The organism is Gemmatimonadota bacterium (assembly GCA_009838645.1).
Taxonomy (GTDB): Bacteria; JAAXHH01; JAAXHH01; order JAAXHH01; family JAAXHH01; genus JAAXHH01.
The window spans coordinates 1-57,671 of the sequence record VXRC01000008.1 but is presented as its reverse complement, the minus strand read 5'-3'; the positions used below and the strand labels follow the sequence as shown (position 1 = coordinate 57,671).

49 protein-coding genes, 1 tRNA gene and 1 riboswitch (1 of these 51 running past the window's edge) are annotated in these 57,671 nt (G+C 61.1%); of the genes, 14 read left to right on the top strand and 36 right to left on the bottom strand.

Annotated features, from left to right (window positions below):
* On the bottom strand, positions 1-35 hold the 5' portion of the coding sequence (locus F4Y38_03220; GenBank protein ID MXY48292.1) for a hypothetical protein. Its footprint begins 208 nt before the window's first position; 35 of the gene's 243 nt are visible here — the first part of the coding sequence; it begins with the start codon at positions 33-35; the stop codon falls past the left edge of the window.
* Between the two features lie 644 nt (positions 36-679).
* Between F4Y38_03220 and F4Y38_03215 the strand changes: the two genes are divergently transcribed.
* The gene (locus F4Y38_03215) at positions 680-1,033 is read left to right on the top strand and encodes a helix-turn-helix domain-containing protein (protein ID MXY48291.1); all 354 of its coding nucleotides are present in this window, start codon (positions 680-682) and stop codon (positions 1,031-1,033) included.
* A gap of 14 nt (positions 1,034-1,047) precedes the next feature.
* Positions 1,048-2,064: a hypothetical protein gene (locus tag F4Y38_03210; GenBank protein MXY48290.1), complete on the top strand. Its 1,017-nt coding sequence runs from the start codon at positions 1,048-1,050 to the stop codon at positions 2,062-2,064.
* A 12-nt stretch (positions 2,065-2,076) separates the two neighbouring features.
* Here the strand turns inward: F4Y38_03210 and F4Y38_03205 are convergent, their stop codons facing one another.
* Both F4Y38_03205 and F4Y38_03200 read right to left on the bottom strand, forming a co-directional pair.
* Positions 2,077-3,237: a DUF4268 domain-containing protein gene (locus tag F4Y38_03205; GenBank protein ID MXY48289.1), complete on the bottom strand. Its 1,161-nt coding sequence runs from the start codon at positions 3,235-3,237 to the stop codon at positions 2,077-2,079.
* 155 nt (positions 3,238-3,392) lie between these two features.
* A tRNA-Arg gene (locus tag F4Y38_03200) sits at positions 3,393-3,466 on the bottom strand.
* Between the two features lie 168 nt (positions 3,467-3,634).
* Here F4Y38_03200 and F4Y38_03195 point away from each other — a divergent pair.
* The 4 genes from F4Y38_03195 to F4Y38_03180 are packed head-to-tail and all read left to right on the top strand — an operon-like array spanning position 3,635 to position 7,322.
* Positions 3,635-4,444, top strand: coding sequence for a hypothetical protein (locus F4Y38_03195; protein MXY48288.1), 810 nt, complete (start codon positions 3,635-3,637; stop codon positions 4,442-4,444).
* A gap of 1 nt (position 4,445) precedes the next feature.
* Entirely contained in the window at positions 4,446-6,131 is a 1,686-nt protein-coding gene (locus F4Y38_03190) for a hypothetical protein (GenBank protein ID MXY48287.1), read from the top strand.
* 55 nt (positions 6,132-6,186) lie between these two features.
* Positions 6,187-6,459 carry a hypothetical protein gene (locus F4Y38_03185; protein MXY48286.1) on the top strand — a complete coding sequence of 91 codons (273 nt, stop codon included), beginning with the start codon at positions 6,187-6,189 and terminating at the stop codon, positions 6,457-6,459.
* A gap of 35 nt (positions 6,460-6,494) precedes the next feature.
* The gene (locus tag F4Y38_03180) at positions 6,495-7,322 is read left to right on the top strand and encodes a hypothetical protein (GenBank protein ID MXY48285.1); all 828 of its coding nucleotides are present in this window, start codon (positions 6,495-6,497) and stop codon (positions 7,320-7,322) included.
* 40 nt (positions 7,323-7,362) lie between these two features.
* Here F4Y38_03180 and speB read toward each other — a convergent pair whose 3' ends face one another.
* Positions 7,363-8,193, bottom strand: a complete 831-nt coding sequence (gene speB, locus F4Y38_03175; GenBank protein MXY48284.1) for an agmatinase — start codon at positions 8,191-8,193, stop codon at positions 7,363-7,365.
* A 128-nt stretch (positions 8,194-8,321) separates the two neighbouring features.
* Positions 8,322-8,513, top strand: a riboswitch (cobalamin riboswitch).
* A gap of 275 nt (positions 8,514-8,788) precedes the next feature.
* On the opposite strand from speB, the gene F4Y38_03170 reads away from it, so the two are divergent.
* A complete protein-coding gene (locus F4Y38_03170) occupies positions 8,789-10,726 on the top strand; it encodes a TonB-dependent receptor (protein MXY48283.1) in 1,938 nt (645 codons plus the stop codon).
* A 97-nt stretch (positions 10,727-10,823) separates the two neighbouring features.
* Here F4Y38_03170 and F4Y38_03165 read toward each other — a convergent pair whose 3' ends face one another.
* The 20 genes from F4Y38_03165 to hisB all read right to left on the bottom strand — a co-directional run bounded on the left by F4Y38_03165 (position 10,824) and on the right by hisB (position 34,389).
* Positions 10,824-12,008, bottom strand: a complete 1,185-nt coding sequence (locus F4Y38_03165; protein MXY48282.1) for an Ldh family oxidoreductase — start codon at positions 12,006-12,008, stop codon at positions 10,824-10,826.
* A 40-nt stretch (positions 12,009-12,048) separates the two neighbouring features.
* A complete protein-coding gene (locus F4Y38_03160; GenBank protein ID MXY48281.1) occupies positions 12,049-12,939 on the bottom strand; it encodes a dihydrodipicolinate synthase family protein in 891 nt (296 codons plus the stop codon).
* Positions 12,940-13,039: 100 nt separating this feature from the next.
* Positions 13,040-14,434, bottom strand: coding sequence for a sodium:solute symporter family protein (locus F4Y38_03155; GenBank protein MXY48280.1), 1,395 nt, complete (start codon positions 14,432-14,434; stop codon positions 13,040-13,042).
* Positions 14,435-14,456: 22 nt separating this feature from the next.
* Positions 14,457-15,560: a P1 family peptidase gene (locus tag F4Y38_03150; protein ID MXY48279.1), complete on the bottom strand. Its 1,104-nt coding sequence runs from the start codon at positions 15,558-15,560 to the stop codon at positions 14,457-14,459.
* Positions 15,561-15,649: 89 nt separating this feature from the next.
* A complete protein-coding gene (locus F4Y38_03145) occupies positions 15,650-16,183 on the bottom strand; it encodes a hypothetical protein (protein MXY48278.1) in 534 nt (177 codons plus the stop codon).
* Positions 16,184-16,311: 128 nt separating this feature from the next.
* Positions 16,312-18,909 carry an ATP-dependent chaperone ClpB gene (clpB, locus tag F4Y38_03140; protein ID MXY48277.1) on the bottom strand — a complete coding sequence of 866 codons (2,598 nt, stop codon included), beginning with the start codon at positions 18,907-18,909 and terminating at the stop codon, positions 16,312-16,314.
* Positions 18,910-19,307: 398 nt separating this feature from the next.
* A complete protein-coding gene (locus F4Y38_03135) occupies positions 19,308-19,838 on the bottom strand; it encodes an isoprenylcysteine carboxylmethyltransferase family protein (protein MXY48276.1) in 531 nt (176 codons plus the stop codon).
* Positions 19,839-19,860: 22 nt separating this feature from the next.
* Positions 19,861-20,958, bottom strand: coding sequence for an exo-alpha-sialidase (locus F4Y38_03130; GenBank protein MXY48275.1), 1,098 nt, complete (start codon positions 20,956-20,958; stop codon positions 19,861-19,863).
* 126 nt (positions 20,959-21,084) lie between these two features.
* Positions 21,085-21,936, bottom strand: a complete 852-nt coding sequence (gene tcmP / locus F4Y38_03125; GenBank protein ID MXY48274.1) for a three-Cys-motif partner protein TcmP — start codon at positions 21,934-21,936, stop codon at positions 21,085-21,087.
* Between the two features lie 9 nt (positions 21,937-21,945).
* Positions 21,946-22,704, bottom strand: a complete 759-nt coding sequence (locus F4Y38_03120) for a phage Gp37/Gp68 family protein (GenBank protein MXY48273.1) — start codon at positions 22,702-22,704, stop codon at positions 21,946-21,948.
* 132 nt (positions 22,705-22,836) lie between these two features.
* Positions 22,837-23,337 carry a hypothetical protein gene (locus F4Y38_03115; GenBank protein MXY48272.1) on the bottom strand — a complete coding sequence of 167 codons (501 nt, stop codon included), beginning with the start codon at positions 23,335-23,337 and terminating at the stop codon, positions 22,837-22,839.
* A 68-nt stretch (positions 23,338-23,405) separates the two neighbouring features.
* On the bottom strand, positions 23,406-24,263 hold the full coding sequence (locus F4Y38_03110) for a hypothetical protein (protein MXY48271.1): 858 nt from the start codon (positions 24,261-24,263) through the stop codon (positions 23,406-23,408).
* A gap of 47 nt (positions 24,264-24,310) precedes the next feature.
* Complete coding sequence (locus F4Y38_03105) at positions 24,311-25,438, bottom strand: hypothetical protein (GenBank protein ID MXY48270.1); 1,128 nt, start codon at positions 25,436-25,438, stop codon at positions 24,311-24,313.
* Positions 25,439-25,604: 166 nt separating this feature from the next.
* Positions 25,605-27,071, bottom strand: a complete 1,467-nt coding sequence (locus F4Y38_03100) for a cobyric acid synthase (GenBank protein ID MXY48269.1) — start codon at positions 27,069-27,071, stop codon at positions 25,605-25,607.
* A 111-nt stretch (positions 27,072-27,182) separates the two neighbouring features.
* Complete coding sequence (locus tag F4Y38_03095; protein MXY48268.1) at positions 27,183-28,541, bottom strand: FAD-binding oxidoreductase; 1,359 nt, start codon at positions 28,539-28,541, stop codon at positions 27,183-27,185.
* 65 nt (positions 28,542-28,606) lie between these two features.
* Positions 28,607-30,028 (bottom strand): amidase, encoded by a 1,422-nt coding sequence (locus F4Y38_03090; protein ID MXY48267.1) that lies wholly within the window; start codon positions 30,026-30,028, stop codon positions 28,607-28,609.
* A 10-nt stretch (positions 30,029-30,038) separates the two neighbouring features.
* A complete protein-coding gene (locus tag F4Y38_03085) occupies positions 30,039-31,118 on the bottom strand; it encodes an aminotransferase class I/II-fold pyridoxal phosphate-dependent enzyme (GenBank protein ID MXY48266.1) in 1,080 nt (359 codons plus the stop codon).
* Positions 31,119-31,153: 35 nt separating this feature from the next.
* A complete protein-coding gene (locus F4Y38_03080) occupies positions 31,154-32,698 on the bottom strand; it encodes a sodium:calcium symporter (GenBank protein ID MXY48265.1) in 1,545 nt (514 codons plus the stop codon).
* 46 nt (positions 32,699-32,744) lie between these two features.
* On the bottom strand, positions 32,745-33,788 hold the full coding sequence (locus F4Y38_03075) for a D-TA family PLP-dependent enzyme (protein MXY48264.1): 1,044 nt from the start codon (positions 33,786-33,788) through the stop codon (positions 32,745-32,747).
* Between the two features lie 13 nt (positions 33,789-33,801).
* Positions 33,802-34,389: an imidazoleglycerol-phosphate dehydratase HisB gene (gene hisB, locus F4Y38_03070; GenBank protein ID MXY48263.1), complete on the bottom strand. Its 588-nt coding sequence runs from the start codon at positions 34,387-34,389 to the stop codon at positions 33,802-33,804.
* A 282-nt stretch (positions 34,390-34,671) separates the two neighbouring features.
* On the opposite strand from hisB, the gene F4Y38_03065 reads away from it, so the two are divergent.
* Positions 34,672-35,154: a hypothetical protein gene (locus F4Y38_03065; GenBank protein ID MXY48262.1), complete on the top strand. Its 483-nt coding sequence runs from the start codon at positions 34,672-34,674 to the stop codon at positions 35,152-35,154.
* 22 nt (positions 35,155-35,176) lie between these two features.
* Here F4Y38_03065 and F4Y38_03060 read toward each other — a convergent pair whose 3' ends face one another.
* Entirely contained in the window at positions 35,177-35,746 is a 570-nt protein-coding gene (locus F4Y38_03060) for an isoprenylcysteine carboxylmethyltransferase family protein (protein ID MXY48261.1), read from the bottom strand.
* 97 nt (positions 35,747-35,843) lie between these two features.
* Complete coding sequence (locus F4Y38_03055) at positions 35,844-36,830, bottom strand: Gfo/Idh/MocA family oxidoreductase (GenBank protein MXY48260.1); 987 nt, start codon at positions 36,828-36,830, stop codon at positions 35,844-35,846.
* Positions 36,831-37,126: 296 nt separating this feature from the next.
* On the opposite strand from F4Y38_03055, the gene lnt reads away from it, so the two are divergent.
* Positions 37,127-38,725: an apolipoprotein N-acyltransferase gene (gene lnt / locus F4Y38_03050; GenBank protein MXY48259.1), complete on the top strand. Its 1,599-nt coding sequence runs from the start codon at positions 37,127-37,129 to the stop codon at positions 38,723-38,725.
* Between the two features lie 108 nt (positions 38,726-38,833).
* Here the strand turns inward: lnt and xerD are convergent, their stop codons facing one another.
* Both xerD and F4Y38_03040 read right to left on the bottom strand, forming a co-directional pair.
* Positions 38,834-39,718, bottom strand: a complete 885-nt coding sequence (gene xerD, locus F4Y38_03045) for a site-specific tyrosine recombinase XerD (GenBank protein ID MXY48258.1) — start codon at positions 39,716-39,718, stop codon at positions 38,834-38,836.
* Positions 39,719-39,829: 111 nt separating this feature from the next.
* Entirely contained in the window at positions 39,830-40,840 is a 1,011-nt protein-coding gene (locus tag F4Y38_03040; protein ID MXY48257.1) for a TIM barrel protein, read from the bottom strand.
* Positions 40,841-40,949: 109 nt separating this feature from the next.
* Here F4Y38_03040 and F4Y38_03035 point away from each other — a divergent pair, with 109 nt between their 5' ends.
* Both F4Y38_03035 and F4Y38_03030 read left to right on the top strand, forming a co-directional pair.
* On the top strand, positions 40,950-44,138 hold the full coding sequence (locus tag F4Y38_03035; GenBank protein ID MXY48256.1) for a TonB-dependent receptor: 3,189 nt from the start codon (positions 40,950-40,952) through the stop codon (positions 44,136-44,138).
* A 144-nt stretch (positions 44,139-44,282) separates the two neighbouring features.
* Positions 44,283-45,149, top strand: a complete 867-nt coding sequence (locus F4Y38_03030; protein ID MXY48255.1) for a fumarylacetoacetate hydrolase family protein — start codon at positions 44,283-44,285, stop codon at positions 45,147-45,149.
* Positions 45,150-45,185: 36 nt separating this feature from the next.
* Here the strand turns inward: F4Y38_03030 and F4Y38_03025 are convergent, their stop codons facing one another.
* From F4Y38_03025 to F4Y38_03000, 6 genes are all read right to left on the bottom strand, one after another.
* A complete protein-coding gene (locus tag F4Y38_03025) occupies positions 45,186-47,603 on the bottom strand; it encodes a hypothetical protein (GenBank protein ID MXY48254.1) in 2,418 nt (805 codons plus the stop codon).
* Positions 47,604-47,979: 376 nt separating this feature from the next.
* Positions 47,980-48,258, bottom strand: coding sequence for an antitoxin (locus F4Y38_03020; GenBank protein MXY48253.1), 279 nt, complete (start codon positions 48,256-48,258; stop codon positions 47,980-47,982).
* Complete coding sequence (locus F4Y38_03015) at positions 48,252-48,533, bottom strand: toxin (protein MXY48252.1); 282 nt, start codon at positions 48,531-48,533, stop codon at positions 48,252-48,254. The genes F4Y38_03020 and F4Y38_03015 overlap by 7 nt, the downstream gene beginning before the upstream one ends.
* A 141-nt stretch (positions 48,534-48,674) precedes the next feature.
* Complete coding sequence (locus F4Y38_03010) at positions 48,675-49,451, bottom strand: phytanoyl-CoA dioxygenase family protein (protein ID MXY48251.1); 777 nt, start codon at positions 49,449-49,451, stop codon at positions 48,675-48,677.
* Between the two features lie 10 nt (positions 49,452-49,461).
* A complete protein-coding gene (locus tag F4Y38_03005) occupies positions 49,462-50,748 on the bottom strand; it encodes a mandelate racemase/muconate lactonizing enzyme family protein (GenBank protein ID MXY48250.1) in 1,287 nt (428 codons plus the stop codon).
* Positions 50,749-50,821: 73 nt separating this feature from the next.
* On the bottom strand, positions 50,822-51,748 hold the full coding sequence (locus F4Y38_03000; GenBank protein MXY48249.1) for a phytanoyl-CoA dioxygenase family protein: 927 nt from the start codon (positions 51,746-51,748) through the stop codon (positions 50,822-50,824).
* Between the two features lie 301 nt (positions 51,749-52,049).
* On the opposite strand from F4Y38_03000, the gene F4Y38_02995 reads away from it, so the two are divergent.
* Both F4Y38_02995 and F4Y38_02990 read left to right on the top strand, forming a co-directional pair.
* Positions 52,050-53,282 (top strand): ATP-binding protein, encoded by a 1,233-nt coding sequence (locus F4Y38_02995; protein MXY48248.1) that lies wholly within the window; start codon positions 52,050-52,052, stop codon positions 53,280-53,282.
* A gap of 27 nt (positions 53,283-53,309) precedes the next feature.
* Entirely contained in the window at positions 53,310-55,955 is a 2,646-nt protein-coding gene (locus tag F4Y38_02990; protein ID MXY48247.1) for a tetratricopeptide repeat protein, read from the top strand.
* A gap of 45 nt (positions 55,956-56,000) precedes the next feature.
* On the opposite strand, the gene F4Y38_02985 is transcribed toward F4Y38_02990, so the two are convergent.
* Positions 56,001-56,201 carry a type II toxin-antitoxin system VapB family antitoxin gene (locus F4Y38_02985; protein MXY48246.1) on the bottom strand — a complete coding sequence of 67 codons (201 nt, stop codon included), beginning with the start codon at positions 56,199-56,201 and terminating at the stop codon, positions 56,001-56,003.
* 83 nt (positions 56,202-56,284) lie between these two features.
* The gene (locus tag F4Y38_02980) at positions 56,285-57,382 is read right to left on the bottom strand and encodes a phytanoyl-CoA dioxygenase family protein (protein ID MXY48245.1); all 1,098 of its coding nucleotides are present in this window, start codon (positions 57,380-57,382) and stop codon (positions 56,285-56,287) included.
* 41 nt (positions 57,383-57,423) lie between these two features.
* Here F4Y38_02980 and F4Y38_02975 point away from each other — a divergent pair, with 41 nt between their 5' ends.
* Positions 57,424-57,645 carry a hypothetical protein gene (locus tag F4Y38_02975; protein MXY48244.1) on the top strand — a complete coding sequence of 74 codons (222 nt, stop codon included), beginning with the start codon at positions 57,424-57,426 and terminating at the stop codon, positions 57,643-57,645.
* Positions 57,646-57,671 lie beyond the last annotated feature (26 nt).

Sequence of the window (57,671 nt, the reverse complement as noted above, 5' to 3'; positions counted from 1 at the left end):
CTTGTGCCATACTGATCGACGGTCAGTGTTCCCAACTTACTCCGGCCTAAGTAGTCGAAGCATTCCCACCGTTCGGTATTTGTGTCGCGATTAGATGGATGATTCTGGGTCTCCGTACCACGTCCAGATGGACTGTCTGGTAACGGTGGAATCAATGGCCAACAACCGCCTACTGCTACGAGAAGCACAATCCCAAAGATGGTCGAACGGGCCATATTCAATCACTCCATGTTTACAACTTAAACGACAGTTGCAGGTGGTCATCCCGATGCTGGACACGTGCGGGCGTGCGGAATAGCGCTTCTATTCAACGATCTCTTGAACAGTGAGTAATTGACCGGTTCGTATGTTTCGCCCTTGTAGTGCCACAATCCAGCTTCGCTGGCCGCTACTCACATGGCTTTTGTAGGTTACTTCAGGGATATAAAACCGGCAAGGAGTGCGTCCTCATCCACAGACCGAGTATCTTCAAGGGAATTTAGTGTTCTACCAAGCTGAGCAGTTTGTCACGCAACGTACAGTTGCACTCGCCGGTATGTTTCGCTTCCGAACCAGAAGATAGGTCGCCATTAGTACGAATCCAAGGCACTATTGCGCTTCGACAGAACGCCCGAATCCATACGCTTTTTTTTTAACAAACGGTCTTGACAATCATCTAGATGTGTATTATATATAACACATGACACATTTTGGAAAACTCATCCGTTCCCGCCGCGAAGCCCTGCGGAAGAAAGACAAGCGATACTCCCTGCGCCAGGTGGCGCAGCGCATCGAGGTCGAGCCGGCCTACCTGAGCAAGATCGAGCGTGGCGATGTGGCACCGCCCTCCGAGGCCACGACGCTCAAGCTGGCACGGGACCTGGGTGAGGACCCGGACGTGCTGCTGGCCCTGGCGGGCAAGGTGTCGAGTGATCTGCAGGAGATCATCCGCAAGCGGCCGAGGTTGTTCGCGGACCTGATCCGGAAGATGAAGGAGGCGCCCGATCACGCCATTCTCAGGATCGTTCGCGAAGTGCGGGACGGTGAATGGTAACAATAAGGAGACCCATGATGATTTACCTTGAGCACGACCAACTGGAAATAGGATGCCCGGAAGTACATGATCAGGCCCGGTGTTCGATTTCGTTTCAGCGTACGCTGCGCATCCCGGACGATGGGCGGGATTACCCCTTGTCCCCGGGCCTGGGTTGTTTCCCCTTGCGCCACCTGGACGACTACGCGGATCGCCTGCCGGACGAGTGGGTCCGCAGGGGTGGCGTGATCATGCCGATGTTCCAGGCCAAGGCGATGTGGCTGAACTTCGGCGGCTTCAGTGCTTATCCGTTCGCATTGAAGATCGCGACCGGAAAGATCTGTGCGATCACTGGCGAGCACTGGATAAACCACCTGAATACCGATCCGCAGGACTACCTGGTTTTGCCCGAACAACCGTGGCTCGATGGGTACTGCGTCGATAAGGGCGTGATCCGCCAGTTCGTGGCCATGCCGCTGGGCAAGGGATACACGGTCGAGGAGCAGGTCCGCGACTCGGCTCAACACGGCGGCCTTCAGATTACGGCCTATCCCATGAAGGCGGAACGCTATGAAGCGATGCGCACCGGACGATACAGTGAGATGGACATGGCGCCGATGGCGATGCAAAGTCCCCAGGAAGAGGGCATGGGACTGGCGCCCGGCGGCCGGATGCGGCAGGAGATCTACGAGGACGACTATGGCCTGGATGCCTGGGACCAGCGGCATCCCGCCCGGTGTTTCATTACCATCGCCAATTCGGCCCAGTGGATGGCGATAACCGGTGAGCGTCCGCCCATAGAACCGCTTACGGCTCAACACTACACCGAAACCGGCCTGCCCTGGTACGATTATTACGACGCCGATCACGAGGCCGTTTCGGGCAGCGATATCCTGAAGTCGGTGAAGAGTGTGGCACAGACCGGCAAGGAGAAAGGCGAAACGGCGCTGCCGGACAATGAATCGATCCACGGAACCCAGGTCGTTTCTCTCCTGGATACCAGAAAACGCAAGGTTCGAGAGTATTCTGCCAGCGAATCGCTGGAATCGTGACGCCTGGGGTACTCAGGAGGGGACGGTTTCTTCGGCAGTCGTTATGTCGCTCCAAGATTTCATATCTCGGTTCACGCGGTCCAGCGGATCAGAGAACGCCTCCTCCAGCTTGACAATGTGCTCGCAGAGCCATTCAATCATTTCTGGCCAGTTTTCTTCGTCGAATCCATCGAATGAGTGCGGAAAACTGATACGACATGCTTTTTTGTCATTTAATCGCTGCCAATTTAGTTCTTTCCCGAACCGGCTTTCGATATCCTGCTTTTCCTGAATGAGCTGATCGAAAATTCGTTTATTCTCGTCCGCTTGCGAGCGCGTCATATAAAGATCCACGCGCGCGAGGTTTTTACCAAAGATCATGTTGTACCCGCAGCCCGCTACACCTGTAGAACTCGCTAGCCAGTGATCCCTGGACGGACTGATATTCTCATACCGTGATACGCCACGAGCGCGGAGTGCCTCCAAGGTCTTTTCCCAAAACGCGTGCCTCAACTGTTGTGTTTGCGTTAAAGTGCGCTGACTGGCTTTCTCCTCCGATTCCTTGTTGGCCATTCCAATCATGTAGTCCGCGGCCTCCGGAGTGGGGATAATCTGTTGCAGGTCGATCAGAAGCTCCTCGCCGAAGCTGTAAGGCACTACCCGGAAACACTGCGCCTCGACCCCGTGCCCGATCAGCCAGAGTACGGTCGCCGTCACCTCCTTGCGGAAATTCGCGGCGACCAGTATCAGCCGCTGCTCGTTACCCGCATTAAGCACGGTGTCGTCGAGATCCTCAACACCGAGGAATTCGCAAAGGTTTGGTATCGCACTCTCGCCGTCGACCCACCGGTTGAGATACTTCTGATAGATGTCGACGATCTCTGCCTTCTTCAAACTGGAACAATAGGCGACGTACTTGAGCGCCTGCCATACGACATCTCGGCCCGAATCATCGAGTTTATTCTCGATGACCACCACTCGGCCTTCCTTGTCGAGGGCAAGGAGATCAAGACGTTCCCTGGTGTCTTCGAAGCCGTCGAATTCCTTTTGGATGACAAGGAGATCCTCGCCTAACGCCTCCGGCGTATGCACCAACCATTCCTGGAGGTGATCGCGCTCATTCAGTTTCAGATCGCTGAAACGTCGTTCTTCAAGCTGGACGAGGTGATTGGCTGTAAGGTCTACCTTGAACATCAGCAGGTCTCCTGCGTTAGAGTGCCGGGTAGGCTGCTCCTGATTTCGGTTACCGTGGTATAACTTGCCTCAACCTAGTCGCAATGCGCCATAGGTTCGTAGTTTAATCGACATGATCCGGGGATGGCATACGACGGTTTGATGCGAGGTCGGTATACCCCAGGCAGGATTCGAACCTGCGACCCTCGGATTAGAAGTCCGATGCTCTGTCCAACTGAGCTACTGGGGCGCACCACCTTCAATATACGGGATCGGGGGTTGCTGTCAACACGAGAGTGGGGCGGCACCGGGTCGACTTTTTACGGTAGAAAACGAGATTTCAGAATCGGCTTCCGACTGTTGAGGTATGCCGCAATGAAGCGGTCACTCAACAGTTCACTTTCACATGGGAGCCATAATGAAACGTTTTCTACTGCTTTTTTTGTTACTCGCTACACCCGGTACAGCATGGAGCGCATTCGAACCGGTCTTCGCCGGTGCCAGACCCGTCGGCATGGCGGGCGCATTCGTGGCCGTCGCGGACGACGCCGAAGCGTCTTTCCTCAACCCGGGCGGTACGTCCAGGGTAGACCGGCTTGCCCTTACGAGCTACTATACGCGGCTCTTCGGCATGAAAGAACTGGCCCAGGTGGCCGTCTCCGCCGTCGCGCCGACCGGCCTCGGGCATTTCGGCCTGTTCTATCACGGATTGGGTAGCTCGTTGTACCGGGAGAGTGTCTTCGGTCTCTCCTACGGACGTTCCATCGGCCGGCGGTTCCATGCGGGACTCGCCCTGCGCCGATTGAGCCTTTCCATTAAAAACTACGATGGCGCTTCCGCCGTTGCGATGGACGCGGGTATCCTCCTGGATCTCCCCTACGAACTTCGTCTCGGCGCGATGGCCCATGCCGTAGGCCGCTTCTCGGAATCCGGCCCAGCTGCGGAAAGTCCCCGCATCATCCAGGTGGGTTTGAGCCGAACGGGAGACCGGCTGACGGTTTCCTTCCAGCTCGACCGCCACCCGCGTCATGGCTACACCACGAGAGCGGGCCAGGAGTTTCGCCTGGCCGAGTCCGTTACGATCCGGGCCGGTCTGACCACCGATCCTTCCCTGTTCTACGTCGGCCTGGGCCTGGCGAAGGGACGGGTTAAAACGGACTACGCCCTCTCATCCCACGCCCTGTTGGGTATCACGCACCGGTTTTCCCTTACCATGGAGTTTGGTTGAAATGCGTTTGTTCATGAAACTACTAGCGAGGCTGCTGGCCTCCGCATCCCTTGCGGCGATGATGTGCCCGCCTGAAGAACGGGCGGCCCAGGACCTCGACTACTCGATCGATACGCTGATCGACCGGGAAGCCGCCGACATCGATCCGGAGGACATCGCGCTGCTGGTATCGCTGCGGCGCGACCCGCTCGATATCAACCGGGCGGGCCGTACCGAGTTGGAGCAGCTTCCATGGATCACGCCCGCCCTCGCCGGCGCGATCGTGGCCTGGCGGGAAAGACACGGCCCCTTCGGCAATGTCGGGGAGCTTGCGCAAGTTCCTGGATTCACGCCTGTCCTTGTGTCCCGGATCAGTCCCTTCGTCCGCGCGGCGGAAGATCGCAGTTTCGATACCACCGGGCGCCTGCGCCTGGCGCGAAACCGCACCGACCGACCCGACGCGGCGGGAAACGGCATCCTGGGCGTGCAGGCGGATATAGGGCTGGGAAACAGGTTCAAGCTGGGAGGCCGGGGCGAACGCCGGGACCGGGGCGGGGAAACCAGGTGGCGGTCCGGATATGTGGAATTCGGCGGTTCGGCTACTTCCCGCAGGCTGATCCTCGGATACTTTGAAATGGATTTCGGCCAGGGACTGATATGGCGCAGCCATTCGATCCGGCCCTCCACGGCCAGTCTCAGCGCGTCGGTGAAACGCCGCATCCGTGGCCTGAGGCCCGTGCGGACGACCTATGCATCGGGCGCCCGGCGCGGCATGGCCATGCGGATCGATCGACGCGGCTTCAGCCTGACGGGGATCCTCTCGCGGGCCGATTCGGGCAAATGGGAACCTGGCGGCCGCCTGGGTTGGAGCCGGAACAGGGGGTTGGTCGGCATCTCTGTCCTGCAGTCGGACGGTAGCCTGCGCGTTGGTACGGACCTCGACTTCCTTTACGGCGGCACGAACCTGTTCGGTGAAATGGCCATCGACGGCGAGGGTCACCAGACCGTTCAGGGAGGCATGGTCTGGAGCTTGGAGGGGGTGGAAGGCGGGTTGACCTTCCACCGCCAGCCGGATGCAAGATTGATCGAGAAAACCGAAAGGACGTGGCAGAGCCTGCTTCTGCGCTGGCGGCCTGATCGCCGGACCACGATTCAACTGAGCGTCGAACCCCGGTTGACCTACCTGGAACTGTACCGGCGCAGCACCATTCGTTTTCGCCGCAGAATGAACGGCGGACTCATTCTCTCGGGGGTGTGGCGCCGTGAAAAAAATGAGCGGCAGGTCACCGGATCGGCCCTGCTGGATACCTGGCAGGGACAGGTGGCCTGGCGGATACCGGCCCGGGTTCAGTGGCGCGCCCGCTACGAGCGGCGCGGCCGGTACGGATTGAAGCCCGAACACGATATGCGTCTGTACATGCGTTACCGGTCCAGGGACCGAGTCAGCCTGTCCGCGCAGTGGGAATACAAACTGTCCAGGTTTCCCGCGCCGGAGGACGCGCTGGCCGGATTTACCGATCCGGAGGACACAACCTCTCTATTCAGGTCCAATCATCGGGAGCGATGGGTTGTCCTGCTGTACGGACCGATCGGTCCGGGCGTTTCGACCCTGGTTCGTTACACGCGGACCCGCCAGACCCGTTACGATCAGCTCAAGATTCCGCTTGTTGAAACACGGTGGACATTGCAGTTGAACGCCCGATGGTGATATTGTAGATTAAAATCTCAAGTGGTTGTGGGAACCCAATCAGGAGGCAAGTAAAATGTCAGAAAAACATGCCCTGGGCGATGATTTAGAAGAAGAATTCAGACAGGTGATATCGGATATCAAGGACGCCGTGCATGAAGGAAAGACCAGGTTGTTTCATGAAAGGACCACGCTTGACGAACTTTTCGTGATGGGCGAAGGCCCGCACGGCAGAATCACCAATTTCCCGGACAAGTTCAAAGATCACATAGTAGTGGCATCGGACGGTAACCGGTCCTGGCTGGTTTGGAAACAGAACTGCTCACCGTACTTTGATGACAGGCCATAAGATGCCATCTACAGACTAATCCCGCAGGAATCCAGATGAAACTGATCAGCTGGAATATCGGCCATCGAAAGGCGGCGTGGAGGTCATTGCCGGATCTGGGTGTAGATTCATCTGAACGGCAGGATATCATTGATGAAGTTGAGGAAGCATGGAAATTGTCGCCTGATACGGGTGTAGACGTTGTACTGCTCCAGGAAGGCTATGCACCGCCCAAGGAGGTGGCTGACAGGATAGAAGTGGATCCTGCGCCATATTTCAAAAAGGACTCTCAGCGTCCGGATAGCCGGGGTACAGCACGATCCAGATGCGCAATAGCTAGAGTATCCGACAAGGTCAAGGTGGAATACCTGGATGATATACATTCCAGTCATCCGGGTTGCTTGTCCGCGGCCGTCGTAACGCCTCTAGAAGGCAAGTACCAGGGCTGGCCGATTCATGTGGTGTCATTCTGCCCAAAGTATGAAGCACACCATCCAAAATCTGGAGTCAAAAGCCGTGATCTGGTAGATACATCGATACATCGCATAATATCCGACATCTCGCTCCTTATAGGCAGGAAGGACAGTTTCCGGATGATCGCGGCTGGAGATACGACGGTAATGTATGGAAGGGGTAGAAACGCTTACTGGAAGGGCCGAAACCAAGCAGTTTTTGACCGGATGTCATCAATCGGACTGCCCATGATCGGCCACCAAGGTTCCACCTACTACTATCCCGGTCAGACGCCCGCGACGGCCACCAGGCAGTTGGACTACGTTTTTGCTTCACATAGCATGAAAGATCACATCAGGACGAAAGCGTTGAACGATCCGGAAGAATGGGGTCCCAGCGATCACTGCAGGATATTAATCGAAGTGTCATGACGTCCTGAATCTCGCAAGCATGCTCTATCTCGCGGCAGGATCAACCCGCCCGCCCATCGAGGATGACGCGCCCCAGTAGTTCACAGGCCAGTTTAGCGGCGACGATCGCCGTCCCGCCGTCTCGGTCCAGCTTGGGATTGAGCTCGACCACATCGCCGCCGACCACGTAGGGCGCACGCATCGCCGCAACGACCTCGAGCACCTGCCGTACGCTCAGTCCGCCCGGCTCGGGATGGGAGACGCCCGGCGCGAAACCGGGGTCGAGCGCATCGACGTCCATCGAGATGTAGACCGGCGTATCGAACGCCAGCGCCGGAACCGGTCCCGACGAGTAGGCCGGGATCACCTCGACGTTGTGTCGCTTCGCCGCGTCGTGCTGCGCGGGGGTGAAGCTGCGTATACCGACCTGGATCAGCCGTTCGACGAGTCCGTCTTCCATGATGCGCGCCATGGGACAGGCGTGAGAATAGCGGTTGCCTTCGAAGTCGGGATACAGGTCCGGGTGCGCGTCGAAGTGCAGCAGGCTGATCCGGCCGTGCTGTGCGGCGAAAGCGCGAACCACGGGATAGGTAACCGTATGATCGCCGCCCAGGACGACGAGCCGCGGTGTTTCACCCAGTGCCCGGCTTACCCCGCGCTCGATGGCATCGATGGGTCCGCGCGTGCCCTTCTCATTTGGCACTTCGAGATCACCGTGGTCGAGCACGCTGTCGCTTGGCCACACGCGCACGCCGGTCTCGGCGTAGGGATTTCCGGACGCCGAACCAAGGGCAGCCCTTATCGCGGACGGCGCCTCGGCCGGGCCGCGTCGAAAGGTCGAGTTCGCATCGAAACCGACCCCCAGCAGGCCTACTTTCAAGCTATCCGTCATGGTGTTTGTCCCGTTCGAACTATATACCTGGTTGAGTTCCAGTATTGCAGTACATGGGATATTAGTCACGGAGCGGTGGATACCTCAAGACAATTCACGCTTTTCGATTGATCTCCCGTCACGGTGGCACTACATTGACCGTAGCAGGTGAGAAGTTGGGAAGACGGTGCGAATCCGTCGCGGACCCGTCGCTGTGACCGGGGACGAAAGCCGCATCATGAGCCTTATGGGCTTGAGCCACTGTTCCGAAAGGAATGGGAAGGCGCGGCGAGTAGAACGATCCGGAAGCCAGAAGACCGACCTGCGCCATAGTTTTCATCGGCACTTCCGTGGACTGAAGTCGTCCGGTGTACATGGATAATGGAAAGCGTGGCCATCCGGCGTAGTCGCTCCGGCTAAGTATCCTGGGGCGTGGTATAGCGCGGGCCATGCTCCGAGGATGATAAACGGCATCCCCGTATCTGACATCGTTCAGGTGCGGGGATTTTTGTTTAACAGGAGGTCACCTTGTAACGATAGCCTGATTCAGTATCCGGAAAGCCCGATTTGTGTCGTCGATCTCGAAGCCGAACCATTCACCAAGTAAGGAGCCAAAATGAAATACCTACGAAGCACACTTAAATCCGTGATCTGTCTTATCCTGCTTTCCGCCATGCCAGGCTACGCCCAGGATGCGCAGGATACGCAGGATGCGGCGGACCAGACGCCCAGATACATCCTGGACACCATAGTCGTAACGGGCAACAAGATCGAAACCCCCTTGCGGCAGGTCTCGAGTTCGATCGCCGTTATCACCGCCGCAGACATCGAACGCAGCAGCCGGAACACGGTCGCCGACCTGTTACGCGATGTGGGCGGGCTGAGCGTGGCACAGAACGGCGGGCCGGGCAGGAACGCGTCAGTTTTCCTTCGCGGCGCCGAATCGGCCTACACCCTGTTTCTGATCGACGGCGTCGAAGTGAACGACCCCATGTCTCCGGGACGCAGCTACAGTCCGGCGCATATGACCGTCGACCAGGTTGAGCGGATCGAGGTGCTTTACGGGTCCCAGAGCACGCTTTACGGATCGGATGCCATCGCGGGCGTAGTGAACATCATTACGAAGCAGGGGGACGGTCCGCCGAAGATCGATGCCTCCATCGAGGGCGGCGCGCTGGGTACCATTCGAAGCCGGGCAGGATTGAGCGGGGGCACAACAGACTACCGGTATGCAATGGATGGCTCGTTCCTCAACACGAAGGGAATTTCGTCGAACGCCCAGGGGAACATGGAAGAAGACGGATACCGGAATACCACGCTGGGTGGCCGTTTCGGGGCGACGCCTTCCGCCGGCGTTTCGGTCGATCTCAACGTCCGGTACACGGACGGTCGCGCTGATATCGACAACGGGACCGGACCCAATGGAGACGATCCAAATCGGATAAACAGATCCAGGCAACTATTTGTCCGGCCCTCCGCGACCCTCGAGCATTGGTCGCAGCGTTGGAAGCAGACCCTCGGTTACAGCCTGGTCGACCACAGCAGAGAAGACGACAATCCGGTGGACGCCAACCAGGAGACGGCCGCGAATTCCACGTTCGACGCACGGTTGCACAAAGTGGACTGGCAGCACACGCTGTTACTCGCCGAGGGGAATACCGTCGTGTTCGGGGCCGAAACCGAGTCGGAACAGGGAGAATCGCAATCAAAAGGGCCGTTTTCGAGCAAGTTCGACCGTCAGACGGCGAGGACGACAGGCGTATACCTGCAGGAGATGCTGCAGTATGGCGACGCATTGTTCGCTGCCGCGGGCATCCGGGTCGATCACCACGACCGGTTCGGATCCGAAGTCACCTACAACCTCGCACCAAACGTATTCTTCGAAGAGACGGGGACCAGGATTAAGGGCGCTTACGGTACGGGTTACAAGGCGCCTTCACTGTTCCAGCTGTATTCATCCTTCGGTGATTCCACGCTTCAGGCGGGTACGAGCAAGAGCTGGGAAGCGGGGATCGAACAGTACACGACCGACCAGCGTCTTACGGCCGGCGCGACGTACTTCGACAATACCTACGATAACATGGTCGGATGGGATAGCGCGACCTCCAGTTACAAGAACGTCTTCAAGGCGACGAGCAAGGGAGTGGAGTTGACCGGCCGGTATTCGGGGGGCGCGGGAACATCCCTGCGGGCCTACTACACCTTTACCGATTCGAAGGACCACGAATCGGATGAGCAGTTGTTGCGGCGTCCGCGGCACAGCGGCGGGATCGTGCTGGATCAGCGGGTACGGCCGGGGTTCGACCTGAACCTGAGTTACCGGTTCGCGGGGGAACGGCGGGACAACGACTTTTCCACCTGGCCGGCGACGCCGGTTACGCTGTTCGGTTACGGGATCGTGAATGTCGCCGCCAACTGGAAGATTACGCCGAACATTCAGCTGTTCGGCCGGATCGACAATCTATTGGACGCGGAATACGAGGAGATCCTGGGCTACGGGACCGTGGGCATTACGGGCTACCTGGGGATCCGGGTGGCGAACACCGGTAATTGAGCTTGCAGTAGCTGGGACCGCGGTCATAGAGGTCACGGCGCGGAAACTGAGACCGCTGCACGGCAAATAAAGACCGCGGCGCGACACAGTAGCCGAGCTACACACTGTTTCGCCCGATGCCCAGTTCGTCCATGATGACCTGGATGGCGGACCAGACGGGCGGATCGATTTCGATGCCCTGCTTCAGTTGCCGCTCCCGCTCTCGGCGCGCGCCGTCGCCGGGCACCCGGATTTCGTCTACGCCCGGCGCCTTGCGTGCGCCCTTGATACTTTCCACGAGCCGGTCGACTTCGGTGGAGAAGGCGGTCCTTGAAGCGAATTTCTCCGGGTCGATGGCGAGGATGAACAGGGCGTTCTGGTCGAGGTCCTCCGGGGACCGGCCGCTGCAGCCCGCGCCGCTCAGGCTGCCGGTCAACACGTCGACCAGTATGCTCAGCGCAAAGCCCTTGTGTCCCGCGAGGAGACTGCCCAACGGCAGGATCGCCGCCCGTCTGGGCGTTGCGAAATAGGCCTCAGCATCCGTCGTAGTCCGCCCTTCGCCGTCGATGAGCCAGCCGTCGGGCACCGCTTGGCCCTTGTTGCGCAACATCTTCAACCCGCCCTCGGACGTAACGCCCGTGGAGATGTCGATGAGGACCGGGTCGCCGCTTTCCCGGGGGATCCCGACGGCCATGGGATTGGTGCTCATCAGGGGCGAGGTCGCGCCCCACGGCGCCACGCAGGGATTGCCCCCGGCGTCGTTGGTCATTAGCAGCGCGATGTAACCGTCTTTCGCCGGCTGTTCCACGTATCCCCCAAGCCGGGCGATGTCGTTGGCGTTCACGACGCTCGCGCAGCCGACGCCCGTCGCCTCGGCCTTGCCGACGGCGAACTTCATGGCCTCGGTGGCCGTCCACGGGCCCATCCCCATGTTGGCGTCCAGGTGCACGGTGGAGACGGTCTCACCCAGGACGTCCAGCGACGCGCCCGGGATCATGTTGCCCGCGCGGATGCCCTCCGTGTACATGGTGATCCGCATGACGCCGTGGGAATGGTAGCCGGAGAGCGAGGCCTCCATGAGCCGCTCGACGACCACCCGTCTTTCGTCGCCTTCAAGGCCCAGGCGTTCGAAGATACGGTCCATGATCCGGGCAAGCCGGTCCGGTTCAATGCGGACGGGAGTCGGGTCCGAAGCGGACGTGTTATCCGATGCAGGCATGCTATCCGAAGCGGACATGCTTGAAGTGTCCTCCATCCAGGGCGATCCTTGTCGAGGTATTCTAGCGCGGCGGCCCGATCTCATAGTCGATACGACTCGCGCCAGCCAGATCTAACCGTCCAGTCTAACCGTCCAGCGCGCCCAGGAGCGCAAGGCCTTCCTCGATGCCCCTCTTCTGCTCGTCGGTCGCTTCCTGCATGGGGGCGCGGGGAAACCTGCCGGGACAGCCCTGCAACGTCTGGGCATGCTTGGTACAGGCCGGCAGGTTCGTCCCTGCCATGGCGTTCCAGAGACGCAGGAGTTTTCGGTGCAGATCAAGGGCCCGCGCGTGATCGCCCGCCTGTACCGCGTCCCATACATCCACCGAGGCCCGGGGCGCCGCCGTCAGGATGGCCGCGATCGATCCGCGTGCGCCCAGGGTGTAAGCCGAGTACATCAGGGCGTCGACGGCGCAGAAGAGCAGGTGTTCCGGGTCGGCCATGATCATCAGGTCGGCGAACAGCTTCAAATCGCCGGCGCTCTGCTTGACGCCGACCACACCGGGCACTTCGTCCATGATCCGGCAGAGCAGTTCCGGCGACAGGTAGCTCCAGGGCACCACGTTGTAGATGATGATGGGCTGATCCACCTCCTCGCCCATCACCCTGAAATGCTCCTGCATGGCATCGTCGTCCGGGCGGAAAAGGTAGTGGACCGGGGTCACCTGGAGCGCCGCCACGTCGAGGTCGGCGATGGCCTGCCCCCGCCGGACCGCATCGCGTGTGCTGTCGACGATGATGCCGGCGACGATCGGTACGCGTCCGGCCGCCGCATCCAGGGTCGTGTCGACAAGACCGCGGAACTCATCGACGTCTATCGTATGGCCCTCCCCGGTGCTTCCGCCCACCGCGATGCCGTGCGCCCCCTGGTCGATCAACCAGTTGACCTGTTCTTTCATGGCCCCGAGATCCACGGCACCGTCCCGGGAGAATGGGGTGGTCGCCGGGGGGATTACGCCCCTCAGGTCGTTGAGCATGTTTTCCTCCTTCGTTGGGTTAGTCGATGTACTGTCGTGCTTATGTCGCTTCATTGCACGTTGCCTGGTCGATACTGACGTCATCCGGCAGGTTCCAATGTCATCCCGCAGGTCGCGTCCCGCGCCGATACAGCATGTGCAGCGCCATGATGACAACGGCCGTTCCGATGCCCCAGGTCGCCGGGGATATGCCGGCCAATCCGCCGCCGTTCGACCCCAGATGCACGAGGATCATCACCAGCACGGAACCGGCGATGGTCGCCAGGGCGCCGTTCGCGTTCGGCCGGGTGGAGTACAGTCCCGCGATAAGAGGTACGAAGAGCGCCACGGACAGTATGCTGTAGAAGATGGTCAGCGCGGTGATGACGTCCGGCAGCACGGCCGCCAGGACCACGCCCGCGAGTCCCGCGCCCACGGCCGTTATCCGGCTGACGGCCAGCATCCGCTGCTCGGAAGCGCCGGGTTCGATATAGGTCTGGTACAGGTCCCGGCTCAGGGACGTCGTCAGCATGAAGAGCACGGCGTCCGCCGAACTGATCTCTGCCGAGAACACGGCGGCCAGCGTCAGCCCGCCGATCCAGAAGGGAAGGGCATCCATCAACAGGCGGGGCAGCGCGAGGTCCGGCGTATCCAGGGACGGGAAGGCGTGGTAGGCCGCCATGCCGAGGAGCGCGGGAATGAAGGCGAAGAGCATCAGGGCGACGGCGTTCGTGCAGACGCCCTGCCGGACCGCCCGGGCGTCCCGGGCGCCGTAGATCTTCTGCAGCAGCCCCGGCGAGATGATAAACGCGGGCACCAGGACGATGAAGTAGCCCCAGATGCGGGAAGGATCGTCCCCGAACCAGCTTTCAAAACCAGTGGGCGCCGCGCTTACGCCGGACAGGAGGCCGGCCCCCGATACGATCAGGAGAAAGGCCAGGATGAAGCCGGAGAGTTTTACCACCAGCTGGACCATGTTGACCCGGGCGGTGGACGTCAGCCCCCCGAAGGTGAAGTACACGACCACCACGGCGCCGCCGGCCAGGCAGGCGACGTACTTCGGGATGCCCAGCGTGAGGTTGAGGATCCATGCCAGCGGAATGAGCTGTCCGGCCAGGATCGCAAGGGATCCGAACCACAGCAGCACGGCGATGAGGCCCCGGACGCCGCGGCTGTACCGGTGCTCCAGGTAATCCCCGACCGTGTACAGGTTCTGTTCCTTGGCCACGCGCCACATACGGGGTCCCACGGTCAGGCCCAGGATGAGGCTCCCGATGCCCGCGGACCCGACCCACCACCACGCCGAAATTCCGTGCGTGTAGCCGAGGCCCGTGGCGCCCACCGTGGAACCGGCGCCCAGGTTGGCGGCCAGCAGCGTGCCGAACAGCAGCGCGGGGGAAAGCCGCCGGCCGGCCACGAAGAAGTCCTCGGCGCGGCGGACCGACCGCGACGTCCACCAGCCGATCGCCATGAGGAAAATGGAATAAACGAGGAGGGCGGTTACGTAGGGGGACATAGAGCTTCAGTCGCGCTAGCCGTCATCCCGCGTTCAGGTCCGAATAGGAGGGATACCCGGGCAGGCCATCGGCCGTGACGACGGCGCGGATGATGGCCCGCGTGACGGCTTCCGCCGCAAGGATGGACACCAGGGAGAGGTTCACGCCGCCCTCCCAGGTCCCGGTGGCAATGGTGAAGAGGGTGTCCCCGTCCGCCTGCAGGTGGGCCGGGTTGATGGCGCGGGCAAGCCCGTCGTGCCCGACCTGGGCGATGCGGCTGGCCTGGGTCTTAGTCAGCCCGGCATTGGTCACGATGACGCCGATGGTCGTATTCCCGGGCGGCGCCTCCAGGCGAAGCGACCCGATCTCGCGAATCCGCCGGGCCACGCGGACGAAACCGGACCCATCCGGCATCCTGGCGCCGGCGAGCACGCGGCCCGTATCCGGATCGTACACGTCGCCCACGGCGTTCACGGCAACGATGGCGCCGACCCTGAGCCCGTCGGGCGTGGTGAAGCAGGCGTTGCCGATGCCTCCCTTCATGGCCGTGCGGGTCCCCGGCGCGCCGACGGACATCTTGCCCACGGTGGCGCCGGCGCCCGCCCCGATGCTGCCCTCGGGGACCGGATCCGGCGTCGCGGCCTCGCAGGCCCGGTAGCCGGCTTCCGCGTCGGGGCGGATTTCCGGTTTGCCGCCGATGCCGAGATCGAAGAGGATCGCGGCGGGGACGATCGGGACCCGGGCGATGCGCACGTTGAAACCGATGGAGCGTTCCTCGAGGTAGCGCATCACGCCCGTGGCCGTGTCCAGGCCAAAGGCGCTGCCACCGGAGAGGACGATGGCGTGGACCCGTTGCACCATGTTCACGGGATCGAGCAGGTCGGTTTCCCGGGTGCCGGGAGCGCCGCCTCGCACGTCTACCCCGCCCACGGCCCCTTCCTCGGCCATGATCACCGTGCAGCCCGTCGGACGCCGCGGGTCGGTGAAGTGCCCGGCCTTGATCCCTTCGACGTCCGTGATGGATCCGGACGGGCCGTAGGGGTCGTTCGCCTGGCCGACGGCGGACTCGCGCAGAGAGCCCAGTCCCGCCAGGACGCCCGCGCCGGTCACCCCGGCGGATTTTCGCAGAAAGGATCGTCTGTTCATTGTGGTCGGCGGTCGATGAAGCGTGGAGGTGATGGATCGCCCCCCATGAACCGCGTGAACAACGTGCGTGTTTTTCCGGTCATGGGAAGTTATCCATCGAGATATTCGTCTTCAATCCACGTGGTCCAGTTTTCGAATACGGGGAAGGGCGGGGGAAGCCTGTTCCCGGAATTGTTCAATTTGAACTGCAGGTTTCCGCCATCGAAGAGGTTTCTTACGGATATCGACAGACCGGATGCCGGTATGCAGTTTTCGCAGGACGTGGGCAGCGTCCGGGAGGAGCGGGGACCAATCGGTACGAGTCTGTACTCGGATCCGGATTTCTCGACCCGGTAATCGGACGCGCCGACTTCCCATTCCGCCAGTGCGACGCCGTTCAGGGAATACTGTGCCCAGAGACCAAGCGTCTGATCGCCGCTTGAGAAGAAATCGAGTACGACGGCCTTTCGTTCCGGCGCGTCGCGGGACGGTTGGAACTGACGGAACGAACGGTCTCTCAGTTCCTCCTTAACCTGCTGTTCTTCCCGGTCGATCAGCGGTTGGACCGGCTTGGCCGGACCCGTATCATCGCACGCGGGTACCGTCAGAAGCGCGCTTATCAGCAGAATCGGCGCCTGGCGCATCGCGGACTCCGGTCTGTTGCCCAACCCAAAAGCACCTCAGTGCACGGACTTACCGATCAAGATGAACAATCGGCCATTCGCCGTCAATTCAATTGTACCACGGGTCGGACATCACGCCGGGTCGGACATCACGCCGCCGCGGACGCATCCTGCCGGATAAAGTCCAGGCGGTCGCCTTCGCGGATCACGCGGATCGCGTCGCCTTCCCGGAACCTGCCCTCGATCAGCGCCATGGACAGCGGGTTCTCGACGAACTTGCGAATCACCCGCTTGAGGGGCCGCGCGCCGTACTGGGGCTCATAGCCCTCTTCCGCAAGCAGTGACTCGGCCTCGGGGGTCAGTTCCAGCGTCAACCCGGCCTGTTTCGAGAGCCGTCCCTGCAGTTCCTCGAGCTGGATACGGACGATGTCCCGGATGTGGTCCCGGTCGAGGGGATGGAAGATGATGATTTCCTCCAGCCGATTGACGAACTCGGGGCGGAAGTGGGACCGCATCGCGCGCATCACGTCCGATCGCACCTGCTCGTCCCGGGACGCGTCGTGACCGCCGATGTGCTCCGTCCCGATGTTGGAGGTCATGATGATCACGGTGTTCCGGAAATCCACCGTGCGGCCCTGGCCGTCCGTGAGCCGTCCGTCGTCGAGGACCTGCAGCAGGATGTTGAAGACGTCGGGGTGCGCCTTTTCGATCTCGTCCAGCAGCACGATCTGGTAGGGCCTGCGCCGCACGGCTTCCGTGAGTTGCCCGCCTTCCTCGTAACCCACGTAACCCGGGGGCGCTCCGATAAGCCGGGAGACGGCATGCCGCTCCATGTACTCCGACATGTCGACGCGCACCATGGCGCCCCGGTCGTCGAAGAGAAACTCGCCCAGGGCCCGGGCAAGTTCGGTCTTGCCCACCCCCGTGGGGCCGAGAAAAAGAAAGGAGCCGATGGGCCGGTTGCCGTCTCCCAGCCCGGCGCGGTTCCGCCGGACGGCGTTGGACACGGCGACGATCGCTTCATCCTGGCCCACCACCTGCTGGTGCAAGCGGGATTCCATCTGGACCAGCTTCTCGACCTCGCCTTCGACCAGGCGGCTCACCGGGATGCCTGTCCACTTCGAGACGACCTGGGCGATGTCCTCCTCGTCCACTTCCTCTTTCAGCATCCGGCGCTCCCGCTGGAGTTCGGCGAGGGCCCGGTTCTTCTCCTCGAGCCGGCGGTCGAGTTCCAGCTGCTCGCCGTACTGGATGCGGGCCACCCGCTCGTAATCGCCGGTGCGCTGCGCCCGGTCCGCTTCGATTTTCAGCTGTTCGGTCTGTTCCTTGATTTCCTGGATCGTCTTCACCAGTTCCTTCTCGGCGAGCCAGTGGGCCCGCAGGACGCTGCGCTGCGCTGCGAGGTCGGCCAGCCTGCTTTCCACGGGCTTGAGGCGTTCCTCCCCGTCGCGCTCGCGCTTTACCGCTTCCCGCTCGATTTCGAGCTGGCGGATCTGCTTCTCCAGATCATCCAGTTCGGCCGGCATGCTGTCGATCTCCATGCGCAGGTTCGCCGCGGCCTCGTCGATCAGGTCGATGGCCTTGTCCGGCATAAACCGGTCGCTGATGTATCGCTCCGCCAGGGTCGCCGCCGTGACGAGGGCGCCGTCCCGGATGCGAATGCCGTGGTGGATCTCGTAACGCTCCTTGAGCCCGCGCAGGATGGACACGGTGTCTTCGATGGAGGGCTCGCCGACGTAGACGGGCGCGAACCGCCTTTCCAGGGCGGCGTCTTTCTCGATATGCTTGCGGTATTCGTCCAGGGTCGTCGCGCCCACGCAGCGCAAGGTCCCCCGTGCCAGCGCCGGCTTGAGCATGTTGGACGCGTCCACGGCGCCTTCCGCGGCACCCGCGCCGACGATGGTGTGCAGCTCGTCGATGAACAGCACGATGTCGCCCGCGGCCTGCTCCACTTCCTTCAGCACGGCCTTGAAACGCTCTTCGAATTCGCCGCGGAACTTGGCCCCGGCCAGCATGGCGCCCATGTCGAGGCTGATCACCTTGCGTCCCTTGAGGGATTCCGGGACGTCCTCGGCCACGATCTTCTGGGCCAGTCCTTCCACGATGGCCGTCTTCCCCACGCCGGGTTCGCCGATGAGCACGGGATTGTTCTTGGTCCGCCGGGAAAGCACCTTGATTACCCGCCGGATCTCCTCGTCCCGGCCGATGACCGGATCGAGTCCGCCCTCCCGGGCCAGGTCGGTCAGGTCCCTGCTGAACTTCTCCAGGGCCTGGTAGCCGGACTCCGGCGTCTGGCTCGTGACACGCTGGCTTCCGCGCACCTCTTTCATGGCTTTCATGATCCCCTCGCGTCGTACGCCGGCCTCCTTCATGACGCGATTGACCTCCCCGCCGTCTTCCAGCAGGGCAAGGAGCAGATGCTCCACGCTGATGTACTCGTCTTTCAGTTTCTGCGCCTCTTTCAGCGCCCGGTCCATGGCCTGATGAAAAGCGTCGGAGGCATAGAGCGATGCGCCGTCGCCGGTTACCCTGGGCAGCTTGTCCAGGGCCGCTTCCAGCCCTTCTCGTACCCGGGCCGGATCCGATCCCGCTCTTTCCAGCAGGATGGTTGCCAGGCTTTCGTCCTGTTCAAGCAACGCCAGCGCCAGGTGCGCGGGCTCCAGCCGGTTGTGGTTGCGGCCGCGGGCGATCTCCTGGGAAACCTGGATCGCCTCCATCGATTTCTGCGTCAGTTTATCCGTTCTCATGAGGTTCCTCCTCGCCTGTTCTTTCTCGCCTGTTCTACCCTGATTTCATGCTGCTTCATCGCATACCAAGCCATTTAGATTGCAAAACGTGTGCCATGGCCGTTTCAGCCGCAATGCTGCCGCGATGCCGCCGCGATGATCGCGATTCCGACCTGTTTTCGAGCAAAATCGTCTGCTCAACCGGTCGAAAAACCGGTAATAGGTTTGATATAACCTGACAAAATGGCAGATATGCCATATTGGCAGTTCTGCTTGTTCGAACTCGACTGAACTCGACCGGCCGGGAACGCCTGAAGTGATCGAATTGGGAAAGGTAGGTAGAATCAGCTCGGGGAATCAGCTCGGGGAATCAGCTCGGAGAATCAGGCCGGTCAGGCCAGTCAGGCCGCTTTGGCCGATCAGGACGGTTTTCTGATCCGGAAACGCAACAACCATCGTGGAACCTGGCGGCAGTAGCGGAGGTATTCGTCGCCCAGGGCGCGACTGAGGGCCGGCTCCTCGACGAGGACCAGGTACAGCGTCAGCCCGGTCCAGCACAGCGCCGCGTATACGAGCAGCGCGAGCGACTCGAAGGCCAGGCACTCACCGACCAGGATGAGGATGACACCGAGCTGAAGGGGGTTGCGGGACCAGCCGTGGACGCCGGTCGACCAGATGGGCCGGTCATCTCCCCCGGGCATCGGCCGGGCATCTCCCCCGGGCTCGAAGGTTCCTGCGGCAGCGGTAACGATCGCCGCCATGCGAATCCGTTCGGCGAAGGCGCGGATATATAGGGCCGCGCCCAGGACGAAGAGCACCGATCCGGCGGCCGGAAAGCCGGCATCGAACCGCATCTCCTCCATGCCTGCGGTGCGGTACAGGATCAGCCAGGGGAGGGCGACCGCGAAGATGGCGTGCCGTACCAGCGCGACGACCAGCGGAGCCAGCATGATCCGGGCGCCGGACAAAGCGCTACCTCACCCTCACGTAGCCGATGCCCCGGACATCGGGCTGGATGAGCCAGAACACGACCAGTAATGCGCCGCCCGGAAGCACCGTTACCGCGGGTTCGCCGAAGGAGTAGTCCTGCCATTCATCGTGATCGCCGGACGTATCGCTCTGGGTCCGGACTTCGGCCTTCCAGACGAGTTCATCCGCTTCTACGCCGAAATCTTCGTCGGTGGGCCGCGCGACGGCGAGGCGTATCCCGGGATCCCCGTGCTGCCGCTGGTTGTATACCATCAGCGCCCGTCCATCCGCCAGGGCGGTCAGCGAGATGGACTGACCCAGCGTGCCCGTGGATCGCGTCGGCGTCCAGGTTAGTCCCCCGTCGTGGGAGAGGGCGTAGGCGTTGGGATAATCCGGCTTGCCGTGCGGCGCGATATGCCAGCACGCGCCGAGGAGCCTCCCGTCGGCCAGTTCCACGACCCAGGCCTCGGCTGCCGTCGATCCGGCATCGTCGAAACGCAACATCGTACCGTGGGTCCACGATGCGCCCTGATCGGTGCTGCGCAGGTAAACCACCCGGTTACGATCCACTTCCACGGCGGGATCAAAGGTGTTGTAGGGCGAATAGCAGCAGATCCAGGTCCCGTCGCGCGTCACGGTGAGTGCACCGGGCGCCTCGGCCGAACCTGGGGCGGGCAGGACGATGGGCGTCGGATCGGTCCAGGTCAGGCCCTGGTCCGCGGACGACGCCCAGAACATGGCGTTCTGCTTGATGCCCTGGGTTTCTTCTCGCCAGAACGATTCACCGGGCTCGTCGATTGGAATATGTATGCCCGTGATGAAGCAGGTGCCGTCCGGCGCCTGGCTGATTGACCCGATGTGTGCGAAATCATCGTGCAGGTTGGGCCACAGGTAGGCCGGCTTTGTCCACGTTCCGCCGCCGTCTTCAGAGCGTACGATAACCTGCTTGAAATCGTTCTGGCCGAGGGCTTCCTGGACGGCGAAGGAACAGACCAGTCCGCCATCACCGGTGACCACGCAGCGGGAGCAGGCCGCGACCGCGTCCGGCCCGGTCGACGGCTGCCGGGCGATCATGCCCTGGTCCAGAATTTCGAATGCCATGGTGAGTACCTCGTTCGATTGCCGGACATCTACGCTTTGGTGAAACTTACCTCTGGTCGGCCTAGGTTAATCTAATATGAAGATAGTTTTTGGCGGAAACTCTGTATTGGCGTGACTTGATTTAAGTCACCATTTTTTAAGGATATGGTCTGCAATTCTCACGGCTTTTGGTGCACCAGTTGGGTTACTGGCTGCAAAAAACAACTCGAACAGGGGGGACTGTTTGGAATTGTAGAAAGTACGAGGAGTAGGCGCGACCATCTTAAAGACGTCTTCAAGACGATTGCGGTAACAAGCGGCGATTTGTTTGCTGCCTTGCGTACGAACTTGGCCTGGTTCTTCATCAAACATGTTCTGCTGAGCTGGAGGATGATAAACATCTTCCCACCAATATTGTCGCTTTCCAAAGATCCTATCTAGTTGACCAGCCATAGCTTCCGAAGGTTCAGATTCAACGGGCATCATGCGTGCGATCGCACTCAGGGGGAACAGAATCCAGCAGTCTACCTTCTCAGTTTGAGCCAAATTAGAAACTGTGTTCCAAGAAACCTGGGTGGCAAAAGGATCAAGAAAGACGACGGCACGATCGTAATTCCCCATTCCTTTGCAAAATGAGTCTATTTCGGAATTAGCATCTCCATGCCTTATTTCCATGTCACGGTTTGGAAACTCAGATCTCAAACTTTCTAGCTTGTAGCAACGATTAGGGTCTTTTTCAATGAATACGAACCTATCGAAAGGCCGTTTTTGAACACTTAAGGCGATCTTGGGTGAACCTTCGTGAACCTTTTGAAAATCACCATATACATCTGTCGTATAACCTGATCTTTCACCAGACCTCCATTCTCCTTCACCTGCGAATGCATCAACGTAGATCAGGCGAAACCTTTGGTTTTTCAGTACTGTGGTGTACCTGTCCAGATACTCGCCCAGTATCTCAAGTTTCTTTTGAGTCCATATACCTCCGAATGAAACCATAATGCTACTTTACTCCTGAATGGGCATTTCTCTCCACTGACGGCCATCAACGACTGCAGTATCCCCGCTCTGCTTATTTCGACTACCACCAAGTTGCTTCAGAAAAAAAGGAACACTCGCATTTACAGACTGGTCGCGTAGATACCGTACCCAATTCAGTTCCATGGGTCGAGCGCTTGGACCACTCTCTCCACCAACAATTACCCACTGTAACCTACCGTTTTCCAGCCATGGTTCTAGGTCAACCTGCTCGAGCAAGGGTTCGGCTGATACAAACCGAATTTTTGCAGGTAATCGTGCGAGTACGGTTAGCCGTGGCGCGTATTTTTGGTTCTCGACCGATGTCCCAATCCATACCCCAGGAGGCCAGCCGTCGGGAAAGGAATCTTCATATGCTTTCCACCAAGCGACCGCACGCCCTGGTCTTTTTGTCAACACCTGAAAAACATGGCCATGACGATCGGAAGATTCCTGCATTACCCGAAAAATGCGATATATGAAGTCGAAGGGTATTCGATTATGAAATACATCCGACATACTGTTGACGAAAACATGTCTTGGGTTTTTCCAGGTAAATGGAATCTCCAGTCGATCGGGTATCAACGTCACATCATCGGGGGATGAACGGTAACCTGATACACCCATACCTTTTAGTCTCGGATATAGTGTAAACATGTAACAATGATCACAACCGGGAGACACCCGGCTGCAACCTGTTACCGGGTTCCAGGTCTCGTCTGTCCACTCTATTGAGGAAGGCATATCAATCTTTCCCGGTAAATTGCCTTAGAATATGCATGTTAAACTAAATATATGTTTAGTAATATCAGCCTGTCAAACGCTTTCTTTCGTACATTCATCTAATCGAATCCGCGTCGAGCCGCACTGCCCAGGATTCTGCTAATCGAATTCGTAGACGAGTGGAACGTCCGGTGCTCGGTCGAGCCCGAGGACGATGGTGCCCGCCCCGGACCCATACGACGCCTTGTACCGTGCCTTGATCGGATCGAGGATGAATTGGTAGTCTTCCGTCGGGTAGGCCTCGCAGGGGTCGCCGTCGGCGTCGTGGGCGATGGCGACATCGAGCTGTACGGGATCCGACTCCTTGAAGACCTCGGCGGCAACGAGCGTGAACCGGTGCGCTCTGCATCCGCCGCTGTATGACACGGAAACCGCGAGCGTATCTCCCCTGATGGCGGCCGCGTTCAGTTCATAGTCATCCGTGCCCCACTGCGTGGTGGAACGGACGTCTCCGGGACTGAAGACGACGTTGCCGGTTCTGGGGCCGCTGTCGAACGGCCCCTGATCAGGTGTCGTGGAAACGGGACTGTCTTCGTCGTTGCCGCAGGCCACGGCACAAGCGAATAACATAACCAGCAGCAGTGGGCCGAGGTCCTTCATTGTGTTGTTCCTTCCACTGAACCGCTGCGCTCCGTTTTCGGTCTCATAACGCGCCGTTTGCGATCTCGCTATACCCGCCGGTACTTCTGAATACGGTTGTGCGCGAAAGGTACTTCGCACACGTAGACGTCCCCGTGGGCATCCACCCAGATCCCGTGGGGCGCGTCCACGAATACACCGTCCTTGTCGTCCCGGTTACCCCATTGCGACAGGACCTCGCCGTCCAGGTTGAGGATGCTGACTCTTCCCGGTGCTTCGGCAAGATACACCACATCATCCCTGTCGATATACAGGTCGTTGGCGGCCAGCAGATGGTCCCATGAGTCGAGGTACCGACCTTCGGCGTCGAAAATCTGCACCCGCGCGTTCCCCCGGTCCACGATCAGGACCCGGCCGTCCCTGTCGACCCGGACGCAGTGGGGCGTATCGAACTGTCCCGCCTCGCTGCCGTGACCGCCCCAGGTACAGCGCAGCTCCCCGTCCGTCGTGAAACGGTGGGCGTAATGCTGGCCGTAGCCGTCGGTCACGTAAAGGTCGTCGTCCAGGCCGAGCACCGCCCAGGTAGGTGAATTAAAAGGCTGGCCCAATGCGCCCGGCCTGCCGGGCGTGCCGAGCATGGAGAGCATCTTGCCTTCGAGGGTGAAGGTCATGACCGTATGCAGTTCTACTTCAGTAATGTAGATGATGTCGTCTTCACTGATCCAGATAGAGTGGGGCACCTTGAAGAGGTCCTGACCCCAGTCGTACAGGAACCGTCCGTCCCGGTCGTAGACGACGATGGCGGGATTGGGCTCCCGGTCGATCACGTGCACGCGGTCCTGCGAGTCCACGGCCATGGAAGATACCACGCCGAGGTCCCGACCGGATGCGCCGCCTCCCCAGCCCTCGACGCGTTCGTAGGTGTAGTTTCCGGATCCGTATACCATGTTGGAATCTCCCGGGTTGACCGTGGACCTGAACCACGTAACCGATTTTACACGATGCCCGCCCGGACCGTGAGCAGGGGTTCCCAGCAACCGCCCGGCCGTTCCGCCCCGTCCACGTCCCGCAGCGGCGGCACGTCATCGTTCCAGCGCAGCACCGCCACGTCGCCGCAGGCGCCAACGCGCAGGGTGCCGATCTCGCCCTGCAGTCCCAGGACTTCCGCGGGACGGCTCGTCACCCGCAGGAAGGCGTCGCGTTCCGCCATGCCGGCCGCGATCAGCTTGGACAGCGTCCGGGGCAGGTCGTGCTGCGGGTCGCTCCCCACGTGGCGGCTGTACTGGTCGGTGGATATGGTATCGGGCAGGAATCCGTCGGCGATGGCCGACTCGGCGACCGGGAAACTGAAGGACCGCATGCCGTGGCCGATATCGAAGAGTACGCCCCGTTCTCGGGCGTCGCGGACGCTGGTCCGGATCTTCCCGTCCTTCACCACGCTTTCGGGGAAATCGTTGAAGCAGTAAGTGACCACGTCTCCGGCTCGCAGCAGCGGCAACTGGTCGTCGAGTGACCAGTCGCTGGACAGGCGCGTGCCGACCAGCAGGGGTTTGCCGGTTCGTTCGGAGGCAGCCAGCGCCCGGTGCATGATCTCTCTGGGCGGTGTGGGATTGCTGGGTCCCGTATTGGCCGCGATGCCCCAGATGGCGTCTCCTCCGGATTCGATGGCCGAAACGCAAGCGTCTACGTCCGCGGCCTCCAGGTCCGGGAAGCAGGCATCCGGATGGGATTCGCCGTGGATCGAGAGGTTGATGGCGAGGATCACCCGCGTCCTGCATGCCCGGATCACGCGGTCCCGGTAGGCCGGCCAGTTGCTGGCACCGGCGTCGCCCTGGGACATGACCGTCGTGACGCCCCGGGACAGGAAATGGGCGTCGGGGTCGACGCCGTAACGCGAACCGCCCCGGGCCGGATGGGCGTGCAGGTCCACCAGCCCCGGCATCGCCACGGCGTCGGGAAAATCGAACGTCATGGCGGCGGAACCCTCGACCCCGGGTCCGGACGCCGCGATGCGCCCGTCTTTCACCGCCACGGCACCCGGTTCGTCCAGGCCGGTTTCCGCGCAGAACACGCGGCCCGACCGTATGAGCAGGTCGTATTCGTGTGCGGGCGTTGTGGTCATGGTGTCTCCGATCTAGTGCAGGGCGAGTTACCCTATCGTCAGGGTATGGGGCGCCGCGATTACATTAGACATGGCATTCAAATCGGACCTGGCATGTAATCCGAAAAGAGAGATTATACCATCGGCCCGACACAGGACCAATACAAAATCACCTGGAAGGAACACTTCAACCCAGACTGATTCCGATTCTGCCAGCAAGGAGCGAGAGATCCAGGTTTTCAGCCATGGCGTCGGCGATCCGGTCCAGGTCGCGGGTCCACCGGGCCGTGATGTGCTCTTCGGAATCGCTCTTCCAGTTCAGCCAGGATTCGAGTACCGCGCCGCGGTACTTCCCATCATCGAAGAGTCCATGGATGAACGTGCCCATCACCTGGCCGTCGTCGGAGCGGGCGCAGAAGGGGAACAGCTCGGGAACCTCGTTGCTTCGTCCGTGCCGGATCTCGTACCCGCTGAACGGTAAATCAGCAGGCCATTTAGCCCGGGCCGTCAACGGATGAACCCGCTTGTCCGGTTGCATCTCGGTTTCGATAGGCAGCCAGGCCAGGCCATCCGTAGCGGCGGGTCCTTCTATCTCCCTGGGATCCAGAATACGTCTCCCGAGCATTTGCGCCCCGCCGCAGATACCCAGCAGGCATCCCCCGTATCGAAGGTGCCGTTCGAGAGCCGGTGTCCAGCCGCGCTCCCTCAGCCACGCGAGATCGGCGGAAGTGGACTTCGATCCGGGCAGGACGACCAGATCCCATCCAGGCGGTCCAGTCAGTTCAGAGGGGTCGCGCAGCCAGGCAAAATCCACCTCCGGGTCGTGCAGGAAGGGATCCAGGTCGGTCGTGTTGCTCGCTCTCGGATAGTGAATGCCGGCGACACGCAACTTGAGGTCGTCCCCGGATTTCGCGGCACGCGACGAGCGATCCATGCCCGTGTAGGGGGTGTCTTCTTCCGGGAGTCCCAAGTCCTGAAAATACGGCAACCAGCCGAGCACGGGCGTGCCCGTTCGGCCTTCGAGCCATTGGAATACGTCGCCCAGCAGGGAAGCTTCACCCCGGAATCGATTGACGATCATCGCCTTCACGAGCCTGCGGTCATCCGATTCCAGGGCCGTCATCGTACCGAGCAGGGCGGCAAAAACACCCCCGCGGTCGATGTCCCCGACCAGCCATACCGGGATGCCGGCGGCACGGGCAAAACCCATGTTGGCGATGTCTCCCTCGCGGAGATTGGGTTCCGCCGGCGATCCCGCGCCTTCCACGACGATCCAGTCATGGGCATGGCGCAACCGGTCGAACGCCGCCACAACCTCGGGCATCAGTCCGCCCCGGTCTTCCTTGAACCGACCGGCCATGAGCTTGCCCCGTACCTCGCCGCCTACGACCAGTTGCGCCACGTTGTCGGCCTCCGGCTTGATCAGGACGGGGTTCATATCCACGGTGGGTTCGATGCCGGATGCGAAGGCCTGCAGGGCCTGCGCCCGTCCGATTTCACCACCGGAGGGACAGGCGGAGGACGCGTTGCTCATGTTCTGCGGTTTAAAAGGAGCCACTTTCACCCCGGAACGCGCAAGTAGCCGGCATAACCCTGCAACAAGCAGCGTTTTGCCGACGCCCGAGGCCGTGCCCTGGATCATTAAAGCATTCATCGGGATCCCTTGCCGTATGCGCCGCGATCCGGCCAGTCCACAGAAAACCGCGCATATCCGTTCCGTGCTGGCCTGCCTGCAACGGTCCGCGGAAAGCGACACACATGTCGTTCACAGTTGCCCGCGCGTCGCATCCCCCATGCCGGCCAAATCGGCGGCCGAAAGACCGTCGAAACGATCAAAGGAGAAAGACTGCGCGTAGTCGGGCAATGCTTCACCGGTGACATGGGCAGCGACCAGTTCTCCCGCCGCCTGCGAACCCATCACGCCGTAACCGGACAGCGCCCCGGCGATGTAAGTGCCTTCGATGGGCAGCGGTCCGATCAGCGGCCGGTTGTCCGGGGTCTTGCAGTAGTAGCCGCCGTCCACCGGCATTGCGTCCGCCCTATCGAAATAGGACCGCATGCCGGGGATCATCCGCGCAAGCCCGCGCAGGACGATCATCGGATAGGCCGGATCGAACACGAGTGGGAACACCGCCTCTCCTGGCGCTATGTCGTAGGTCCAGATGCCCAGGAAAGTCTGTTTTCCGTCCCGGAAGCGGGGCCGGATGTGAAGCCCCGCGGCAAAGGGTTCGATGAGATGGCGGGCGTCTGGATCGGCGGCGTGTCTCCTGCGTTCGTCGTCGTCCCAGACCAGCTCGACCGGATCCGTCCAGATCAACATAGGTGCATCGGGCGGCAGGATGCCGGCCGTGTCCTCCACGATGATCTTGCCGTGCAGTTCCATGAAGACCGGTATATCCAGGTCCAGCATCCGGCCGGCCTCCTGGACCATTGGTCCGGCGGCAAGAACAAGCTTACCGGTCTCGATCGACGATCCGGATGTCAGCCTTACGCCCGTGACCCGGTTGTTCCTCGTGTCGACGCCCGCGATTCGGTCACTGACGATCTTGCCTCCGCAGGCATCGATTCGGTCGAGCATCCACCGGCCCAGCGAGGGGACGTCCATCCAGCCGCAGCGGCGCACGTGCAGCATGGCGGCCGTATCGTCCGTGAGAAAGGGAAACAGCCTTGCGATCGTCTCCGTATCCAGTACGAGGTCGGCGCCCGTCAGGTCCGGTTGCAGTCCCTCCGGCTGCGAAGGCACGTAGGACTCACGGTCGTGATGAATGCGCAGGGCGCCGCCACCCAGGCCGGCAACCGCTTCCGCCTCTTTTTCGAGCTCCGGGATGCGGCGAGGGTCGCCGGTCAGAAAGACGTAGCCCCTGCGGTTCATCCGGACCGCGTTCCCGCTTTCCGCCGCCACATCCTCCAGCAGGTCGATGCTCCGGCTGATGAACCGGAACATGGGCAGGTCGGGCCACCAGTTGCGATAGGCTTCGGTCCCGTACGCGCTGGTCAGGGAAAGCGGCGGCCTTTCGTCGACGAGCACGACGTTCCTCACGCCGCGGCGAACGACGAGATGATACGCGGCGGACACACCGGCCACGCCCGCGCCGCAGATGACAATTTCCGCCCTGGTGGACATGGATGTGCTCTTCGGGTAAGAGGGTCAGGCGGGCCTGGCTGCCCAGGTATAGCCGATCGGCCTGCTCATGCCCCGGCCACGGGCGGGCGCCTCTTCCAGGTCCCGGTCGCCTGTTCGAAGGCGTGGGCGAGTTGAAGGACGCCGAGTTCGTCCTCGTGCCGTCCGACGATCTGCAGTCCCACGGGCAGGCCCGATGAAGTGAAACCGCAAGGCACGGAGATGGCGGGCAGGCCGGTGACGGTGACGTAGTAGCACGACTTCATCCAGTCGATGTAGGTCTCCATCTGCACGCCGTCGATTTCCGTGGGGTAGGGCGTATTCACGTCGAAGGGCGGGACCTGGCTCACGGGGAAGATTATGAAATCGTGGTGTTCCATGAACCGCCGGACCCGGTGGTACAGGGTGGTCCGGTCCACCTCCGCGCGGGCGATCTGCGGCCCCGTAAGGGCGAATCCGGCTTCGAGGTTCCAGATGACTGTGTCCTTGATCTGGTCGCGGTGCGTCTCGAGGAGGTCGCCGTATCCCTGGATGAAGCTCCACGCCCGCAACGTCTTGAACACCTCGTCGGCCTCGGAGAAATCGGGTTGGCCCGGTTTGACGGTCATGCCCAGATCCTCGAATACCCCGCGCTTCGCCTCGATGGCCGAGACGACTTCAGGATCCACGGGCAGCCCGCCGAAGTCCATGCTCCAGGCGACGCTTACCCCCTTGAAGTCGCGTTCAAGCGGCATGGCGAAGGGCTGTCCCGGCTCCCGGATGGCAAGGGGCGCACGGGGATCGGGACCCGCTATGGCGCTGAGCATGAGCGCGGCGTCCGCCACCGTCCGGGCCATGGGACCCTGGACGCTGAGCTTGCCCCAGGCGTTGATGGACGGCCATCTCGGCACGCGTCCCGGCGCGGACCGCAGCCCCACCACGTTGCAGAAGTTGGCCGGGTTGCGCAACGAGCCGCCCATGTCGCTGCCGTCGGCGATGGGCAGCATGCCGCAGGCCAGCGCCACGGCGGCGCCTCCGCTGCTGCCGCCGCAGGTCCGGGTCGTGTCGTAGGGGTTCAGCGTCGCGCCGAAGACCGGATTGAAGGTCTGGGATCCTGCGCCGAATTCCGGCACGTTGGTCTTGCCGAAGGAGATCGCCCCCGCTTGCTTCAGCCGCTCCACGATCAGTTCGTCCTGTCCCGGGACGAAATCGCGGAAGATCGGCGAACCGTAGGTGGTCCGGACGCCTTTGGTCAGTACCAGGTCCTTGTGGGCGATGGGCAGGCCGAAGAGGGGTCCACGCACTTCGTTTCGCGCGATGGCCTCGTCGGCCTTCCGGGCGCCGTCCAGCGCCTGGTCGGGATGGTAGGTGACGATGGCGTTCACGGCGGGATTCACCCGGTCGACCTGGGCCAGGTGGGCCTCCATGACCTCCGTCACGGATACGTCCTTGCGGCGGATCATGCGGACCAGGTCGGTCGCCGGGGTGAAGCACAGTTCGGATTCAGGCATTGCGTGCCTTTCAGCTAAGGATTTCCCGCAGGGCCTCGACGAAAATCCGGCTTTCCTGCTCGTTGCCGTAGGAGACCCGGATCATGCCCTTCAGACCCCAGGATGCCTCGGCGTTGATGACGAGTATACCGCGCTCGGCCAGGGAGGCCGTCACGGCGGCGGCGTCTCCCACGGCGATCAGGACGAAGGCCGCCTCGCTGCGGACATACTCGAGTCCGAGTTCTTCGCAGGCCTCGTAGTAGATCGCCTTGGACGCGCTCGCCGCGTTCCGGGTGCGCAGTACGTGATCCGGGTCATCGAGGGCGGCGATGGCCGCGGTCAGGACCATGGCGCTGGGCGATCCGCCGTGGAACGCACGGACGCGCTTCATCGTTCGAGGCTGGGCCACGCCATAGCCGAAGCGGAATCCCGCCAGGCCGTAACCCTTGGAAAAAGTACGGACCACCAGGACGTACTCGAACTCCCGCGCGAGACCGGCGCCATCGGCGCAGGCCAGATCCTCCGCCAGGTCCGCGTAGGCCTCGTCCACCAGGACCATCACCCGTTCCGGCAGGCCGGCGACGAAGCTTGAAAGCGCGTCGTGGGTGACGATGGTACCCGTGGGATTGTTGGGATTGGTGATGACGACCATGCGGGTCCGCTCGTTGACGGCCGCGGCCATGGCTTCCAGATCGTAGACGTAATCGGCCGTCAAAGGCGTCCGTACGGCGCGGGCACCCGATTCCTCCGCGTAACGGGACATCAACCCGAAGGATGGATGGGGCTCGATGAGTTCGTCTCCCGGGGAGAGAAAAGCCCGGGCCATGGCGTGCATCAGATGCTCGGAACCGTCGCCCACGCGGATCCAGGCGCCGTCCGAACCAGCCCCGGGGAGGGCGAGCTTCTCATCGTGGGGTACGCCGTGCAGTTCGGCCAGTTTGCGGAAGAGGGCTATCTGGTCTGGGTCCTCGTACCGGTTGATCCGGGCGCACCGCGCCTTGACGGCTTCGATGACGGACGGGGAAGGCCCGATGGGGTTCTCGTTCCGGCTCAGGCGGATGATGCCGGGAGGAAGACCGATGCTTCGATAGGCTTCGTTGTCCGTGCTCATAGCGGCATTACACCGTCAATACCACGATTTCGATCTCATTTCCAGTTCTTCGAAACGCGCCGCACCTGGAACACGCCCACGAGGATCAGCGCCACGATGATACCGCGCGTTATCAGCAGATACGGGATGTCCACCGGGTCGACGTTGCGTAGCAGGAGAATGTCGAAACCGGCCTGATAGGTCCACACGACCAGCAGGACCGCCAGCGAGGCCGGCGTGACGTACTTGATCATGTAGTAGAATATCCGCGGTATCCGGATGGCCGCGCCTTCGTTGATCTCCTCCCAGGCCTTGTCCATGCCGAAGATCCAGGCGAAGATGATGATCTCGAAGAAGGAGAAGACCACCAGGCCCACGGTCCCGATCCAGAAATCCAGTTCGTTGATGACGCCGTGCTCGATATTGAAGACGATGAAGTTGCCGAAGAGGAACAGGCAGGAGATGACGAATATGGCGGCCTTCTTGCGCGGCCACCCCATCTCATCCTGCAGGAAGGCCATGGGCGGCTGCGTCAGGGCCACCGTCGAGGTAATCCCCGCGAAGAACAGCAGGCCGAACCACAGCGTCCCGATGAACTGGCCCAGGGGCAGTTGCTGGAAGATCAGGGGCATGGACTGGAACCCCAGGTCGTACGCGCCGCCCGTCGCGATCGCCTCGGTGGCGGTGACGCCGAAGAAGGCCACGGCGACCGGGATCGCGATGGAGCTTCCGAGCACCACCTCGGCGAAACCGTTGCTCATGGAAGTGGTCAGGCCGGTGAGGGCGACGTCCTGACGGGCGCGGACGTAACTCGCGTAGCACTGCATGCTGCCGATGCCGATGCCGAGGGAGAAGAAGATCTGTCCCGCTGCCGCGAGCCACACGCCGCCTTCGGTAAGACGGCTGAGGTCCGGGTTCCAGATCCAGGCGAAACCGGCCATGACGCTGCGATCGGGAAAGGCCGGATCGGGCGTACCCAGCGTCAGTACCCGGGCCACCAGCACGATGGCAAAGATCAACAGCATGGGCATGGCGAACTTGGCCAGGGTCTCGATGCCCCGTACCACGCCCCGGCTCAGCACCCAGAAGACGATGCCCAGGTTGATGAGGAAGAAGATGTAGGCGGTGGCGACACTGCTGAAGTAGGCACTCTCGGTGACACCCTGAAAGCTGCTCAGGAACGCGCCCATCTCCGCCTGGGAGGTAATGCCGAAGTACTGGCCGGTCAGGGAGAAGAAGCTGTAGGCCAGGGTCCACGACTGCACGTAGGAGTAGTACAGGGCGAAGGCGACCGGCGCCGCGATGCCGAGCACGCCGATGTACTTGGCCGCCGGGTGTTTCCACAGCCGGTACAGGATGCCCGGGGTGGTGCCGTGGCCATGCTTGCCGCCGAACCGCCCCACGCTCCATTCCACCCACATCATGGGGATGCCCACGACCAGGAACGCGACGAAATAGGGGATCATGAAGGCGCCGCCGCCATTGGCGGCCGCCTGTACGGGAAACCGAAGGAAATTACCCAGGCCGATGGCGTTGCCAGCCATGGCCATAATCAGCCCCAGGCGGCTCTTCCAGACTTCCCTTACTCCATTGACGGACATCCGGTACTCCTTCCAGACGGACAGTGTTTATCCGGTCGGACCGTGATTATTTGACCCGGCCCCGGCCGGCCACGGGCCAGATGACTTCCACCTGGTCGCCCCGTACGCCGTTGAGCTCGTCGTGCAGGTTGAGGGCCATTTCCTGGTGCAGGGGGATGACCGAAACGCGCTCGCCGACCCTGAACCGGTGCGTGCAGTGAGATACGTCCACGTGGCCGTGTTCCACGGACATGCCGTAGATCTGCGCCTCGGGATGTTCGATGATGTGGCCGTAGGGTGTGGGCGGATAGCTCGCGAAGGTCTTCATGCCGCCGTCGATGATGATGCGGTCCGGGGTCGGTGCGCTCACCACGGTGCAGATCATGCGGCAGGGGCAGCGTTGGGGATCTAGCATGGCGGAAGTGCTGAGACGCTCCATGCCCTCCCAGATGTAGGAACCGCTACGGGTCTCGGTGCAGCCCATGGCTTTGGAGTTTTCTTCGCCGCCGGTGCCGCCCCCGCTGATGATCTCGACAGGGATGCCCTTCCCGGTGATCCGTTCTATCGTTTCCGCCAGGAAATCCCTGGCCTCGGGATGGCTGGGGAAGATCATGACGCCTTTGAAAACGAGGCCGCGCAGGTCCGTGATACGTTCGGCCAGCGTCGCTGCCGCTTCGGGCGACTGCACGCCGCAACGCTGCGTGCCCGTATCCAGCTCGATGATCACGTTGACCCGGCAGCCGTCTTTTTCGGCCTGGTCCGAAATGCCCCGTGCCGTGATCTCGTCATCGACGGCCACGATGATCTCGGTCCGTTTGGCGACACGCGTCAGACGTTCCACCTTGCGGGGACCGACGATGTTGTAGGGGATCAGGATGTTCTCGATGCCGGCGGCGGCCATGACTTCGGCCTCGCCGAGTTTCTGGCAGCAGATACCGATCGCGCCGGCCTTGACCTGCCAGTGGGCGATTTCCGGGATTTTATGGCTCTTCGTGTGGCATCGAAGACCGATGTCGAGATTCCGGCAATGTTCCGCCATGGACGCGATGTTGCGCTCCATCAGGTCCAGGTCGGCCACGTAGGCAGGAGTGTCCAGCTCGTCGATGTGCATGGTTATCCGTTGGCTAGAGACTGCCCTTGGTGGACGGTACGCCGGATACGCGGTCGTCTATGGCCACGGCCTGGCGCAGCGCCCTGGCCGCCGCCTTGAAGACCGCCTCGACCTGGTGATGGGCGTTCACGCCGGAGAGCAACGCGACGTGCAGGGTGACGCGACCGTGATGCACGAGGGCTCCGAAGAACTCCCGCACCATTTCCGTGCTGAAATCGCCGACCGAGGAACGCGAGAAATCGGCGTCGAACTCCAGGTGGGCGCGGCCGCTTACGTCGAAGACGGCCCGGGCCAGCGCTTCGTCCAGGGGTGCGTAGGCGTGGCCGAACCGCGTAATGCCCGATCCATCGCCGATCGCCCGGGCGATGGCCTGGCCCAGGCAGATCCCCACGTCTTCCACCGTGTGATGATCGTCGATATGCAAATCGCCGGTACAGGCGAGATCGAGGTTGAACCCGCCGTGCTTGACGAAGCTGCCCAGCATGTGGTCGAAGAAACCGATGCCGGTTTCTCCGGCGAGTCGACCTTCGCCCTCGAGGGTCAGGGCCAGTTCGATGCGGGTTTCCAGGGTTTCGCGCGTTACCGTGGCGGTGCGAGGCACGTATACCTCAATGCGATGGCGAGTCGCCGAAAGTCGTTCAATCGATTGGCGTCAGGTTCGACCTGTTACAGTAGACGCGGGGATCGTGATTGTCAAGAGGTTCCGGCCTGCGAATCGCCGTGCATCCAGCCGTACGTTCCGGCCTGCGTACCGCCGTGCTTTCGGGCCCCGGCGAAGCTTCATCCGATCCCAACGTTTTTCTTTTTGAACATATGTGCATCCGCCCCGGTGAGAGGTGGGAAACGGATGCCAATGTACACGTTCGCTACACGGGAACGATCCATGAAAAGAGAACACGGACTATCTAGCATTTCGCGGTTTCTTCAGCGCAACCCGGCCTGGTCCCAGGTGGTATGCGTCGTCGGTGTCGCCTTGCTGATCATCCTCGGTCCCATCCTGCTCTACGGACTGCTGTTCCAGTCCGGTCCGGACTCGGCGCGTATGCTGTCCAACGTACCCTGGTGGCCGGTCGTCCTCCTCGTGGCCCTCGTCGCCTTGCTCAGCCTGCTGCACGGGACCACGGGCGTAAGCGTACAGAAGCAACCAGACAGGCGGAAAAGCGCTGGTGCCGCTGCCGATTCACCTGAACTGTCCGCACCTTCGAAGCCGCCCGAGCCGCCCGCACCTTCTGAGCCGACGGCACCTCCGACGCCAACAGGGCCGTCCGGTCCGCCCGGGCCGTCCGGGCAGAACGGCGATCCTCTTCAGTGCACGATGCACGAACGGTCTCTGAACGGCATGAGCCGCGTGGAAACGAACCCGTAATACCCGCCTGGTCCGATCCGGACTAGCCCCAGTACCAGCGCACAGCGATGGCGGCCGCAACCACGGCCGTGGACTGAAAGGTGCGTCTTTCGCTGCGCAGGGCGGCGCCGAAATCATAAGGCGCCGGTTTCCCCGCGGTGTATTCGGTGAATCGGGGGAGGAAACGCGGTACCGACGCGAGGTATGCTTCGTATTGTGCGCCGAAGGTTTTCCGCAGGCTTTCCTCCTCCAGCGATACGATGAGCCCGTACTGTATTCCGAAAGCGGTCACGAAGATCCCGATCATGTAAGGCATCCAGGCCCAGGCCATGACGCACAGGCCGAGACTCAGCACGAAGTTGCCGACATACAGCGGATTGCGTACCCGCCCATAGGGCCCGTTGGTGATGAGCGCCGGTGCTCCGACGTGGCGGGTGCGGGTGGCGGAGCCCGCGTAACCCACCGCCCACAGGCGTATGGATTCCCCGATCAACACCAGCAGCCCCCCGGAAATGAACGTCATCGGGCCGGGTTCGGCCATGATCAGGACCGCGATCAGGAGCGGGATGGGTGTATAGCTTCGGGCCGCGAAGACCGCGGCGCGGATATCCATGCTGGAGCTGGGCCTCCTTGTTATTACTCGTCCGGTCTGCCGGCCGGTGCGGGCTTCGCTTCCTCTATGCGCGAAGATGCCGAGCGGCCTGTCGGCCTTACCGGCTGTTGGTTTCGATCTGTTCGATGACCGCCAGGGAGACGCGAAGGGCCTCCCGGCCGTCGAAACCGGTCACCGGCGCCGGCGCATCGCCGCGCACCGCCGCGACGAAGGAGGCGAGTTCGGATTCGAGCGGCTCGCTCCGGTCCTTCGAGGTCTTCTGCCGCGTGATATGGCGGACCCGTCCATCGCCGGTGTTGATCGGGATCTTCAATCCCCGTGCTCCGGCCCGTCCGGGATCGTCGACCAACCGGTAAATCTCGCTTTCGCCCGCCAGGAAGTCCATCGAAACGTAATGATCGCGCTGAAAGATCCGCATTTTGCGCATTTTCTTGAGCGAAATGCGGCTGGCCGTGACGTTGGCCACGCACCCATCGGCGAATCGCATTCGGGCGTTGGCGATGTCCACCTGGTCGGAAATCACGGCGACGCCCGTGGCGTCCACGGACGCCAGGTCCGACTGGACGAGACGCAGGATGAGATCGATGTCGTGGATCATGAGGTCGTGGACGACGGAGACGTCCGTGCCCCTGGGGTCGAAGGAGGCCAGGCGATGCGCTTCGATGAACCCGGGGGAAATGTCCATGCCGTCGAGGGCCCGGTAGGCACCGTTGAACCGCTCGATGTGTCCGACTTGAAGCACGAGGTTCCGGGACTCCGACAGATCGATCAGCCGGTCGGCTTCCGGTACGGTCGCGGTGATCGGTTTCTCCACGAAGGTGTGCAGGCCCTCCGCAAGAGTGTACGACGCCACCTCGCAATGTGCGGTGGTGGGCACGACCACGGTGGCCGCGTCGGCTTCTTCCGCGACGCGTGACAGGCTTTCGAGCGCAGTCGTGCCGTAGCGGCGGGCAACCTCTTCCGCTCTTTTCTCGCGAACGTCGTACACGCCGGCAAGCCTTACGCCGGGCATGCCCGCCAGCACCCGGGCGTGTGCTTCACCGAGCCGTCCGACGCCGATTACGGCCATTCGCAAGGCGTCCAAGCGCAGAGACTCCCTGTTATCCTGCCTGTTGTCTGTCAACCTGACAGCTGAAATATGGTCGATCCGGTGCCTGCCGCCGGAAAAGCCGGCAAGGTCTTCACGGCAGCGGTTGGGTCCGGCCGGGAAACACCGGCCGGGAGACGGCTGAAAATGTAGATGCCGGTACGGCGCACGGTCAACCTATTTGGCGCCGGCATACCGGCTTTGTGCCACTTCTTTAAGTTGACAGCCTACCGGAATGCGTGTTGATTTCAGTCACGTAAAACGACCCGTGAATCCCACATGAGACGACCTCCATGGTCCTGCTGCAGCGCCTCCACGTCACAACGCCCATCGCCGGGCTCGGGCTCGCCCTTTGCTCCGCCCTGTTCATCTACCTGAGCATACCCGATTTCGACTGGTGGCCCCTGGCCTGGGTCGCTTTCGTGCCGGTCATGGTCGCGTTGCACGACGCCGGTCGAAACGGGTCCTCGACCAGGGTGGCTTTGATCGCCCTGGTTTTCGCCTTCGTTTCAGGCGTCGCCAAGGTGTACTGGATCCGGGAAACGGTCATGAATTACGGCGGCCTGAACCTGGCGCTGGGCCTGGTCAGCATGGCAGGCGTGGCCTTCGTCGTCGCCCTGTACGCCTTCATTTTCGGTCTGTATGCGGCGCGGGCCGACTGGAAGTCCCCCCTTTTCCCGTTGTTCGCGGCTGCCCTGTGGACGGCGCTGGAATACATCCAGACCTATGTTTTCACGGGGTTCCCCTGGGAACTGCTGGGTTACTCGCAGTACCTGGTCCTTCCCGTCATTCAGATTTCGAACTACACGGGCGTGTACGGTGTGAGCTTCCTGGTCATGCTGTTGAACGCGACGCTGGCCATGGTCTTCATCGCCCTTCGCGAACGCACCGCCTGGCGCGCGCCGGTGTTCGCCATGGCGCTGTCCTGGCTGGCCCTGATCGGCGCGACGGGGTACGGCTGGTGGTCGATTTCGCAGGCCCGCGCCCTGGAGCGGATGACCCCACCGGTGAAGGTGGCTGTCGTCCAGGGCAGCAAGGAACAGGGCATAAAGTGGTCGAAGGAGGAGGTCCAGCGGACCGTGGATGTCTATAGGGATCTGACGCGGTCGATACTGCCCCGGGATCCGGAGTTCATCGTGTTCCCAGAGACGGCGATGACCTTCTGGCTGGAGAGCCCGGCTTATGAAGAGTACAACGAACAGGTGCATGCGTTGGCCGAGGAGGCGGGGGTTCCGCTGCTTACCGGCGCGCTGGGCTACCGGCCCGGTGAAGAAGACATCTACAACAGTGCCTTCCTGCTCCTGCCCGAACGGGGGATCGTGAGTTCCTACAGCAAAATGCACCTGGTGCCCTTCGGCGAGTATCTCCCTTTTCCTAGTCTGTTTTCCTTTCTTTCCGGATTGACCGGCGCGATCGGAGACCTCACGCCCGGGGACGAACTGACCGTGATGCCGCTCACCGGGCAGGATATGCGTGTCGGCACGGTCATCTGCTACGAATCCATTTTCCCGGATCTGGTCCGTAGATTCCCGCTGAACGGCGCCGACGTGCTCGTGGTCATGACCAACGATGCCTGGTTCGGGACCTCATCGGCGCCCGCCCAGCATTTCTCCATGGCGGTGCTGCGCGCCGTGGAAAACGGCACGCCGATCATCCGCGCGGCGAACACGGGGATATCGGGATTCATCTCCGCCACAGGCGCCGTCTATGGCGCCACGCCCATGCTGGTCGCCACGACCACCGTCGAAAACGTGCATCCGTACCGGGGCGGGCTTACGTTCTACACCCGTTACGGCGACGTGTTCGCCCTCCTCTGCTGCTTGCTGGCCGTCGTCGCGGCGGCCCTGGCGGGCAGCAGGACCGTCATCCTCCTCAGGCGCCAATCGAAATGACCGACTGGCGGGCCGGCCACACTGACCGGACTGATCGATCCGGGCGTACTGATCAGGTTTTCGCGGTTGACCGGGCCGTCCGGACCGACCAGAATGCGCAGCCGCCCTTCACCCCCGCGGATGGTACCGGGTGTATACGTCCTTGAGGTATTCGCGGTCCACGTTGGTATAGATCTGCGTCGTGGCGATGTCCACGTGGCCCAGCATTTCCTGGACGGCGCGCAGATCGGCGCCCCCCTCCAGGAGATGGGTGGCGAAGGAATGGCGCAGGGTGTGGGGACTGACTTTCTTCTCGAACCCGGCCAGTTCCACGTAGGTATCCATGATCTTCCACAGGCCCATGCGGGACAGCCGGCCTCCGCGGGCGTTCAGGAAGAGCAGTTCGCCGCTCTTCGATGAGGCCAGGGCGGGGCGTACTTTATGCAGGTAGTTGCGGATCACGTTGATCGCCTGGCGGCCCACGGGGACCAGGCGTTCTTTGCCGCCCTTCCCGAAGATGCGCGCCAGCCCGGTTTCGAAGAGGAGATCGGGCCGCCTGAAATCCAGCAGTTCGGACGCGCGCAGGCCGGTGGCGTACATGAACTCGAGGATCGCCCGGTCGCGCAGGCCCAGCGACGTCGTGTGATCGGGTTGTTCGAGCAAGGTCCTGATTTCCTCCCGGCTCAGGACGACCGGGAGGCGGCGGGGCTGCTTGGGCACCCGGACGTGCTCGGTGGGATCGGCGGTGGCCAGCCCCTCGCCGATGAGGAATCGGTGGAAGATCCGTACCGCCGAGACGTGCCGCGCGATGCTCGAAGGCGCAAGCCCGCGCCGGCGCAGGTACGCGATGAATCCCTGGACGTCCTGGCGCGTGGCGTCCGAAAAGGCAGCGATCCCCCGCCGGTCGAGGTGGTTCTTGTAGGAGGTCAGGTCGCGGCGGTACGCCTCGTGGCTGTTCGGCGACAGACCCCGTTCGATGAGCAGGTGGGTGAGGAAATCGTTCAGTTCATTCATGACGCGCGCCGGTCCTTCCCAGGGCAAGGCCGGGAACGAGGCATCTCGCTTGCGCGGTCATACAAGTCCTGCCGGCCCGTGCAACTTAGCAGCCGCACTCCGCCCGTGCACTTACGCGGCGGCGCACTCCGCTCTCGCCCGGTCCGCATGCGCCTTCATGTAGGCGATCGAGTAGGCATAGCCGATCCGGCCGTCTCCCGCCATCTCTGGAATGTGATCGGGGATCATGACTCCGTAGAAACCGGATTCCTCCAGGACCCGCGCGGCCTGGTACATGTCGAAGTAGCCATTGTCGATGAAAGTCTCCACGAAATGGGGCAGGGGCTGGTCCACGTTCCGGTAGTGGACCTTGAAGACCTTGCCCTGATCGCCGAAATGGCGCAGCGCGTCCTCCACACCCTTGCCCATCAACGATCCGCCCTCTAGCCAGCATCCGATGCAGAAGCAGAGCCCCACGTTCGGGCTGTCGGCGATTTCCATAGCCCGGTAGTATCCGTCGAAACTGCTGAAGATACATCGCGGGATGCCGCCGAGCTCCGGCTGGGGAGGATCGTCCGGATGGATGCCGATCCGGACGCCCGCTTCCTCCGCGACCGGCGCGACTTCCCCGATGAAATGGGCGAAATTGTCCCAGATTTCGTCTTCGCTGTACACCCGGTCATGGGTCAGCGGCATCCTGAACAACCGGCCGCCCCAGTGGCCCTCTTCGGCCTTTGCCAGGTCGAATCCCCGGGCCGGCGCGCCACCGCGGGTCGTCTCCCGCTCCGTGCTCCAGATCCCGTTCCCCATGTGGGCGTACGTCGTATAGGGAATGCCCGCCCTGCCGAGGTCGCGGATGTACCGCTTGTACTGTTCCACCTTCGCGTCCCGGTTCGGCAGGTTGAGCACGATGGCGTCCTGGTTGTGCACGTCGCTGTTCCCGAACCCGTAGATCTTGATGCCGGCTTCCTCGTAGATCTCCCGGCGGCTCATGAAATAGTCGTAGTTGGCGTGTTCGCCGTCCGTCCAGAGACAGACGTATTCAATGCCCAGTTGCCGGGCGAATTGCAGGTCCTCCTGCGAAGGTTCGGGAGACATCTGTCCCGCAATCTTGAGACCGGGTTCTATTTCCATGAGCGCCATGGCAGGCTCCTAAATGAAAGTTTCCGTTTCGTTTTCGTACTTGAAGGGTATTATATTCGACGTTCCTGAAATTGTGAAACGATTTATCGCAAAAAAGAGGTTACGGTCCATGCGTTTCCTGAACCGGACTATCCTGTCCCTCGTCCTGATCCTGCCGGCCCTTATCCCCGTCCTGATCCAGCCGGTCCCGGTTTACGCACAGGGCATTACGACCGCGACCCTCTACGGCAGGATTCTGGATGACACCGGCGCACCGCTTCCCGACGCCACCGTGGTCGCCCTGCATGAGCCCACGGGCGTCTCCGCCGGCATCTTCTCCCGTGCCGACGGACGGTACAACATCGCGGGCTTGAGGACCGGCGGCCCGTACGAGATCAGGGTCAGCTACATCGGCTACCGCACCGCCGTCCGGCAGGACATTTTGCTGACCATGGGCCAGAGCCTGCGGGCGGATTTCCGGCTGAACAGGGACCTCATCGAGGCGGGGGAAATCACCGTAACGGCCCATCGGGACGAGGTGCTCAATGCGTCGAACACCGGTACCGAGACCCATGTTTCGGCGATCGAGATCGCCCGGCTGCCCTCGATCGCGCGGAGCATCCAGGACTACACACGACTGGCGCCCGAGGCGGCGTCGAAGGCGGGCGGGCAGAGCATCGCGGGCAAGAACAACCGCCTGAACAACTTCCAGGTGGACGGCGCGGTGCTGAACGACGCCTTCGGCCTGACGGGCGAGGGGCTGCCCACGGGCCAGGTGGACGCCCAGCCGATCAGCCTGGACGCCATAGAGGAATTCCAGGTACAGGTGGCGCCCTTTGACGTGCGCTCCGGCGGTTTCGCGGGAGGACTCATCAACGCGGTGACGCGTAGCGGAACGAACCGCTTCCGGGGTTCTTTGTACTGGTTCGGCCGGAACGAATCCCTGGTGGGCGACCTGGACGGGGACGAATTCGGGGACTTTACCGACTACCAGCTCGGATTCAGGCTCGGCGGCCCGGTATCCAGGAACCGGGCGTTCTTCTTCGTCAATGGAGAGCTGCGGCGCCGTTCGAGTCCGTCGAGCGCGGGCCCTGCAGACTCGGGCCAGCCCATCCGCTTCGGGGCGGGCTCGGCCGATCTGCAGCGGATCGTGGACATCGCCCGCGAGAGGTACGGTTACGACGCCGGCGGTTACGACCCTTTCTCGCAGGATACGCGAAACGAAAAGATCTTCGCGCGACTGGACGTCAACCTGTCACCCGGGCACCGTCTCACCCTGCGCCACAACCTGGTGAACGGCGACCTGGACGACGGGCTGAGCCGGGGACGCACCCTCTTCACGCTGACCAGCAACCAGTTCAAGCGCGACAACGTCACCCAGTCGTCGGTCGTGCAGCTCAACAGCACCTTCTCCGGCAGCCTGGCCAATGAAGCGCGCATATCCTACAGCCGCGTGCGGGACAAGCGGTCGCCGCTGTCCGCTTCCTTTCCCCAGGTCCGGATCGATCTCGAGGAACCGGGCGGCGCGTTCCTCGGCGAGGTCCGGCTCGGCGTGGAGCGGTTCTCCCAGGCCAACACGCTGGATCAGGACACCTTCGAGTTCACCAACGACCTCCACCTGTTCAGGGCGGATCACACCATAACGATCGGCACCCACAACGAGTTCGTCTCCTTCGACAACCTGTTCATACAGGACTACTACGGGGCCTACGAGTTCGACAGTATCGAGGCTTTCGAGCAAGGCACGCCTGTCCGTTACCTCCTGAGCCGTTCCAGCGTGCCCGGCGTCGAACAGCCACGCGCCGCTTGGGACTACGTGCAGCTGGGTTTCTACGCCCAGGACGCCTGGAGAGTCAGTCCGCGGTTCAGCCTGAACTTCGGACTGCGGGCCGACGTGCCGATCCTGCCGGTCGAGCCGCTGGCCAACGACCGTTTCGCCCGCCAGTTCGCCGGCCACCGGACGGACCGGACACCGGGCGGCCAGGTGCTCTGGTCTCCCCGTTTCGGGTTCAATATCGACGCCGGAGGAGACCGCGGGACCCAGATCCGCGGCGGCGCCGGCGTCTTCGCGGGACTGCCGCCGGCCGTCTGGCTTTCCAACGCCTACAGCAACACCGGTGTGGACTTCACCCGCATCGATCTCGCCACCTTCCGCGACCAGGACGTCCCTGCGTTCGTTGCCGATCCCTTTGCGCAACCGCTGCCGCTGGACGGGGGTCTCTCCGCGCCGCAGACCACGGAGGTCAACGTCATCGATCCGGCGTTCCGGCTGCCCCGGGTCTTCCGCACCAACCTCGCCCTCGATCGTCGGCTGCCCCTGGACCTGGTCGGTACCGTGGAAGTCCTGCTGGCCCGGAACCTCGACGACGTCCGGTTCCGCAACCTCAACATCGGGGACGCCGGCAGGCCGACCGGTTTGACGCCGGACGGACGGCCCGATTACGGCGGCCGAAAGGTCAGCGGAGATTTCACCAACGTCATCCTCCTAGAGAACACGGACAGGGGCCGCCAGTTCAACCTGACGCTGCGGCTGCGCAAGGGACAGAATACCGCTTTCCTCCCCGGACTCTTCGGAAGCGTGGCGTACGTGTTCCAGGACGCGGAGGACATCAACAGTGGGCGGTCGAGCCGCGCCATCTCCAACTGGCAGTACAACGAGACCGACGACCCCAACGGCGAGACGACCGCCACGTCCGATTTCGAGGTCCGGCACCGGGTCCTGGCCAGCGGTTCCTGGAAGTTCGAGATCGGCCAGGGGCTCGCCACGACGGTCTCCGTCTTCTACGAAGGCAGCGCGGGAGATCCGTACAGTTACATGTATGCCGACGACGTGAACGGAGACGGCATCCGGGGCAACGACCTCGCTTACATCCCCGCGAGCAAGGGCGACTTGAGCGCGGAGGTCACCGACGACGAATGGCGGGCGATCGACGCCTTCATCGATTCCGACCCCACGCTGCGCGCGGCCCGAGGCGGCATCGTCCGGCGCAACGCGAGCCGTTCGCCGTGGCGGAACCGGCTGGACCTGCGCCTGATACAGCAACTGCCCTCCGTACGGAACCAGCACTTCGAATTGACGCTGGACGTGCTGAACCTGGCCAACCTGATCAACAGCGAATGGGGACAAAGCCGCTACGTGCGGTTTGACGCCGCGAGCCTGTTCAATTTCGACGGGTACGACGAACAGGGCAGGCCGGACTTGGACCTCCGGGTCCGGGACGCCAACGAAGACGGAAGGGTCGACCGCGAAGACGTGTTCCAGACCACCAACCTCTCATCCCGCTGGCAGGTCCAGGCCGGGGTGCGGTATACGTTTTAATGGAGTTGACGGAACACCGGGTCCGGTTATATTAATTCGGCCATTTCAAGACCAAAACGTTGTTTAATGAACGCAGAAGTTATGGACGCGGTGTTTTATGAACGCGATACTTCTGTACGCCATTTCAAATGAGATTGCGCATTCATCCGCAGACGGGAGGACGATGTGAAGCTGGCATACTACGACGATTACACCCTGGGCGTCATCGAGAACGACGCAATCATCGATGTTTCCGCCGCCGTTTCAAGTGCCGGAGCGTCCAACCCCCAGGGGCAGATAGAAGCGGTCATCAGCGGCTGGGACACCTATGGCGCCCGAATCGCCGAGGCCGCGCGGGGACAGGCCGGAACGCCCCTCTCCTCGGTCAGCTTGAGGGCGCCGTTACCGCGACCGGGACAACTGCTCTGCCTCGCGGGGAACTACATCGAGCCGGATCACCCCACGAAGGAGACCTTCAACGCTTTCCTTAAATCCAACACGTCCGTCATGGGCCAGGATGCGGTCGTGGAACTGCCCGACACGGATGCCTCGGTCTTCCACTTCGAGCCCGAACTCGCGATCGTCATCGGCAAGCGAGCGAGCAAGCTCAGTGCGGACAAGGCCCTGAACCACATTTTCGGTTACACCCAGTTCATAGACGTCTCGGCCCGCGGCCTGCCCGGCGGATTCTTCCTCGGCAAGAGCTGGCACACCTTCGGCCCGATGGGCCCGGCGCTGGTCACGGCGGACGAAGTAGGCGACGCCAACGACCTGCCCGCGAAGATGTGGATCAACGGAAACCTCAAGCACGACTTCTCCACCGGCGAGATGGCCCGGCACATCCCCGAACTCCTGGCCGAAGTGACCGCCGTGGTCACCCTCGAGCCCGGCGATGTCGTCTCGACAGGCACGCACCACTACGCCCTCAGTCCCGTGCAGGACGGCGACAGTCTGCGCCTGAGTATCGACAGGCTGGGACCCGCGCTGACCATCACCTGTGCGGATGATAAGAAGAGGACGTGGGAGCGGTAGGGGTGGCGGGAAGGTTCAGCGCGGGCACTTCCACACTCACCGGTAGTAGCGCCAATCGTAACCCAGGCCGACCTGGAGTTCGAACTTGACGGCCGCCCGGTCGATGTCGCTGTCCCGGTGCAGGAAGATGTTCGCGTCGAGCGTGGCGGCAAGATCGTCCAGCAGGCGGAAACGCAGGTGGTTGAAGTGCTGGACGGACATGGTCTGGCGCCGCCCGGTGCCCCAGAAAACCCGGGCCTGCGACGACAGGGTATTGCCTGGAAGCAGGGATGTCCGGAACTCGGGCGCCACCTCGACGCCCACGACGTTCATCGCGGTGACCCGGTCTCTTTCCAGGGCAAGGCCGACCCGGACGTTCGCCTGGGAACCCAGTTCCGTCCTAAGGCCTCCCTTGAACCGAAACACGACGGGGTGCTTCTGTCCTTCGTCACCCGTCCATACCGTGTTGACGTCCAGTCCGACGAATTGGGACAATGGCAAAGACGGCAGCGAGTAGAGCAGTTCGCCGTCGATCCGGTCCACGGCCTCCCGTTGGCTTCCGTTACTGTTCAGCCTGCCGTAGCCCGTCCTCAACAGGGCCGAAATCGATCCCACCGGGGTGTACCGGGTGGACTGATGTGCAACACGAACGAGCCAGGTCAGCGATTCCTCGCCGCTCAGGAACGGATCGCGGCTGTACTTGTCGGCAGGCCCCTCCAGCGTAGTCTGCGACAGGGAGCCGTTTAACCTCGTGCTGCCCTCCATCACACTTCGCGGCCCGCGCCGGATGCCCTCCCATCGGTCAAGGGTTTCGTTGCCCCGTACATGAGCCATCACCAGTTCCCTCAGTCCGATGCGTGTACCGTAATCGCGCAAAATGCGGAAATCCCTGGCCTCCCGGATCAGGGCCGGGTCCGCGAGGATCATCGGGACGGCCACCACGTACGTCCTGCCCTGATTCAGCGGCTGTCCGTCAACGGCGCCGGTCTCCACATCGTACCCCGCGAAGACCACGTCGTGTGCCCGCGGCAGCCTGCCGGTCCATGCCCGCAACTGCCGTCCCGACACGGAAACGCGGACGAGCACGTCGTTGTCGCGGACCAGCCGGGTAACCGTTCGCAAGCGGACCTCCCCGTCCAGACGTATGGGCCTGAGGGCGTGCCGGTCGACCGCGGCGACGTCGGCCGCCAGTTTCGTGCGCGTCAGGTCGGCGATCCAGGACCCGGTATCCTCGATGGGTTCACGGGTCCTCCCGATCCGGACGTCATAAATCATGCGCACGGTTTCCCTGTGCCTGGCGACGACCGCCGATACCGCGGAATCCAGCGGCGCGGACGACGGAACCGATCCCGTGACATCGAATAGCGCGGACGAAGGAACCGATGCCGTGGGACCGGATGGATCGGCTGAACCGGTCGCGGTCGCGAGGTTTGGAAGCAGGGACGTATCGGCGGGTACCAGGACCGGACTGAGACTGGAAATGGCCGTCATGCCGCCTTCCCGGCGGAAGGTGACTTCGAGCCTGCCCAAATGGGTCCCCCGTCCCGGTGTAGTAACCAGGTATCTGCCATCGACGAACCGGACCACATGCTCCGCCGGTCGCGGTTCGGGACCGGCAGCCGTGCCTCCCGCGATGAACAACTGTACCTGTGGAAAGGCCAATGCGAGGTCCCTTGCCTCGTTCATGTTCATGTTGACCAGCGCGATGCGTACATCCGCGCGGCCCGCGGGACCGGCCAGGAGTGATTCGAGCGACTCCCGTGGATCCTGGATATCCAGGGCTGCGGGATCCACAGATGAAAGATCGTCAGCCATCCGGGACGAGACGAGCCCCATGACGGCGATCTGCAATCCACTTCTTTGAGTCAGCAGAAACGGAGCGATGGCCTCATAGACCGGGTCGCCATTCCCGTCGACCGAGTCGCCAATCTCCAGGTTGGCGCCCAACAGTGGGAAGTCCGCCTGGTCTGCCCGGGACACGAGCGTGTCGGGTCCGTAGGCGAACTCGTGTCCGCCTACCACCATGGCGTCGTATCCCCCCATGTCCATAAGTTGAAACAACGTGCGGCAACCGTCCACGTCGCAGGCGGGCGTCGCGCCCATTGCGTTTCCACCGTCCAGGACCAGGGTCGAAGCGCCGCCGGCGCCAGCATCGGCACGGATCATCGACACGAGTGCGGCCAGGCCGCCTCGGTTCACTGCGTTTTCCCAACCCTGATTCTCCGCCAGATCCGCCTCGTCAAAGCCGTCCTCGGAGTAGATATTGCCCCGCAAATCGTTGGTGTGGAAAAGGGTAAGCCGATGCTCGGTCACCTGGGCGTCGGCCCGGATGTCGACCTGCGCGCTGGGCTGGACTTCGGTCTGAGCACTGGACCGGGCGTCGGATTGGGCGTTTGCTGCTGGCGGGGAATGTATCGCTGCTGCTACGAGGCACCACCACGCTGCCGCAGTGGCCATCAACAGGGTCTTTTTCATCGGTGAACTATCCTGGGGTCCCGTCCCATGAGTTCATCCACAGTGTTGACTGCGGTATCGACGACGTGATATCGACGACCACGTAATATAACGTTCGCAGGCAGCACCGCAACGTAGAGAATGTGGTTTTAGTAGCTTCCGTCATGTTTTATTGGTCCGGTTCGATAATGACCACATCAGAGAATCGTGACGGTGTATCTAACTACTAACTTACTACTAATAGATACTAAATTAGTAATAACGAATAGGAAATTGGCTGGCGAATAAGGACGGCCGGACGAGAGAAAGGCCGGACATGAAAATGCCTGGTTATTCACAGGTGACGGGAATCGGTGTTTAAGCTGGTCGAGGGTAAATGCGGACACAGCCCGTCACCCTACTTCTTCTCTGTAAGGCGTCCGGACAGGTATTTGTGGATGACGCTGGACAGCAGCGTCTGATAGGGTATCCCCTCTTCCCTGGCCCGCGCGTGTGCAAGATTGAAGTCACGCTCGGTCACCCGGAGATTCACCCGTTTGGTTTTATTGAACGTATTGCGAGCCGCCTGCCGGGCGGCCTTGATCTCCCGTTCGGCATCGGGGGCGGTGCGCAACTCGTCCCTTTCGAATCGATCAAGCACATCGCGCTCTTCTGCACTCAATTCGTCCTTCACGATTTCTGTCTCCTTCTGTAGTCCCTCGTTGCCTTCAGGCTGGGAATGATCGTCTTCAGAAAGTGAGTGCCGTCGGCCTGCTTCACGAAAGGCACGAGGTGAATGTATTTATCGATTTCCACGGCGTAGATTAACTGGTCCGGGTAGCTGTCCCGGTTTGGGTGTTCGAGCACGTCCACCAGACCGCCTTGTTCTATGGCAACGACAACGCGCTCGAACGAGATTCCCCGCTGTTCAATGAGCCGCCGGTTCTTTTCGGTGCTCCAGTCGAAGCCAATGTCCATACGTCAATTATCGTACAATGTATGCATTTTGTCAACAATTTCCACACACCCCAGCCGCAGGTTTTCATGGGTCGGGCGTTACATCCACAAAAGGATACCGAAGGATAAGGATATGGAAGAGACCGGTAATCATACTCACCCCTTCTCCACGAGATGCCTGCACAGCCGCTGGCCCCGCGTGGACAGCCGGTCGTAGTGCTCCCGCGGCAGAGACTTCTCTTCGACGGCCCGGTGCCAAGGCGCATGGTAGCCCACGCTCGTCATGGGCCGCTTCATTTCCGAATGGTTCGCCGTGCCTCCGTGCCAGCAGCGCACGTCGCGGATGACGGCCGTATTCGCCGGCGCGCAGAGATGGTTCGTGCGCATCCATTCCGGTTCCTCTTCGAGCGAAGGGATCGGCGCGCGGGACCGGTGGGTGCCGGGAATGAACCGGATGGCGCCGTTCTCCACGGTGAAGTCCACCATAGTGAAGTTGATGACGATGAACGGTGCCGGGACGTCCCGGTGGGTTACCCGGCCCAGGGGATCGTTGAAGAGGTCGGCGTTCCGATCGGAGTGCAGGTGCTGGATCTTCGCGCCGGGCAGGGAATAGTCGCCGCCCGCGCCCGTGCAGGTATAGTCGTCGCTCCTCCAGATCGCGTCTATAATCGGCAGGATCGTGGGCAGGTCGATCAGGATGCACCATTCCCAGTTGTGCATCTGGCTGCCGAAGGAGTGGCGCGCGTAGCCCCGGTTCATTTTCTCGCGCCCGAACTCGGCTTCCTGCTCCGCCATCACGCGCTCGGCGCCCGACCGGATAAGGGCGAACTGCTCCTCGTCCAGGGGATTCGCGACGCAGACGAAGCCGTCCCGGTGGAAAATCGCGGCGGTCCGCTCGATCTCGTTCGCTTCAAGTAGGTCGACCTTTAACATGGTTCCGCCATTAGTACGCCTTGCTGATCCGGTATCCAGGATGCCCCGGGTCGAAGAGGTCCGGCCGCAGGCGGGTACCCAGGCCCGGCCCCTCCGGCGGTCGCGCAAAGCCGTGATCCACGACGATGTTGGGCTCGATGAGCAGATCGTAGAAGGTCCTGATGTGAGCCCGGACGGACTCCTGGATGACGACGTTGGGCACGGCCGTGGCGACGTGGATACCGGCGAACAGCGTAAGCGGTCCCGTACAGTCATGCATGGCCGCCGGGATGTTGTAGCCCTGGGCCATCTCGGCCAGCCGCCGCGTCTCGCTGATGCCGCCCACCCAGGTGGGATCGACCATGAGGTAGTCGGCGGCGTTTCTCTCCAGCACGTGGCGGTAGTCCTCCCTGCTGATGTACATTTCGCTGACCGCCAGAGGCACGCCCGACTTTTCGCGGAAGTCCCTGAGCGTGTCCACGTTGTCCAGGCGCATAACGTCCTCGAGCCACATCGGGTTCAGGTCCCGCACGGCCTCGGCGATGCGCAGGGCGGCGGGAAGCTGAAAGAATCCGTGTCCGTCCAGAAGGATCTCGATCCGGTCGCCCACGCGCTTGCGCACCTCCTCCAGGGGCTTGACGCATTCCCGGACCGTGGACATGGGCAGATAGCTTGAGCCGTGGGCCCGGTAGGCGCGGTCGAAGGTCCAGAACTTCATGCCCGTGTAGCCTTCCGCCACCAGTTCCTCCGCCAGGTCGCCCGCGGCGTGGTGGGCGGCCCAGTTGTCTTCCAGCGGACCGGGTTTACCGATGTCGCCGTGGCCAGGCCAGCCCTGCTCGGAAGGCGCAACCGGCGGACGGCGCCCATACGTCGGACCGCCGCAGCTGTTATAGACCCGGACAGTCTCACGGGCCTTTCCGCCCAGCAGTTGCCAGACGGGAAGTCCGCTCGCCTGTCCCAGAAGGTCCCAGAGGGCCAGGTCGACGGCACTGAGGGCCCGCATCTCGGCGCCCCGCGAGCCAAACGCGCTGAACCGTTCGTAGAAGAATCGCCAGTGGTGTTCGATGGACAGGGGGTCGCTGCCCAGCAACCGGCGGGCCAGCCAGTCATGGATGACGGCGGCCACCGCCTGGGGGACGTAGTAGGTCTCACCGTGACCGACAGCGCCCGCGTCGGTGTGGATCCGCAGCAGGATCAACCCCGGCATGATATCGTCGGGAATGAGGGTCTCCACGGCAGTGATCTTCAGGTCGGAACTACGCGGGACGGCAGCGGGGTGTGGCGGGACGGCGTCCAGGCCTCCGGGGATTTCGGTCATCTACGACTCCTGATTGCACCGGCCATCAACCCGGTGGGACGCGCCACTGGTCGACACGTTTCGTCGAGCCTGTTTACACCGACCGGTTGTCCAGCGAGTAGGTTCGGTTCCCATCGCCCCCCAGTTGCCACGTACCGCGAAAGAGGGACTGCCGCTTTGGAGGCATCTTGTCGATGATCTCGTGGTCGAGGTTGAGCCGGTGCCACTGCGCCCAGATCGAGTTGTAGCAGTTGAACACCGCGCAGCGCCGGTTGTCCGGATTGGTCCAGTCGTTCGCCGCGTGGATGAGGCTCTCGGTGAAGACCAGCATCGACCCCGGCGGACAACTGTAATCCTCCATGGCGGCATAGAGACTTTCCTCCCATGGTGAATCGCTGATGTTGGGTCGGTACCGGTCCGGGCCACCATAATTGAAATGGGCCTTGTGCGATCCGCTCAGAAAGGAAGTGCCGCCGTATCCTGCCTTGACCTCCTCCAGTTCCCAGACCACCCGGGTGAGTCCCGCGAAGATCTTGCCGCCCTGCACCTGGTAGCGCATGGCGTTGGCCTGCTGGGGAGGACGCACGACATGGGGCAACCCGGTGCCCTTGACGGTCGATTCCCAGCCGGGTTCCCTCACCATGAGGAAGGAGTTTTCACAGCGGAAACCGTAGTGGTCGTCCCCCACGAAGGGCGGCTCGGTCAGGATCTCATTGAGAATGCCCACCACGGCCGGGTGATCGAGCAGATCGGCCAACTTGCCGTGGTAACCCCTTTTAAAACCGCTGTTCTTGCCCTTGTTGTCCGGCTCAACTGCGGCATACACCTCGGCCTTCATTTCCTCGACCTCGGTCTCCGTCAGTACGGAGGGCACGAGGATCCAGCCCTTCAGGTCGAAGAAGAACTTCAGCTCATCGGTCATGGGGGCGGGGGTGGGGCTGGAAGTGGTGGAATTCTCGACGGCCATTGCCGACGCGTCCCCTTTGTCTGTGTCGGTATCCGTGGCTTGCTCGGTAGACATTGTGCCTCCGATCGTTCAGTCCGTGCGACAAACACTTTGGCTTGATCGACTATACAATATACGATGCGAATTGGGGTGCACGATGATGTTTAGCAATGCCCGATTCTCTGTCGGATGTCAAGGTCAAACTCTCCGGTGGTCTATATCATGGAATCACCTCCACGCAAAATCTGTAAGCATAAACTCAGTCAATCTGCAATAATTTCAACAAATCTGTTGACAACAAAATTGTTGACTAATATCTTGATCGGAGAAACTACACGAATCCCAGTCGGCTAAATCACAAAAAACAGGAGTTAAAATGAAATCTGTTACCGGTCCATGGGTGAGTGGTGAAGACTTTTTTGATCGAGAAAACGAACTACGCATACTCGATCAGCGAGTGCGGAATGGAAACCACGTGTTGCTGACAGGTCAGCGTCGTATGGGCAAGACCAGTATCGCACGGGAACTGGGGCGTCGACTTGAGGCAGACGGATGGGTGTTTCTGTTTGCTGACGTCGAAGGTGCGACTGGCCCGGAAGATGTGATCTCGGATATTGCGGAAGCGGTACACCCGATTCGTTCGATCTCATCACGATTTGCACGAACGATGCAGCGATGGTTCACCGAGAGTTTTGACGAAATCGGTGCTTTTGATTTCCGGCTGAGAGTACGGGCCGGTTTGAGCGAAAAGAACTGGAAGGAACATGGCGGCGGTTTACTTCGATACTGTGCTGCTCATGCAAACCCGGTATTCCTTGTCGTCGATGAAATGCCGATTTTTCTCAAACGAATGCTCCATGCAGAGGGAGGCCGGCAGAAAGTCGACGAGTTTCTGAGTTGGCTGCGAGGAGTGCTGCAACACTTTAGTGGAGGATCGCTAGTACTCATGGTATCCGGTAGTATTGGACTGACTCCACTCGTACGTCGACTCGGCATACCTGATCGCATTAACTATCTCGACCCATTTAGATTAGGCCCATGGAGCCGTGAAGCCACCATCGAGTGTCTGTTTCGACTCGCCGACAATTCGACACTTAAGATCGATTCGGATGTTGCAGAAGCTGTTTATGAGCGACTCGGAATAGGGATTCCGCATCAAGTCCAGTCGTTTTTCGCCAGGCTGACCGATCACGCACTCTTACAGGGCAAAAACCAGGTGTCTGTTTTGGATGTGGAAGTCGTATATAAAAACGTACTTCTAGGACCAGCCGGACAAAACGATCTTATTCACTATGAAACGCGCCTGAAGGATGCTTTGGGCGATGATCAGGACCACACCATTGCTATGGAAGTACTGGCAGAAACATCCACGAAGGAAGTCCTGACTCCCGAAGTACAACGAATACTCGGCAACCTATACTTACCGCTAGTAGATGACGCACCTGATCGCATCTCGGAGGTCCTCGACATACTCGAACATGACGGTTACCTGGAGTCACGCGAAGCAGGCTACCAATTTCCATCGTGCCTGCTGAAGGACTGGTGGGCCGCGCGGTTTGGTCATCATCACGTTCCTATCGAGCTACGTGGCCAGGTCCGCGATGGGTGAGGGAACACTAGGAATGAGGTGACCGCGATGAGTGAAGAAACAGCCAAGAGTCCGGCCCAGGCCCGTACGATACGAAAGTTTAATCCAGGGACATTTCAGTCCGATGAAGAGGTAATCAGACAGTTCGTGGTACGACAACCTGAACTGGGGATCGTGACTGATGTGCTGCGCGGGAATATCGAAACGCCTGCTTGTCAGCACGTTCTTCTTATTGCACCCCGAGGCAGAGGCAAGACCATGCTGTTAGCCCGTGTCGCCGCGGAGCTGCGTGCTGACAATGAACTGTCCCGGAGCATGCTGCCAGTGCGATTCATGGAAGAAAGTCACGAGGTATTCGACATCGCCGACTTCTGGCTTGAAACGCTCTTCTATCTTTCAAAAGAGATCGCGCGTACTGATCAGGACCTCTCCCGGGAGTTACTGGCCACCCATGCCGATCTGGCCGGTCAATGGCGGGGCGAATTCCTGGCGGAACGGGCTAAAGTCACGGTTCTAGATGCGTCGGATCGTTTGGGCCGAAAACTCGTTCTCATGATCGAGAACATGCAGACATTGTGTGATGCCGTGGACGACAACTTCGGCTGGCAGTTGCGAGAGACGTTGCAGACTGAACCTCAGATCATCCTGCTTTGTACTGCCACCAAGCGTTTTGAGCGGTTGGATGACGTACGGGAACCCTTCTTCGAACTGTTCCGGATACTTGACCTGAATCCGTTGGATACCGAAGCTTGCCAAAGGCTGTGGCAGGTAATCAGCGGCGATGGTGTGTCTGAACGCCGCATTCGCCCGCTACAGATTCTTACTGGAGGAAGCCCACGCCTGCTTGTCATCGTCGCGGAGTTCGCCGGACATCGCTCGTTGCGTAAATTGATGGAAGAACTGGTGGGGCTCGTAGACGATCATACCGAGTATTTCCGCAGTCATCTCGAAGCACTGGCACAAACGGAGCGACGCGTCTATCTGGCCACGATTGATCTATGGCAGCCTTCAAGTACCAGCGAGATCGCGGCACGAGCACGTATGGATGTTCGCAGTGTTTCCAGCCTTCTTGGCAGACTGATCGACCGTGAAATGGTAATGGGTCATGGAACAGGTAGGAAGCGCTTGTACTCCGCCGCGGAGAGACTATACAGCATTTACTACAAAATCAGACGTGAACAAGGTGAAGCAGCCATCGTGCAATACCTGATAAGGTTTATGGCGGTGTTTTACACCAAACAAGAACTTGCGACACTGGCCGAAGGATTTAGAACAGAAGCCATAGAATTTCCGGTTATTAGAGAGGGGTTGGATAAGGCAAGAACAGAAATCCCTCACCTTGACTATCTTTACAATAAAGCGATTTCTACTGTTGCAGAACCTGGTCCTTCTAATTTGGCATCTCAAGATTCTTCACTGTCCGGTCTTTCACAGCGACAGCAACTTTTATTTCGTGTCAGCCCCAAGTGGGCTGAAGGAAACCTGTTGTATCATCTGGGTAAATTTGATGATGCAATACCCATTTACGCTTCTATTGTTGAAGAATTTGGAAGCATAAAGATTCCAGACGTCGAAATCCTCGTCGCCTTAGCATCAATAGCCATCGGTCACATTTATGACCGAAAAGGAGAATACGAGGCTGCAATCGCATCATATGACGAAACAATAAAACAGTTTGGCGATAGCACCGAACCTAGAGTGCGTGTATGCGTTGCTACAACGATGCTCAACAAGAGCAGATCGGAAGGCAATCTCGGCGACCAGAACGCTGCGTTAGCAACGACAGAGGCAGTCGTCAGTCGCTACGTAAATATCGCGGACCCTCATATTCGGAAGGTAGTCGCCGAAGCTTTACTAAATGGCGGTATGCTTAAAAGGGAACTTGGTAGAAACGAGGAAGAGATTACTTCTTACGATGAGGTAGTCAATCGATATGGAAAAGATTCGGAAGATGGGATTATGACGGTTGTCGCCGAAGCGATGAACAACAAAGGTGTTTCACAAAACAAGAGTGGCGACTTCGAAGCAGCTGTTGACACGTTAGATTCCGTCATCGAGCGTTTCAGCGATAGCACGTCGACCGAACTCCAGTCGTCCGTTGCAAGAGCACTATTGAACAAGGGACTTGTACGTGGCGAACAAGGTCAGTATACGGAGGCAGTAACAACATTCAAATCCATAGTAAAACGTTTCGGCAAAGTTGAAAGGAAGGTCGTCCAAACACATGTCGTTAGAGCCTTAGTAGCCATGGCGTATTACCTAATCGACTTAAAAAAGTATGATGAAGCATTACTTACGTGTGACGATGCAGATAGACGACTTAAGGACGAGGAAAGCAAAAACACAACAGAAAAAACTATTACTTCCTGGATAAGAATTAAGTCGCTTTATCACAAGTCAGATGTGGATGCTTCTTCTACCTTGTTCAAGTCAATTTACAATGAATTCGATCCGGAAAACGACGACTCGATGGTCATGATGCAATCTGGTGTAGTTAGTATGGTTGCAGTCGGGACGTCTGAAAGAACCATCCTGGATGTTTTGGTGAGTGACGAACAGAAAGCAAAAACTCTAACACCATTAATTGCAGCTCTTAGGATACGCTTAGGTGAAAAAGTGCGTGCGCCGGTTGAGGTAATGGAGGTGGCAAGGGATATATTGCGTGAGATAGACGAAGAGTCAGTAAAGAAGTAATCATGGTACTTTTTCAAATGACACAGCAATAGACCGCGAACTTAGTCAACGTCGCATCCGCTCGCGCTTGTAGTTGTACACTTCATCCCAGTCGAAATTGCCGAACATATCGAGTAGCCGTTCCTGTTCCCGTCGCGCGATGAACTCCCTCAAGGCTTTGTTGACGGTCTCCTTTTTGGTTTTCTCCCCACCGACCTGGAGCGCTTTGTCAAGTAGTTCGGGGTCAATTGAAACGTATGTTGACACTGTGTGTGTTATCCTCCGCACATTAAATCACACTTATCTCAATTCATTGGAGATTCTGTACCTGGTTTACTCGATTCAGGTCCCTACGCAATCGCCTCATCAACGTCCCGCACCTCATCAGACCAATCCCTCCAGATATCCATGTTGGTTTGGTCCGTCATGAGCGAGTCCGGCAGGGATTCCGGCGTTTTTAGGAAGCCGTAGATGGTCGCCTGGCGGATGACGTCGGCCGACGTATTCTGTCCGGCGATGTGCAGGATTTTGGTGTGCCACAGGACCGCCGTGCCTGCGGGGCCGTGGCAATCGACGGGTTGGGTATCGCGCTTGATGCGCTGAATTACCGGATCGTTGTAGCCGGGCTTGCGTCCCGCCAGGTGTTCGTCCATATGCTTTGCGCCTTCGAGAAAGGCCTGCCACTGCGCGCGCCAGATCCGGCTGTGGCTTCCCGGCCAAACCGTGAAGCCGCCGGAGCCGGGCGGCAGGTCGTCGACATAGGCGGTAACCTGAAACCGGACGCGGCCGTAGCATGCGCCGTCGGTATGGGCGCCGCGGTAGTCCGGACCGGGAGACGGACTGCCCGGCAGGGTGCAGTACAGGCCGCGTGTCCCTTGCCCGGTGGACCACACCGGACCCGTCCTGGGCAGACGCAGCGCTTTTTCCGTGGTGAAGGATCCCTTCTCGGACCATCGCCCGGTCGCTTCGACCCCGTGGCTGGCCAGCCCGCCCACCACGTCGTCGGACATGAAGCACGGCCCCGTCGTCATGCCCGAGTCATCCGCTCCGGCCGGCCATACCACCGTGCCCTGGCCAAGCAATTGCTCGGCGACCTGCCAAAGGGCCCGGGGGGCCAGGTCGAGCATGAAGGGCTCTGCGCCGTTGCGGATATAGAAGCGGTGGCCTTCGGTGAAGAAATAGGGGTCACCGCCGATTTCGGGCCGCTTCGCCTTCAGTTGGCCGCTTACTTCGTCGTTGAAAGGCGCCCAGGTTGAGGGATCGGCACGCTTCATGGCAGGATGGTGCGTCTCCACCGCATCCCACAGCGCTTCCCTGGCCTGGCGGCAAAGTTCAGGATCGAGCACGCCGGGCAGCACGAGGAATCCGTCACGCTTGAATTGGGCGATTTGGCTACTGGTGAGGAGCGGAACTTGATTTATGCCCGGGTCCGCTGGCGTTGGTCGCATTAGGGTTTTACCTCCATATACTTCCGTTATCCTCCCGAATCGTGTTCTCCTCCGCCCTCACTGCCCTCACCATTCTCTCCGTGCTCGCCAGCGCCCTCGCCGCCTTCACCGCTTCCGCCGTGTTCTTCGTTCCCTTCTCCTACCGATCCGTGCTCACCTTCGCCGCCCCTCCCATGTTCTCCTCCACCCTCGCCGCCTTCGCCCCACCTCCCATGGTCGCCTCAACCATCGACCCCGTCACCCGCACAGCCAGGCGCGGCTGACCACACAAACGCTACACACGACCAAA

Excerpts from the sequence above, each read along its gene's own strand:
- F4Y38_03215 (MXY48291.1), top strand. The coding sequence starts at position 680 with ATGACACATTTTGGAAAACTCATCCGTTCCCGCCGCGAAGCCCTGCGG.
- F4Y38_03210 (MXY48290.1), top strand. The coding sequence starts at position 1,048 with ATGATGATTTACCTTGAGCACGACCAACTGGAAATAGGATGCCCGGAA.
- F4Y38_03205 (MXY48289.1), bottom strand. The coding sequence starts at position 3,237 with ATGTTCAAGGTAGACCTTACAGCCAATCACCTCGTCCAGCTTGAAGAA.
- F4Y38_03195 (MXY48288.1), top strand. The coding sequence starts at position 3,635 with ATGAAACGTTTTCTACTGCTTTTTTTGTTACTCGCTACACCCGGTACA.
- F4Y38_03190 (MXY48287.1), top strand. The coding sequence starts at position 4,446 with ATGCGTTTGTTCATGAAACTACTAGCGAGGCTGCTGGCCTCCGCATCC.
- F4Y38_03185 (MXY48286.1), top strand. The coding sequence starts at position 6,187 with ATGTCAGAAAAACATGCCCTGGGCGATGATTTAGAAGAAGAATTCAGA.
- F4Y38_03180 (MXY48285.1), top strand. The coding sequence starts at position 6,495 with ATGAAACTGATCAGCTGGAATATCGGCCATCGAAAGGCGGCGTGGAGG.
- speB (MXY48284.1), bottom strand. The coding sequence starts at position 8,193 with ATGACGGATAGCTTGAAAGTAGGCCTGCTGGGGGTCGGTTTCGATGCG.
- F4Y38_03170 (MXY48283.1), top strand. The coding sequence starts at position 8,789 with ATGAAATACCTACGAAGCACACTTAAATCCGTGATCTGTCTTATCCTG.
- F4Y38_03165 (MXY48282.1), bottom strand. The coding sequence starts at position 12,008 with ATGAGATCGGGCCGCCGCGCTAGAATACCTCGACAAGGATCGCCCTGG.
- F4Y38_03160 (MXY48281.1), bottom strand. The coding sequence starts at position 12,939 with ATGCTCAACGACCTGAGGGGCGTAATCCCCCCGGCGACCACCCCATTC.
- F4Y38_03155 (MXY48280.1), bottom strand. The coding sequence starts at position 14,434 with ATGTCCCCCTACGTAACCGCCCTCCTCGTTTATTCCATTTTCCTCATG.
- F4Y38_03150 (MXY48279.1), bottom strand. The coding sequence starts at position 15,560 with ATGAACAGACGATCCTTTCTGCGAAAATCCGCCGGGGTGACCGGCGCG.
- F4Y38_03145 (MXY48278.1), bottom strand. The coding sequence starts at position 16,183 with ATGCGCCAGGCGCCGATTCTGCTGATAAGCGCGCTTCTGACGGTACCC.
- clpB (MXY48277.1), bottom strand. The coding sequence starts at position 18,909 with ATGAGAACGGATAAACTGACGCAGAAATCGATGGAGGCGATCCAGGTT.
- F4Y38_03135 (MXY48276.1), bottom strand. The coding sequence starts at position 19,838 with ATGCTGGCTCCGCTGGTCGTCGCGCTGGTACGGCACGCCATCTTCGCG.
- F4Y38_03130 (MXY48275.1), bottom strand. The coding sequence starts at position 20,958 with ATGGCATTCGAAATTCTGGACCAGGGCATGATCGCCCGGCAGCCGTCG.
- tcmP (MXY48274.1), bottom strand. The coding sequence starts at position 21,936 with ATGGTTTCATTCGGAGGTATATGGACTCAAAAGAAACTTGAGATACTG.
- F4Y38_03115 (MXY48272.1), bottom strand. The coding sequence starts at position 23,337 with ATGAAGGACCTCGGCCCACTGCTGCTGGTTATGTTATTCGCTTGTGCC.
- F4Y38_03110 (MXY48271.1), bottom strand. The coding sequence starts at position 24,263 with ATGGTATACGGATCCGGAAACTACACCTACGAACGCGTCGAGGGCTGG.
- F4Y38_03105 (MXY48270.1), bottom strand. The coding sequence starts at position 25,438 with ATGACCACAACGCCCGCACACGAATACGACCTGCTCATACGGTCGGGC.
- F4Y38_03100 (MXY48269.1), bottom strand. The coding sequence starts at position 27,071 with ATGAATGCTTTAATGATCCAGGGCACGGCCTCGGGCGTCGGCAAAACG.
- F4Y38_03095 (MXY48268.1), bottom strand. The coding sequence starts at position 28,541 with ATGTCCACCAGGGCGGAAATTGTCATCTGCGGCGCGGGCGTGGCCGGT.
- F4Y38_03090 (MXY48267.1), bottom strand. The coding sequence starts at position 30,028 with ATGCCTGAATCCGAACTGTGCTTCACCCCGGCGACCGACCTGGTCCGC.
- F4Y38_03085 (MXY48266.1), bottom strand. The coding sequence starts at position 31,118 with ATGAGCACGGACAACGAAGCCTATCGAAGCATCGGTCTTCCTCCCGGC.
- F4Y38_03080 (MXY48265.1), bottom strand. The coding sequence starts at position 32,698 with ATGTCCGTCAATGGAGTAAGGGAAGTCTGGAAGAGCCGCCTGGGGCTG.
- F4Y38_03075 (MXY48264.1), bottom strand. The coding sequence starts at position 33,788 with ATGCACATCGACGAGCTGGACACTCCTGCCTACGTGGCCGACCTGGAC.
- F4Y38_03065 (MXY48262.1), top strand. The coding sequence starts at position 34,672 with ATGAAAAGAGAACACGGACTATCTAGCATTTCGCGGTTTCTTCAGCGC.
- F4Y38_03060 (MXY48261.1), bottom strand. The coding sequence starts at position 35,746 with ATGGATATCCGCGCCGCGGTCTTCGCGGCCCGAAGCTATACACCCATC.
- lnt (MXY48259.1), top strand. The coding sequence starts at position 37,127 with ATGGTCCTGCTGCAGCGCCTCCACGTCACAACGCCCATCGCCGGGCTC.
- xerD (MXY48258.1), bottom strand. The coding sequence starts at position 39,718 with ATGAATGAACTGAACGATTTCCTCACCCACCTGCTCATCGAACGGGGT.
- F4Y38_03040 (MXY48257.1), bottom strand. The coding sequence starts at position 40,840 with ATGGCGCTCATGGAAATAGAACCCGGTCTCAAGATTGCGGGACAGATG.
- F4Y38_03035 (MXY48256.1), top strand. The coding sequence starts at position 40,950 with ATGCGTTTCCTGAACCGGACTATCCTGTCCCTCGTCCTGATCCTGCCG.
- F4Y38_03025 (MXY48254.1), bottom strand. The coding sequence starts at position 47,603 with ATGAAAAAGACCCTGTTGATGGCCACTGCGGCAGCGTGGTGGTGCCTC.
- F4Y38_03010 (MXY48251.1), bottom strand. The coding sequence starts at position 49,451 with ATGTTAAAGGTCGACCTACTTGAAGCGAACGAGATCGAGCGGACCGCC.
- F4Y38_03005 (MXY48250.1), bottom strand. The coding sequence starts at position 50,748 with ATGACCGAAATCCCCGGAGGCCTGGACGCCGTCCCGCCACACCCCGCT.
- F4Y38_03000 (MXY48249.1), bottom strand. The coding sequence starts at position 51,748 with ATGTCTACCGAGCAAGCCACGGATACCGACACAGACAAAGGGGACGCG.
- F4Y38_02995 (MXY48248.1), top strand. The coding sequence starts at position 52,050 with ATGAAATCTGTTACCGGTCCATGGGTGAGTGGTGAAGACTTTTTTGAT.
- F4Y38_02990 (MXY48247.1), top strand. The coding sequence starts at position 53,310 with ATGAGTGAAGAAACAGCCAAGAGTCCGGCCCAGGCCCGTACGATACGA.
- F4Y38_02980 (MXY48245.1), bottom strand. The coding sequence starts at position 57,382 with ATGCGACCAACGCCAGCGGACCCGGGCATAAATCAAGTTCCGCTCCTC.